The following is a 57671-nucleotide window of genomic DNA, read 5'->3' as shown; positions in this document are numbered from 1 at the left end:
GTCGCGTATGATCCTCTCAGAATACTTAATCGTTCGACTGGCTCAGTGACTAAGTATAGTTGTTTGATGACATCGATTTCATCTGCCGTTTCGGGGAGTGGACTGAATTCGTGCAACGTATGATTTGAAGACCGTGTCGACGCAATCAGTGGATAGTCTTGATCAGTCGTAGGCTGGTTTTCCCGGGAACCGGGCGCAGCAAAATCGACATCTCCCACGAGAAGTAATGAATTATCAGTCGATTGACCTTGATTTTTTGCGTCGACTGAGTGAGATAACATTTGGGCTGCTGGAACGTAAACCAACTGCAATTCTTCGATCAAATAGCGATCTGGGTTAGTTCCGGGTAAAGCTGCAAATGGTAGACGTGTCAAAAATGTATCGGCGGCAATCAAAACCGTTTCTGCGTTTCCAAAGTATTTGGCGACTGGGTCCCAAACGCGTTCGCGAAGAACGGTTTGAGGGGAACGAATGGATGAGTCTTTTGTTGAAGAGCCGATTCTCAAGTCACCTCGTACGCCTCCCGCTCCACGGACAATTTCGCGACGCCATTCGTCAATTACGGCTTCGATTTCATCAGCCTTGCCAAGTTCGATTCTTTGTATCTTTCCCGCGGAGGGGACTACAAAGGCAACCAAACGGCGTCCGTCATCTGTTGCAGTGGCTACGCTGCCTCGATAGACGAAATAATCGACCAGTACCGAGTTTTCTGGTAGGTGTTGTTGAAGATCATTCACGCTGATCGCCTGCTCCTGATTGCTCAGCAGTTGCGATGCCTGGATTGATAATTGAGATTCGAGTTCTTCTCGACGAGAAATTAACCGTTTTCGTTCCTTCCGACGAGACTCTCGCGTCTCCTGGTCATCTCTGACGGATTCAAGAGCTGCGAGGGATCTTGTGACCTGCTGAAGCTCTTCAACAATGGGTTGCAATTCTTCATTGTCAACTGCCAGTCGTCGTTGCATCTGACGGACAAGCACTGCTCCTTTCCATGCAAGAATTCTTTCATAAGCGCGAGTTGGATCTGTCTTCATCCCTGCTTCAAAGAGGAGCAGATTGTGGAGACTGTTCAAGAGTTGTGAGGATAGCAGAAGTTGCTGTCGTTCTGATTGTACGGAAGCTGTTTTTGCGAAATTTTCAGCACGTGCATCGAGGGCTTGATACTGATACTCAAGTGCTTCCTGTGAATTGCCTATTGCGTAGAGACGAACCGCCACTGATTCACAGTGATCCGCATAATCGGGGTGATTTGTGCCGTATTGGTCTGCGATTACCCCGACGATCTCTTTGAGTTCGCGAATCGCTTCATCATAGTTTCCGGTTTCGGCCAGAATTCTTGCCAAGCCAACTTTTGCCTTCAATGTCGATGTATGCGTTGTACCATAGACACGCTGGTTGATCTCCAGAGATTTCTGATAATACTCTCTGGCTTTATCCCAATTCTCCGAAGACTCCTGAGTGCTAGCTGCCTTTTCGAGCATGACTGCAAACTCTGGATGATCTTCGCCGAACGCTTTGCGCACAAGTTCGATCGCTTCAACCAAAGTGTCTGTTGCTCGAGCATCCTTCTGTATCTTGTATAACGAAGCCAGATTGCTGCGAGAGAGAGCGTAGACTTGAGAATTCACCCCCGAGGTTATCTTCAATAACTGTCCAGATTCTTCAAACAGAAGTGTGGCTTCCTGATAGTCTTTCATTTCCAGACAGATGATAGCCATGGAGTTGAGGGTGCTGGCATACCGCGTCGTTTTCGTAATGTCTGCAATTTGTTGAATCTCTCGGGAGGTCCTTGCGGCAACCAATGCGGTGCGTAAATCACCAGTTTTCATGGCTGCGTGAGATTGCATATAAAAAGCATCTGCGGTTTCAGGATGAGTTGACCCATGAGAGCTTTCACGGAATTTGGCCACTTCTGAAAACAATTCCTGAGCTTCCTGATCTTGATCTAAAGCGACACAACACCGAGCCATTTGAAACTGAAGCAGCGTAGTTTGAGGATCAGAAACGCCAAAGTGCCTGGTTAGCAGATCGTAAGCCTGCTTACGTAAGTCTTTGGATTTTTTCCAATTCAAATCTTTTTCTGCGGTATTCGAATCTTTATACAATCGATAGGCCAGCTTGACCTCCTCCAATGCTTCCAGATCTAAAGACTGCATCGCCTGTGTTTGCTGCAGTGCAAGTTCTGCATCTCTTGTTTTCCAATGGGAATTTCCATAGAGGCTCTTTTGAACAGAGATAGAATTTCGTCCCAGCTCCAATGCCTTTTCCCATTCGCCGGCATCTTCATATGCCCTGGCAAGGAGAGAGGCCGCATATTGCCAGGATTCCGATAAATCCTTAATCAGACTCAGGTCGCCTTCTAAAAAGTTATATCGCTTGTTTCCCTGATTGAGATAATCATGAGCTTTGTCGAGTTCTCCACGAGTCATGTAGAGTCTGGCAAGTTGTATTTCAATGTTACTGTAATCGGGATGTTTCTTTCCTAACAGCGGTTCAAGAATACTGAAAGACTCAGAATAAGCCTGCATTGCCTCTTCAAATTTATCGACTCTGGAAAGCGAGGCTCCATAAGAGGCATTCATTAATGCGTAATAGCGAGTTTCCTGACCGATGGTTTCAGACAAACCTTTTAGCGCGGCAACGTAGAATTCACAGGCGAGTTGATGTTGATTCCTATCTGTTTGTTGTTTGGCTTTTTCAATCTGTTCCAGGGCATTCTTAAACTGCACCTGTTTTGCATGAGGAAGCATTGCAATGCTTTGGTACTCCATAAGATCATTGCTGAGATTCACCGCCTTCCAGTCCTCGGAACCATACATCTCCGTTCGGAGTTCAAGTTGATCACTAGTGAGTTTAGCGACTTCTGAAAATTTCCCTTCATCTAACGATTTTTTTAGAGCACTTTTTAGAAATGTGTTCAACTCGTGTCCTGCTCTCCGTGTGACTTCATTTTGTGAGCCGAATGATTCTCGATAGGCATTGTAAACGTGTCTACAATTCTCGATCGCTTCACTATTTCTTTCACTATGATGAAGTACGATTGAGAAGATCAATCTCGCTTTGAGCGTCTCGGGATGCTGATCTCCCTGCGTTCGCAGGTGGATTTTCAAACATTTCTCTGCGTAAGTGATCGCGCTCTTGAAATCTCCCATCTCAACAAGCGACTGAGCCATTAACCCATAGGAATCTGCGGTTTTGGGGGCTTCTTCACCTAACACCTGAATTCGAATCGCCAGCGATTTTTCGAAATATTCTCGAGCTAAAGCCTTGTCGCCTGTTTCACCGATTGCATTTCCAAGGTTACTGAGTGACTGGGCTGTGAGTTCATCGATTTCGCCTCGAGTTATCTCCATTATTTTGACAGACCTTGCATACATCGGAATTGCTTCTTTTGGGTGTCCGAGTCTTTGATGGATGTATGCCAGGTTGTTCCATAGTGCAGCTGTGTCAGGATGCAACTCTCCCAATTGACGGCGATTGATTTCCAATCCCTCTTCAAAAAACGACAATGCGCCCTCGGGGTCTCCCCGGACATCCAAGAGGTATCCAATCGCCTTAACGGAATCGGCATGCTTAACGTGATGCTCGCCATAAATGGCTTTACGGTAGCGGTATGAAATGAGCCTCAATTGAAAGGCTCTCAGGTAATCACCCTTTTTGAGTGGTTCTGCTTCCTTGCGTATATAATATTCGGCAGCTTGATCGACATGATCTTCATCTTGAGTAAACACTCTTCGTGGAATGCCTAGAACTTCAATTGAGTCATAATCACCTTCGAGTTGAAAAGCGTTTCCAAGAATCGCAGTCACGGGTTCTCGTGAATTGTTATAAAGGGATGTGTAGTAGACCTCGCTCTGATTGTGTTCGATTTTGAGTAGTCCCTGATCCAATCGTGTCGTCCAAAGACCGCTCGCGGTTCCAGTTTCGATGTGCCAGGTTCGGTTCACCCCAGAAGCCCATTGCTTTCCATCCCATTGCGATTCTTCAACCCACAATTCATCTTTGATAGAATCGCCTGTCATCGTACGATGAATTCCGATCCAGACAGCAGCGTTCTGGCCAAGCTTGAATCCCCAGCGAAAATATCCACGGCCTTTTGTCACCTCGCCAGAGATCTGGAAATTCATTCGCATTTCCGTGCTGATTTCAGAAGCAACTGGCCTTACCCATGTAACTTCAGAGGCAGTCATTGTTCCTGGGTTCCATGTCAGTTCTGTACTCGTCTGATAGAGTTTGAGCGTGTTTTCCTCGAAATTATCTGAGAACAGCTCCTGTTTTTTTGCGGGTGGTATCGGGGTAATCAATCTTTGCAAGCGAATGAAGTCGTATCGAGGCTCAATCAATTCGTTAGCCCACTCATCTCCTTTTAGTAACAGCGTCTCAATCACTTCGCGTTGATGGACTAAAGCTTTTTCGAGGTGACCAGCCTTTTCTTCTTCAGCCGAGTAATGTCCAAGAATATCACTGAGTGCATCAATAAAATCGGTCATACTTGGATGCCCCGGACCGTAAATTTCCGAGTAACGCTTGATCGCAAACCGCAAATGTGGCTCCGCTTTCCGAAACTGATGATCCGCGTAAAGAGCTTTACCAAGTGTGCCACGAGCATCTGAAAATTCTGTCATCTCTTCTCCGAGATGTTCTCGAATTACCTCGAGGGCAGAACGCGAAGCGTCGACTGCAACTTTCGTCTCACCAATGGAGATAAATGAACTGACAGTTGAAAGCTGGAGATCTGCTTTCAAAACCTGCTTACGGGGAAGATCATCCAGTTTTTTGAGAGCATCGATATATTTAAGCCCCGACTCCCATGCTCTTGTACGCCAGTATTCTTTGCCGAATTTGGCAGTGTCGAGCTGATACATACGCAACGCCGATTCTCGTGCGGCTTCGAGTTGATCTTCCCGAATCCGACGTGTCGTCAAAAAAATGAGCACATCTGGCAACTCTTCATCAAGACCTTCCGAGAGGATCAGCCTCTCTGCCGATTCCATGGACTTAATCGCCTTCAGAGTCTTTCCCTCAGCTTCAAACTGATACGCTTGATCTTTCAGGCGAGCAATTTCACCAACGGTCTCCGGCGTTGAAACCTCATCCTGAGCGACGAGCATTCCGGAATTCATGAGAAAACTCATAATCAATAACGAATGCTTTATCATGATTCTGACAATCCCGTTTTGTATCGTTCCCAGTCTGTAAGTCCTGTTGGAGGGCAAACTACAAACGAAAGTTTATCAGCAGAAATTGAAGGTGATATACGTTGATTTGAAAACAATACTGGTCTCAACCGAAAATCGTAATATCGAGTCAAGCAGAAATGTCTGAGATTTGCAACGAATTTATAACGTACTGAGCAAGCGGGCAAAAAAATTAAGCAATTTATCCATTAACCGCAGCAACGATATCTTCCTGCAAACGGAAGCTGAGTTTTGAGAATCCCTCGGTTCGAGAACACACGGAAAAGGATTTTACTGGGCTTTCTCGATCATAACCCCGTGCACGTTATTCCTGGGAGATTCTTTTCTTCTGAGGCATGGCAATCCATTGCACAATATCTACGGTCCAGGATGTGTCATATTGTTTTGTTTTTTGCTGGAATAGCGGGCGATCTCCACGTGTCACGAAATAGGTTTCCTGCAATAGGATTTCTGCCAAAGACGATGGGGAGTTGTTTTTGACTTTATGAGAAGAAAGGGGATTGATACCAGAACTTCTTAAATTTGGCAGACTGTCCTGTTCAAGCATTGAAAAATAATTTTCCTCTCGTGTCGCCAGCAGGATTGTCCAGCGCGGACCAAACACGGTCCGGGCATCTTCACCAGTTTCACTGACAAGCTGAAAACCACCAATTTGCAGCGTTTCACCCGGATAGATGAGTTTTGCCTGATCACCCCGCTGCCAGGGCAGCATGGTCTGAATTCCCATGTTAGCATCGATTTGTAATATAGTAATGTAATAGGGGGAAGTTCCCGATTCCTCTGAAATGATACTCCAGTCGTAATAATCGTCTTCCTGAACAATCAGAGGACTTGTTGTTCGATCAACGTCATCGGATGTAGGTTGAGACAGATCCGATGTTGAATTCCAGGGGGAGCGTCCAACAATTTCAGCTTGTCCATCAGAGATTTCGACGGCCAATCGATCTAATTGCAAACGCACCGCGGGCGTGTTGTTTTGGCGACTGCGATTCTCTTCGGAAATTCGGATCAGATTCCTTGCTCGAGTAATTCTTCTGAGACATTGATTGATTTGGGGTAAGGTTTTCAGAGGAGTTCTAAGATCAAATGGCTCGCCAGCATCGCCCCATCCCCCACGAAGTGTCGAGGGGATTGAAGTGCGATATTGCGGTTGCGATTGATTTTCATCATTAAAACCCGTGATTGGAAACAAAGCTGCGTAGTGGCCGTCAATCCTGAGAATTAAATCGCCTGACTCCCCCTGACTTGCTGGCCTGAGCCAGTTCGTTTCTGATTCAGAACTGGTGTTAAATAGTTCCCGAAGCGACTCGGGAACCCGACTATCTTCTGCTGATACTGCTACGATATTTCCTGAGTCTGTTTCGACAAATTCCAATTGCAGGCAGGTTTTGTAATCTCCGTAATGATGATATTGCTCTACAGCAAAACCTTGCTCAAATGATGCTGGCAGTCGGAAGGAATCAAATTCCTCGTCAAAACGTTGCAGGACTTCTGCCCGAGCTGTCGTACCTGCAACCTCAACCACTTTAAGCCACGAAAGCGGCTCTGCGGACTGATCAAAGATTTGTTCAGGACGTTCATAAAGCAGATATAAAGAACCGACGGAGAGGCCATGTAAAGAACCGGCCCTCAGGATGACCTGATCTTTTCGATTTCCATCAGCTAACGTAATCCAATATTGCGGAATGTCTGTCTCACGATCCGCACCGCAGACAATTGACCGTAAGTTTCCTTCAACACGCGGGGTTGGGGCAGCCATAGTTTTGTGATCAAGACGATATCGGGAAATAATTTCATCGACCAGCATCTCATAACTGAGTTTTGAAACTGACTGTTTTTCATTCAATACCTGAACCAGAAAACGTGAGAGCAAGCCGAATGTTTTGCCGCCATCGGGATATTCTGGTTCCTGCTGATGTGACAGGCAGGCATATAGTGCGACAGCATTCTGCGGGAGTGTCGTTTCCGATTTTTGGACAGTTTGATGTTGAGACGAGGGGACTGGTTTAAGTTGACGGTCGAGACGTCTAACCTTTGTTGTTCCTCTGGCAGCTGTACCACTGTGACACGAATCCAGAATTATCCACAAACGCGTTCGATTATCGGCACAAATCGACTGTGCAAACTGATTCAGTTCATCGTCTCGAATGTCCGTTTCGCTTCCTTGAACGACAGCATCGTATGGAACAAGAGTTTCATCCAGTCCATCTTCTGGCTCATCTGCCAATGGCCCTTCGAGTTGATCGTAAACTTGAGAACCATGACCGCTGTAATGAAAAATAACCTGAGAGGCTGGAGAATCCTCAGGCAATGCTTTAATTTTCTGAACAAGAGTTTGCATCGCTTGCCGGATGGCCAGAGCCGTCGCTTGCTCATCAATCAAAGTGATAATGTCGCGATCAGAATCGAATCCGAAACGGGTCACCAAAACATCGTGTAAGGCCTCAACATCATTCCGACAACCATCTAGATCTGTTATCTCTTCGGATTGATAGTTGCCAACTCCAATCAACAAAGCAAACTTGGGTGGATTAGTATTCTCTGTATCGTTTTGAGCAAAACAACTCGACACCGCAACAAGAAACAATATGCCCGTGAATATGACACTAGACCAATATGACATCATCCGGTTATTAGTTCTCATAGGACTTTCAACTCAATAGTAAGCTGTCATGAGGTACCGGATGGGAACTTCGTTGAGACAATTTGATATCCAGTGTCCTTTCAGGGCATAGACCTGAGCCTCAAATTACTGTAATGCACTCCACTTTAACGCATTCCACTGTCGTGGTTTTTAACAACTTCGAACCAAATCATTGTCGATGACGCACTAGTCAACTTTGAGTTGTCCCCCAATAGAACTGTTCCCTTTAGAAGGCCTTCGAGGTTTCTTGTCTGGTGGAGTTTCAGCTTTCTCCTCAAGTTTGAGCACGATTTTACGATACCTGCGTTGAATATTTTCATCCTGAAAGAGATCCGTGTCGAGAACTGACATCTCTTTATTTTCAAGCTTCTTCCAAACGCCATTTTTTTTAGCCACTGTGAGATCGCTAACTCCGTTGTCATCGATATCAGTCATGATCAAATCAATCTCTCCATCATTGTCACGGTCGTAATGCCAGCGGGCAACCGGCTTGATGACTACAGCGACTTCAAAATCGAACTCGTCACGATTCGCCGTGCCTGCCACAAAATCATCTGCAAAAGAAGACGGTGTATCATTATCAAGATCAAACAGGACACCAGAATTGGCTTCTTCCTCCTTTATGCTGAAGACCCAGGATTCGTAGATGTCGTCCTCGTCGCGATCGGTCAGTGTGCTGAAAGTCGCTGGCGGCCAGTAGTCTGGACGATACACTTCTGATTTCTCCGGTTTGGATTTGATAAAATCTTTGACTTCATCCAAATGAACGTGATAACTGAATTTGTCGTAATTGACTTGAGACTCAGAATCAATCAGTGGAATCGCAAAGTTGACCGCGATTAACTCTCCCTCCTTATTGACCAGCGGCCCCCCAGAATCACCCGGATTGATTCCACAAGTGGAGATTAAAGCCTTACGAGATTCGGATGCATTTAGGGATTGCTTGTATGATTTCTGAGCATCAACGGACATTGAGAATTGAGGCATCACTGTGTCAATCAAATCGTGCGGATAGCGGCCGGTTCCCACAACTTCTCCACTACGGACCGACCAAAACAGGCCGCGAGAAGGATGGCCAATAGTGATGCAGTCACTTCCGGGCATGGCATTTGATTCTGCGATTTGAATGGGTTTGAGTTCACGTTTTTCAGGTAATTCGAATAACTTGAGTAACGCCAGATCTTTCGATGTGCTGGAAGCATACACCAGAGCCGGGTAACTCTTTTTTTCAAGTGTCATCACGCCATCATTCAAATCGCCGAAATGGATGAAGGCGAATCGACTGCCCGAATTGAGATCGATGGAACCGTTGGCGATTACGTGCTCGTTCGTCAAGATCCAGCCATCCTGTTCGACAATAAACCCGGTGCCATATCCTCCGTCAGTTCTGACGACAACAATTGATGGTGCCAATTTCGGAAAGATTTTCATTCCTGGGCCGCGACTGGGAAGACGAACCTGGTTGAGCAAATCGGCATTTTCGGGTTTGGCATCCAAATCCAGAGGACCTGTTGAAGGAATTAAAGCCCCAACTGCTTGATCCGATTGGACGGGAAGAAAAATCTCTTTTTTCTGAGCATGCGAAGCAGAACAGAGTATTCCTGTCAGTAACATGAGGGCGCATACCGAAGAAAATATTTGGCTTTTTGACATTTTGTTGCCCTTAGTTTTCAGTTTCAAATGAGGTGGTGACCAGCAGTTCAAGCTATCGTTTAATAAGATGGATTAAAAGATAAAATCATTTATTTAAGCTTTTTAGTCTTATTAAAATGACATTGGATATCAATTTGACTCCTCGATAAAAGAAGTCCCCTGCATTTGGATTGAGAGTATTTGTTTAATCCGATTTAAGGAATCTCAACAAATGTCCGGATAATGCCGATTATAACGATCAAGCCATATTCAAATGGTTTCTGCAGTCGCTTGGGCACCAAATGTCCTAACACGCTGTGTTTGCTCCTGCTGAACGCTGCAGTTAATTTTTGAATATGCACTAGGGTGGGAATGGACTGAATCGTAATTGGTGGTTGCGCTGGGATCATTTGAATGTCCCTTGTGATCGTTCTATCTCGCTAGGATATAAAACGATTCCTGCCAAATATATTTTGGACACTGAATTCAGGGTGAGCGAGTGTGATGAGTACGACATCAACTAAACGACTCAACCATTATCGAATCCGTACGTTTAAGCTCGCATTGGCTGCCTATCTGCTTTCGATTTGTCCTGGTTGTGCGACTGCTCTTCGTACTGCTGCGATCACTCGATCAGAAAATACGAATTTTCCATCAGCAGCTTTGAATCCTGATCATGATGCGGGATCGAGTCAGATTCAGCTGATCTCCGATGAGCAATTCCTGGGCGATTTACCATTGCCGGGAGAGACTCCACGACCCGACAGCAAAATGCCTGTCACACCAGAAGTGCTGCCAGGACCGACAATCCCATTCAGGTCTGGTGTAGCCGAATTTCAATCGAAAACGGCATATCTGGATTCCGTAAACAAATATCGCATTGGTCCACCAGATATTATTCGCGTGGATTTTATTATTAACGAGAGTATTTCTGTTAGTCCGCTGGAATTTCAGGGAGGTATCGAACTACTGGTTCGTCCTGATGGAACTATCGGTCTGGGGCGCTATGGAAGCGTATTACTGGAAGGTTTGACCGTCGACGAAGCAGCCATGGCGATTGAAGCAAAAATTTATGAATACCTTCAACGTGTGGCAAAACCGGGCGAAGAACCCAAAGTTCCTCAGGTTGTTGTCGATATTCTCGGTTTCAACAGCACACAATATTATGTGATCGCCGATAATGCCGGACTGGGAGCCAGTGTGCTGGAGTTTCCGCTGACAGGTTCGGATACGACATTAAGTGCACTGGCTCAAGCTGAAGCAGCTGTTGCAGGACGACTCGCCCTTCCTCAGTCTTCCAACAAAAATCAGATTTGGATCGTGAGAACGGATTGTCACGGTCAGCAGCAGATATTGCCGGTTGACTGGTTCGGATTGACTCAATGTGGAGACATGACAACCAACTACAAACTGGCCTCTGGCGATGTCCTGTACATTAACTCTGACAAATTAATCCGCATGGATAATCACATTGCCAAAGTCTTTTCGCCAATCAATCGCGTGTTCACATTTGTTATCAATGGTGCAGCGGCTGTTACCAGTGGTGGCACTTCAGTGATTACCATTCAAAAAGCCAGCGGTGGTCCAAATTAAAACATAATGAAAATCATTTTGGTTCAAAACTTCTCGACCTGATGCAAAAGAAGCAGAAGTGTTCAACAGAAATAAATTGACCTGAGCGAAAATTACCCGATAATTCCATGTGATGATCAACTGTAAATATTTGAAACGAGATTTCCAATGAAAACTCCCATACCATTACTCCTGGCTGGCTCTGCGTTATTTCTCTGCCAGATTGCACAGGCACAGGATTATTATCGTTCGCCCCCATCGATTCCGAATCCCTTTGCTTTCATCGGTCCTGAAATTCAGGACAATCCGGAGTTAATCTTCCTTTACTCGATTGGAGCACAGCAGGGGCGAGCGTTGGCGGATCAGGAGCGTTTTCAGGGGCCTCCTCAGCGAGTTCTTTCTCCCGAAGAACGTCAACGACTCCTTCAATCGCTTTCTTCAGGTACGCGTGGGGATAATTCTGGACAAGGGAGAGGTTCGGTTGCTGGATTCGGAACACATCATCGATATTTTAATACCTATCAACGTTAAATCTTATTGCTTCTACTCGCACATTATTAAGAACCGACTTATGATTTAAGTCGGTTTTTTTATTGGACTCTAGCTGATAATCATGGGACGATGAGAATCAACTTCCAAATCCACTCGATGATAAGCAACGATTCATGAATGTGTTTTCACGTTTACAAAATGACTGCAATACTTTTGGGCTGATTTTGATTTGTGAGATCATATTCCTCTCCTCAACTATTACAGAGACGCGTGCGGCTGATCCCGTACAGGCAATGATCATTACGCTAAACGATCATGCTGAACTGACTGTCGATGCAACACGATTGAGGACATATCGCACTCCTGAATCGGTGCAAGCGATGGTTGTCTGGAACGATGTTCAAACCGAAGCCTGGACAATTCTTGAACCAGAGCAGTTGTGGACAAAACCTGTCAATCTAACAATGCGTTCGAATCCGTTCGCAAATGCAGCGAATCGATCTTCGGGTAAAGAACGTTCCCCTGGTTCAGGGATAGGTCTGCAGTCAAACATCATCGATCAACTGCGTGGTCGAATAATCTATCGCAATGGCTCGAATGATTTTCTAACGCCCCACAACGGATTCCTACTCACTTCACAGTTGACCATTCGACGAATAGCAAAAGAAGGCCAAGATTCTTATCCAGAAAATACAGCGGAGATCTCACAAAGAAATCAATTGCTATTGAGAATTATGCTTCCAGAAGGTCAGGCTGTCATTAAATGGAGTGAAATCGCAGATCTCCCACCAAACCTGAAAGCGGGTCTGCCAGTTGGGGAATACGAGTTAGCAATTCAGGGACAGCCTCAAAGAGTCCACTTCACGATTGTCGATGAAACTGTTCGCAGTTATATCGACGCTCAACTTCATCGACTCGAAGAGCAACTGAAATCTGCTCCTAAAAGTCTGTATCTGGAACTTGCAACTCAGACGTTACTGCACCAGCCGGAAATTTCTGGATACCTTGGTGAGCAACAACCAATTGCTTTTCCAGCCGATGTCCTCGATCTTCTGGATCAGTTTCCAGAGAATGAACTTACCGCTCACCTGAAGGAAGTCCAACAATCTGTTTGCAATCAATTACAGCAAGTCGATACTAAACAGAAAGCTGAAGCTCAGGTCACTGGAATTAATAAGATTGATACCGCTCGGTCTTTAATGCTTTCTGGAGAATGGGAAGAAGCATTGGAGTTACTGAAAGATCCTGAATTACAAAATGAGCCGCGAAGTCATGGACTGGCTTTGCTTTATCAGGCCTCCGTCCTCTCGGAGTTTTCTGCTTCACAGGCAAGCGACGTTTCAAAGTTATATCAGCAGGCGATTGCCTTACTGGCATCTTCTTCTAGTTTTTCAGACCAGTTTCGTGCCCATAACAATTTCGCAGGCTTTTTGCTCAATCACACAATCGACTGTGTCCACAATCATGCATTTCGAATAATTACGGGTGAGAAAAATCCTCTCTTCACTGCATTGTATCATTGGAAACTGGCGGAACATCATTTTCTGAAAGCCTCTCATCTAGCTCAGCAGATGGATCAAAACGATCGAGTCGCCGTCTTGCTGAATCGTGCTCGTTTGTGTTTGGTTCTGGCAGATATCATCTTCACTATGGATGTTGAAGAAGGTGGACAGCGAAAGTTTCAGCTAGCGGAAACTGCTGCCTATGATCAGTCTGATAGGATCCTCAGCGAACTCGATCAAATCATGGACTCATCGAAATTGGAACCGGTCTTGCTGGCATCGATTTATGAATTGAAAGCAGAAATATCGTTTAAAAGAAATGGCAACTCTCAGGCTCTTGAATTTGCTCAAAAATCTCAACTGGCCTATCTGGAAGCTGGTTCTTTGATGGGTGTGGAAAGCATCCAGCGAATGCTTAGTTCAATTGCTCTGCATGCAATTGATTCGAAACACAATCCAGAGCAGGTGGATGTGGCGATTTCCCATTTGAAAGTATCACAGGTCATTTCTGAGTTTTTGGAACATCGCGTACCAGATGATAAGATGGGGCAATCACAGGCTGGATTTCACGCTCGTCGTGCCTATGTTTCACAACAGCTTTCGGAATTGCTGGCCAATCAGGGGCAACATAAGGCTGCTCTAGAATATCTCGAAACCGCCAAAGCCGGGGCATTACGGCAGGCGCTGATGGCATCGCGAATTTCTACTGATGGCCTGAATCAGCAGGAGATTGGTTTTGAATCCATTCTGGAGAATTGGCCTACCGAACAGTCCGCTTTGGTATATCGAATTGGCCCCTCGGTCGTTCATGTCTTCCTGGTTGATTCAAGCGGACGGGTGACTTCAACAGTCGTTCGGGATTCTAATGGTCAGTCAGTCACCCCAAGACAACTCGTGTTTTTTGTTCAGGATTGTCTTCAATCGATTGAAGGCGAAAGTGAGCGGATGCGACTGCGGATTGAAAGGAATAATGGTTTCGATCACTCCTGGCAGCTGAAATTATCGACCCTCTATGAAATGCTGATCCCTCAGTCTGTTCGACCTGCGCTTGCGAATTCAAAAACAGTCGTGATTGTACCCCATCATATTCTCCATTATCTGCCGTTTGCTGCCCTTGTTCAAGAAATGGATCGTACTCAAAATGGTCCTTACAATGTTCCACGCCCACAATTTTTTATCGATGGACCTTTCGACCTGCTTTATGCTCCTTCATTAACATCCTGGGCAATTCTTGGACAGACCCCGCTGCCACCAATTCAAAACGTGCGGGCAATGGGAATTCAACAATTTGCAGATGCACCAGCGTTGCCAGGGGTGAGTCTGGAACTTGCGAATCTTAAGAGTGCGTTTAAAGAGAGAGTCCGTCAGGTTGTCCTCGACGAGAATGCTGACAAGAAAACGATGCAACAACTTATGGCAAGGCCTGGTTTGCTGCTGCTGGCGACACATGGCTTGAACGAACCAGACCAGCCACTCAACAGCCATTTACTCTGTTATCGCGATCAGGAACAATTGACTGCCAGAGACATTTATGAATCGTCAGTGAATGCGAATATCATCATCTTGAGTGCGTGTTATTCCGGTTTGGCAGACAGATCGCCTTTACCGGGCGATGATCTTTTCGGTTTGCAACGAGCATTATTACAAAATGGTGGACAGGTTGTGATCTCAGGACAATGGGATGTTTTCGATGGTACCGCTCCCGTGATTTTGCAGGATGTCTTTGAACAAATGGCAAGCTCTCACAAACCTTCTACTGCACTTGCGTTTGCTCAGCGAAAATTCCTGAACAATTTGCGAAAATCAGATCAGATCGAACTGTATCTCCATCCTTATTTCTGGGCCATGTACACGGTCTCCGGAAATGATCGATGACATTTGTCTTCACACCGCATTACAACTTGAATACGTTCTTTGAACGTCAATTCCTCTGTTCAAATTAATTCTTAATGTCAGCGACAATCTCATGGATACAGCAGGTACGAAGATTGAAGCAATATGTAAGAAATTTGAAGAAGCAATTCAGGAGAATCTGCAGCCGCGAATTGAAGAGTTCATTACTAAAATTCATGAGTCGTATCAAAAACAATTATTCATTCAGTTGTTCGGAATTGAGTTGGATTATTATCGACGGATTGGGGTAAACATCGACCTCGACGATTGGTTGGAGCGGTTCCCCGAATACGAAGTTACGATCTCCAATGCAACTTTATCACAAGTAAAAACCGTTTCTATGCCTTTAAGTACAGACAGGAATTCAATTGAGAATGCGGTCACTAAACTGACTCGCTATCGAGTGACGAATAAACTTGGCGAAGGAGGTATGGGAACAGTTTATAAAGCTTACGATACTCGACTTGAACGGGATGTGGCGATCAAATTTCCTCATATTCCCGATGTCGCAGATGGCGATGAAATCATTGACAGATTTTTTCGCGAAGCTAAAGCGGCTAGCGGACTGGATCACCCGAATATCTGTACTGTTTACGATCGGGGAGAAGTCGAGGGGCTCCACTATATCGTTATGAAATATATTGACGGTAAGACTCTGGACGCATGGGCCAAATCCAAACAACCTTTGCATGCAACGCAGATCGCCAACATCTTTGTCCAATTGACTGATGCGCTTCAAGTTGTCCACGAAAATAATCAGATTCATCGTGACGTAAAGCCAGGTAACATTCTCGTCTCTGACTCTGATCGCCCTGTTCTAACTGACTTTGGCTTGGTTCGAGAAGGACTTTTCAGACAAGCAGTCAGCTTGGTAGGTACTCCTGCATATGGGTCCCCAGAACAGTTTGACCCACATTCCAGCGAATTAGGTCCGCAAGTCGATATTTACTCACTGGGAGCGACACTCTATAGCGTTTTGACAGGACAGGCTCCGTTTTCAGGATCAGCCAATTACGTCATTTTTCAGGCCAAACAATCCGATCCAATACCGCCCAGTGAGATCATTCCGACGTGTGACCGTGAGTTGGCGCGGATCTGCCTGAAAATGATGTCCCGCAATCCTAATGATCGTTATCACAGTATGCCTGAGGTTCGGCGGGATCTTGAACGTGTCACAGTTCGACAAGACTCAAAATTAATCCCTGCAATACTGGGGCTCTCAGTTCTATGCATTGGTCTCGTGTTCTTTGTGAAAGCCATGTTGGCACCATCGAGCGGATCGATCCCAAAAGACCGAGAGAAAGATGTTGCTCAAGAAACTGGACTTTCCCTCAATAACAACACTCAGAAGCCATTGATTGGTGACATTGATATCAAGCTCTGGAATTCGACCGATACGGCACGGAGAAATCTTTCGCTCACTGATGCAGACGTATTGCCCTTGCAGCCTGATGATTCGATTCGAGTTTATGCAAACAGCGATCCGCCCAGTTATCTGTATCTGATCTGGATTTCTCCCGACGGGTCTGTCATTCCTGTTTATCCCGGCACACCGGGGGATTGGAATTCATTTGCCACTCAGTCAAGTATTACTGGCACACTCTCATTGCCCGATGAAGTCGATCAGGGCTGGCCAATGGATGAGGAAACCGGTATGGAGACTTTGGTGTTACTCGCACGTCGAGATCCTGTTTCTGGTGAGACTGTTCAACAACTGCAAGCACTGAAATCTACTTTGCCTCCACAAACCGTTCAAGACGAACGAGCAGTTGTCTGGTTCAACCGTGATCAAGCTATAGAATCCAACAAACAAAACCTCACCACGAATTCAACCGTACGAACACCACTCCTGAATGAACAACTCGTGAAAGTTCAGAAAGATCTGGAGTCAGTTGCTCGGTCTCCTCAGTTTCACAATAAAAAAACTCTTGAGGATTCATTCCTGAAAGTTCAAAAAATCCTGATGGAGAAGTTCGAGGATGATTTTGAAATCATCAGTGCAATCAGCTTTGTAAATATACGTGAGTAGACGAGGATTTCTAATGGTACTCAGGACGTAACATCAATGAGCAACTTTCTTTTGCGACGAATCATTGAGTCTTACATTTCAGATGGCATTCAGACAATTTTGAACTCAGGTAACAAGTCCAATTTATCGTTTTTCAATATCAGAATTAGCAAAGCCGATTCCAGAGATAACGACCTGTCAGCTTATGTCAGATTCAATGACGAAATCTTTTCATTGGGAGGGTCGCCGATGAGACGGCTGATTCTTTACTTTTCTGTTTGCGTTCTTTTACTGTGTGGATTCCAGAGTCCTTCGGTTGTCAATGAGGGTCCGCCTCAGCCAGTTCCTTCAGGTACTGATCAGGTCAGACAGGACTTGACAGGAAATGCAGTGACTTCTGCCGAAGGGACTGCAGAAAAAAGCGATGAATCTTTATCACCATCAAAGCAAGTTCTACTTCAAAAGCTTGCTACGCTTAATACCGAATTCAATACACAAATCCAGACAAACCAGACTAGAGAATCGGTCCTGAACGCACTGCAGATCAGAGAACGTATCCTGGCCATACAGGCAAAACTTCATGGGATCACTTCACCTGAAGTTATTGAGAACCTGAAATGGCTGGCCAACGTTACATTCAGGTTCAGAGATCTGGATCGCGCAGAACAATATCAGCAAAGACTTCTCGATATTATTACCCAGAAATACGGTAAAGAGGATTATCGTGCGATCGATATTAAATGGGAACTTTCCACAACTTCATTCTTAAGGGGGAAGACGCCAGAACAAGTGCAACAGTTTCACAAGGGTCGAGAACAATCGGAAATGGGGGCTCAGGCGTATTCCATTGGGGATTACGGGTTAGCGGTTGAGTTTTTTGAAAATGCAACTCAGTTATTTTTGATAACAGTAGGCAACGAACATCCACAATACGCCAGCGCCTTAAATAATATGGCACTTTCTTACCACTGGATGGGGGAATACGCCAAAGCTGAACCTCACTTTAAGCAAGTCCTGGCTATTAGAAAGAAGGCCCTTGGAGAGCGGCATCCGGATTATGCAAACTCTCTAAACAATCTGGCTCTTTTATACGAAGCAATGGGAGAATATGCCCGGGCTGAACCGCTTATGTTACAGGATTTGGCGATCAGTAAAATTATCTTAGGAGAGCAACATCCAAACTACGCTATTTCTTTGAATAATCTAGCACTTTTGTACCAATCAATGGAGGAATATTCCAAGGCCAAACCGCTCTTTCTGCAAGCTATCGCGATCAACAAGGCTCTCCTTGGAGAACAGCATCCCGATTACGCGACTTCTCTCAATAATTTAGCTCTGTTATACCAGTCAATTGGGGATCATTCCCAAGCGGAACCGCTTTTGCAACAGGCCCTGGCAATCAGGAAGTCTGTCCTGGGGGAGTTGCATCCTGATTACGCAACCTCTCTGAACAATCTCGCTCTGTTGTACGAAGCGATGGGGGAATATGCTCGGGCAGAACCACTCTTTCAGCAGGATCTGGCGATCAGTAAGACGACTCTGGGAGAGCAGCATCCAGATTATGCGATCTCCTTGTGTAATCTGGCCATGTTGTACGAAGCGATGAGAAAATATAACCAGGCGGAACCACTCTATCGGCAGGCTCTCAAGATTCAGACGGCAAATCTGCAACAGCTCTCGGTCAGCCAGGGAGAAGCTCGTGCTCTAACTTATCAAAATACACTTAACGATTTTCAACCCTTGCTGGCCTGCTCACGACATATTGAGGCCCCGGAGCCGGCGATTTTGTACGAGGCGATAACCGAAAGTCAGGGTGTGATCAGCCAGGTGCTGATCGACCGGCATGAGCTCGTTCTGGACAATCCGGCCGCACTCGAAAAGCAGCAGGAACTCCGGCAGCTTCAGCGGGAACTGGCGACTCTGGTTCTCGAAGTTCCGCAGCCGGAGCAGATTGAGGCACGTCAGCAGCGACTTGGTCAACTGAATCAGCAGAAGGAAGATCTGGAGCAGGAATTAGCCCGCTTGAGTGAACCATTCCGACGAGAACTGGTAGTCCAGAAAACGGGTCCAGCTAACCTCCAACAGGAGCTGAACGAACAGCAGGCCCTTGTGCATCTGATTCTGGGAGGGGATTATAACGAGGATACAAAAGAATCAATTCCACTCGTTGATGCGTTTATCGTGCGTCGAGGTTCACTGGACTGGATCCAAATTCCTCATCAGGATTCCGTATTGGAACTGGCCTCCACATGGCGATCCGCATTGATCAATGGAAACTCCGACACTGCCTATCAGCTTGGAGCCAAGCTCCGTAAGCAACTCTGGCAGCCAATTGAAGCGAAGCTGAAAGGCGTGAAGACGATTTATTTTGTGCTGGATGGTGAACTCTCCTTCCTGCCATTCTCGGCTCTTCCCGGTCGTGAGCCGGGGACAATCCTGCTGGAGGATTACCAACTGGCTACCGTGAGCCATCCCCGCGAACTCTACCGGCAACTGACTGAAGAATCTGGCAATCCGCAGAGTCCTTCATTTCTGGCTATGGGAGCGGTCGATTACGATAGCAAGCCGCAGTCTGCTACTCGGGAACTCGTGGCAGGCACAAGTTCCCAACGAGCACCTGTCGTAAATCGGGGGGTAACACTCTTCTGGAACAAGTTGCCGGGTACAGGACAGGAAGTGGAGCGACTTACCGAACTGTGGACAGAAGATGAGCGGGAACAGATCCTGATTGGTGCACAGGCTAGTGAGTCCCAACTGCAGCAGTTGTTGCCGGGGAAAGACTATATTCATCTGGCGACGCATGGTTTTTTTGCCGACGAGAAGTTTCGCTCGTTCCAGGGACACAATCAGGAACAGGATCAACTCTTCGCTCTCCGACAATTCAGTGAAGACAACGAATTGACACGACGAGGCCCCACCGTAACAGAACGCAATCCCCTGCTGTTGACCGGGATCGTCTGTGCTGGAGCCAATCGGCCTGCCGCAACGGACGAGTTTGGTTTACCCAGCGGCAATGATGGCATCATGACCGCTCAAGAGATTGTCAGCCTCGATTTACGAGGCACGGAGCTGGTGGTCTTATCGGCGTGTGAAACAGGACTGGGTAAAGTTGGTGGAGGCGAAGGCGTGTATGGCCTGCAGCGTGCCTTCCAACTCGCCGGAGCCCGTAATGTCCTGGGGAGTCTATGGTCGGTGGATGATGCTGCCACGGCGGCTCTTATGAAACTATTCTACACCAAACTTTGGAACGAGAAGCTGCCTCCGGTTGAAGCAATCCGTCAGGCCCAACTGGAAATCTATCGCAATCCAGAACTGATCGAAAAGCTGACCGGCCAACGTGCTTCGCTATTCGATACAGAAGAGAACTTGACTGAAACCGACGAAGAACTCACCCAACTCAATCCACAAGAAAAGTTGTTGCGTGGGGATCTAAAGTTGAATGGAAATGTTCCAAAACAGACTCTGCAACGCCGCACGCCAGCCAGGCTCTGGGCGGCCTGGACACTCCAGGGCAGTGGGATGTAGAAACTTAATCGATGTTACAGCCACTAATCTCGTGCTTCTATCAGCGACACTGGTTTTAAGATTGTGACTACAGTAGCATCAACGATCTGCTATGTTTCTAAGACTGCGACTCCATGAGCAACATAATTTGGAAATTCATCTATGCTTACCCTGCAACGCAACCAGAATATGATCGAAAAAGTATGGTTCCATGGAGTTAGTCTTTTGATTGCCATTTCTTTTCTGGCAGTCTCTGCAAAAACCATTTGGGCGCAAGATGAGCTAACAACCGCAAGAATGTTGCAGTTGATAACGCAGGCTCAAGACTATGAAGCTGCAGGTGAGTTGGAGAAAGCGACCATCATCACAAAAAGTCTTGTGAAACTGCAACGTCGTTATCTCCCTGACAGCGCGAGCGATCTTGCAGATTCACTCATATTCCTCGGGCAGATCCAAACGCAGGCCGGTGATGGTGAAGGTGCAGAGAAGTCGCTTAAGGAATCACTTCAGCTGCATGTTGAATATCTTGGAGAAAAAGACTGGAGGACTGTTGATGTCAGGCTCATGCTGGAAGAAGTCACCGTTTGGCAGAAACTAACTGAAGAACAACGTGATCAGTTAAATGAATTGACCGTGCTCCAGGAACTCTCAGTCACAAAATATGAATCAAGTGATTTTTCAGGTGCAGTAAAAGCAGCCAACGAGGTTATTGACATTCAAAAAGAAATCTTTGGAATAAATAATCCGCAAGTTGCCTATTCAATAAATCAACTAGGTTTAATGTACCACTATCAAGGCGACTACCCTCAGGCCCAAAAACTGTATGAACAATCAACAGCGATTAGTCTCGCTGTTTTCGGACAATTTCATCCCCAGTATGCAGAAAGCCTCAATAATCAAGCTGGTCTGTATGAGACAACCGGCAAACACCAAAAGTCGATTCCACTGTTCAAACAGGCGCTCTCAATCTATGAAGAAACAACTGGTTCAAATGATCCTGCCTGGATCGGCACAATGGACAATCTGGCCGGTGCCTATGCCGCGATGTCAGACTATGAAAATGCTGAGCAAATCTATTTAAAATGTTATGAATCTGCTCAGAAATTCCTAAGTAAAGAAGATCCTCTGTATGGTCGTATTTTAGGCAATCTTGCTGTGCACTACCATGATGTTGGGAAGTATTCTCTCTCACTGAAAATGCATCAGGAATCTCTGAAACTAACAAGTCAGATATATGGTAAGCAACATCCAGCATATGCGATCTGCCTTAATAATATTGGAAAACACTATCAACAGCTGGGTGATTATCAACAAGCACGTAATCACTTACTTCAGTCATTGAAAATTACTCAAGACTTTTACGGGAAGAAACATCCTGATTCATTAACAACTCAAAACAATCTTGCACAAATTGCAACGCTTGAAGGTGAATATCAAACCGCAATACTCATTTATCTTGAAGTCATTGACTCTCGATTTCAGATTCTGGGAAAAGACCACCCGGCTTATGCCATTAGCCTGGATGGACTCGCCAGCGTCTACGAATTATCTGGTGATTATGTTTCTGCGGATCAACTATTCCGAGAATCGATGGAAATTCGCAAACGAGTACTGGGTGTCAGGCATCAAGACTACGCACAATCGCTTAATAATATCGCCGGCAATTATAGTTCCATGGGAGACTATACAAAAGCAGAAGCCTTTTATCTGCAATCGTTGGACATTACAAAAGACATTATGGGAGAGCAGCATATTGATTACGCAACTGCTTTAAATAATCTGGCAGTTTGGTTTGGATCGATTGGCGAATATGAAAAAGCGCTGCCATTATTCAACAAGGCGATTGAGATTTCCCGTATAGTCAATGGAGAGCAGCATCCGAGCCATGCATATTTACTCAAACAACTCGGCATTCTCCATCTGGAAGCACTCGATCTGGAAAAAGCAAAACCTCTGCTTCTTCAGGCACTGAACGTTGAACAAACTACTTACAAAGGGCAACACCCTGAAATCATAAAATCACTGATAAGTCTTTCTATTATTGCCTTCAGGTCAGGAGATTCAGATGAAGGAAATATGCTAATCCAACGCGCTCTCAAAATGGCTGAAGAGACGATGGAGAATTCGAATCCTCTCATGCTCGGCATTTACAACACGCTAGGTTCAGCCTATTTTGTTCAAGGAAAATATGCTGAGGCAGAGGCACAATTTCTTCATGCTTTACACGGGAATCGTGAACTGTTGGAAACTACAGCAAGCGTACAATCGGAGCGGCAGCAGTTAAGCATGGCTGAAGGCTTGCGATATCAATTGGATGTCTACCTCTCAATGGCTGCTCCCTTGGATCAGTATCACACGAATGCCTACCGCGAGGTACTGGCTTGGAAGGGAGCAACGCTCGTTAGACAAATGCAAATGCGAAAGGTTTTTAACGACAAGCGAGTCGCTTCGTATATTCGTGAGCTCCAGGATACTTCACTTCAACTGGCAACTCTGACACGTGTGCAACCGGAACCCTCTCTGTCAGATTCATGGAAGGTTCAAATTGCAGAGCTCACTGCGGTAAAAGAAAACTTAGAAGCTGAACTAAGTTCAAAAAGTGCAGAATTTCGATTGGCTCAAAAGCAGATCTCACTTGAGGACTTGCAATCTACGCTTCCTGACCAAGCTGTACTGATCGATTTCCTCGAATTTGGCCAAGTGAATCCGGAGCATCCCAATGAACCTCCCGTACTTCATTTATTGGCGTTTGTTATTTCAGGAGATCGTGAAGTTAAACTCAAGAATCTGGGGCCAGTGACTCCTGTGAGTGATGCCATTGACATCTGGAGAAATTCCTTCGGCGTCTCACAGGCAGGTGTAACAGCTGGTCAAGAACTTCGACGCAGGCTTTGGGAACCACTGGAATCGGAATTGAATAATGCAAAACTCATTTTAGTTTCTGTTGATGGCGTACTGGGCAGGTTGCCTATTGCCGCTTTACCAGGCAAGAAACCTGCCAGCTATCTGATCGAAGACCATCGCGTTGCGATGCTGCCAGTCCCGAAATTACTGCCTGAACTAATTGACGAAATGGGACGAGAGCGTATTAAAAGTAGTTTATTGCTCATGGGAGATGTAGACTATGACAGCAACACGAATACAATTTCAGAACTCTCGGAGTTAAATACGTCTTGGGGATCCCCTAAGAACGCTATTCGCGGTGGCGAGGTCAAGTTTTCTCATCTGGCTGGCACAGAGAGGGAGATTCAAACCATCCAGAAAACTTACAACCGTCTCTTCGATTCTCAAGGGAGTGAGATTCAGATTTTGCAGAAAGCAACAGCCACCGAGCAGCAATTTCGACAGCTGGCCGGGCAATTCACAATCTTGCATCTGGCCACTCATGGCTTTTTTGCTGATCCTTCCAAGCGATCAGCATTCAGGGAAAATAGTACCCATAGCGATTCAGGCTTGTCGATTAAAATACCATCGCAGATCAGAGGCTTCAATTCTGGATTGCTGTCTGGTTTAGTATTTAGTGGGGCAAATCTCCCTCCTCAATTGGGTAAAGATGACGGAATTCTTACCGCAGATGAAATTGCTGCGATGAGTCTGGGTGAAGTCAATCTTGTCGTACTCTCAGCTTGTGAGACAGGACTGGGTGCTGTAGCAGGCGGAGAAGGCCTGTTGGGTGTCCAACGCGCATTTCAAGTTGCAGGAGCTGATACCACAATTGCGAGTTTTTGGCAGGTGGGGGATGTGGCCACGATGTTACTGATGGAACGTTTTTATTGGAATCTTTGGGAAAGAAAAATGAGTAAACTCGACGCACTCCGCGAAGCTCAGCTTTACTTGCTGAACAATCCCAAAGTCGTTCTCGATCACAAAGATATCCGAGGCGATCTACGCATACCAACAAAGCCAGATACAGAGCTAACTCATCGTCTATCACCTCAATTCTGGGCTGCTTTCTCTCTAAGCGGTGCGTGGAATTAATCAACTCTTTGATGAATCGCAATGCGGTTTATCACAACATTCTAATATCTTCTATCCGAGTTCCGGACACACCAAAAAATTTAACATTCTGGTCGCGACTGGATACTCAATCGAGCGCAATGTCCGGGGAATCAATCCCGAATTTCATTCCCCTACTCTTTCAAAAACTGTTTTCCTTCAATTAAATTCGAATTCTAGTTTTAGACCATTTTCAAATGGTATCTGCAGTCGCATGGACTTCAACTGTCCTAGAAACGATGTGTTTGCTCCTGCTGAATGCTGCAATAATTTTTGAATGTGCTCCAGATTGCGACCAGATCCTCCGCGCCTCTGGCAACTCAGAACTCGATTTGTTTTCAATGGTTGCTCGAAATGTCCAGTTGCCGTGCATGTTGGTCAATACCGACAAAGAGCATGGTGGTATTCCTGTGAGAAAGAGTGAGTGTGATTCCTCAATGATGGGCAATCACACTTGCCACTCCCAGCTACTCTGTCATCGATATCAACCCCGGCTGTTAGGATCCTGTTGAATCACCACAGCCGGTTGGCTGAAATCTAGCACGAAGGCTGGCTTCTTAAATGGGGGATAGCCAGCAGTATCGTGTTAATTGTTACCACCTTGAGGGTTCTCCATTTTCTTCATTGCTTCCTCAATCGCCTTCTTCATACTCAAAGAATCGGCACCCTGTCGAGGTGGATAGTCGGAAAGAGTCTTGAGATGAACAGCCAGGAATGGTCCTGCCGCAGTCGGAGCCCACATTTTCTGTGCGAAGAATTTCCGCCCGGCATATCCCCATTCATGACTTTGCGGGTCCATTTTTTCCATCGGGTCCATTAACAGATTAAAAACGTATGGAACACTCGGGTAATATTTCTCATCCCACCAGCTTCCGTCAGGTTTGACACCGATATGCATTTTCCAAGCGTCCACACGAATGGCCATCAAGTCCGTCTCGTCGTAATATAAAAACTCACGACGCGCGGATTTATCAGTCTTACCGGTCCAATAGTCCAGATTGTTGTATCCATCGAGATGGACTTTGTAAGTCATGTCGTTCATCTTTTTGCCGGTAAGCAGTTCCTTCTTAAGGTCGGGGAGCCCTGCTGCCGCGGCCAGCGTAACATACAAATCTTCATGACTTTGAACCCCGTTCAATTCCGTGCCAGGTTCAATTTGGCCAGGCCATTTGATGAGCAACGGCACACGGACTCCACCTTCCCATGTTGTGCCTTTTTCGCCGCGGAAAGGCCCGTAGCCGCCATCGGGCCACATCATCAATTCAAAGCCATTGTCGGTCGTGTAGACCACGATTGTGTTGTCATCCACTCCTAAGTCTTCGAGCTTCTTCAGGAGTTGACCGACCTGCTCATCATGTTCAAGCATCTTCGCCCGCACAACGTCTTGCTCGGCTCGTCCTTCGTCAACCGCCTGTTGAATGTATTTATTTGTTGAATGAGACCAGATATGAATGGCCGTAGTGTTGAACCAGCAGAAAAATGGTTTGTCACCCTTGCCGTTCTTGTCTAGCCAAGTGAGTGTATGCCCAAGGACCTCGTCATCAAATGTTTCCATTCGCTTGCGCGTGAGTGGTCCTGTATTCTCAATCTTTTGTTTGCCTACTCGACCGAAAACCGGGTCTGTTGTGGGGTCGTCCTGCTCTGTCGCCCAGGCATGCATAACGCCGCGCGGTGCGTATTTCTTCTTGTATTCGGGATTCTTTTGCCCTGGGTAGTCGAGTTGCTCAGGTTCCTCTTCTGCGTTCAGATGGTAGAGGTTACCGAACCACTCATCGAATCCATGAACGGTAGGGAGGAATTCATTTCGATCACCAAGGTGATTTTTGCCGAACTGGCCAGTGGAATAACCTTGTGACTTCAGTACTTCTGCCAGCGTTGGGTCTTCTTTTTGTATGCCACGTGTTGACCCCGGAATTCCGATCGTTGTCATGCCTGTGCGAACTGGCATTTGTCCCGTGATGAATGCCGCTCGTCCGGCCGTGCAACTGGGTTGTCCGTAATGATCTGTGAAGAGTAACCCTTCTGTGGCGATACTATCAATGTTTGGCGTGCGACCCATCATGCCGTGTGTGTACTTGCCAACATTCCACATTCCGATGTCGTCACCAAAAATGACAAGAATGTTCGGCTGTTTGGACTCTGCATTTGCGGACTGTTGACCAAGCAACGTAGCGAAAACGCTAACCGCGACAACTAAACTGCACTTAAGTGTTCTCATGATTCTGTCTCTCTGAGTCTAAATAAAAAAAGTCGGAACACTGAATGGCACTGTCGAGTTGAGAAACATACCGAGTGATCAAACCGTTCCGAAACGCAGGGTTGATTATTGGCAATAAAAGACTGGCAAACAAGTTTCCCATAGATAGGATGCAACTATTTAATTGCTTGCCTCAGGGATTCACAGTGTGGAGCTAGCCCGGATTTCTCACCCGGGGGTGGAAAAAGGCTGCCTGGTTTGGGATAAGTTGTTTTCTCACAACAGCTTTCACCCCAAACGACAGGCAGCCTTCTCATGACACAGTGTTCCACAAAGTCCCTCACTTTTCAACCCCACCAGCGTCGCGAAGTCGTGGCCAATTTTGATGGTCTGATGATCACCTCCGATGCGGGCGGGCTCTTGCTGCGGGAACTCGATAACAAGCTGAAGTTGACTTCACGGGTCGCTGGTTGTTTTAGCGATCATCGCGATTTCGATTATATTGAGCACTCCGTGCTCGAACTGGTCAGGCAGCGTATTTTTGCGTTAACGCTCGGCTATGAAGACCTCAATGATCATGACCGCCTGCGGGATGACCCGTTGCTCGCGCTGCTGGCCGGCAAAGACGATCTGACCGGACAACAGCGGGCGCGGGAACGTGATCGCGGGCATGCTCTGGCCGGCAAAAGCACGCTCAATCGACTCGAGTTGACTCCCCCCGGAGCCAGCCCGGAGAGCCGCTACAAAAAGATCACGGCCAGCTGCAGCGACTTCTCACGTTTGTTCGTGGATCTGTTTCTCGACGCTCACCAGAGGCCGCCCGAAGAAATCATTCTCGATTTCGACGCCACCGATGATCCACTGCACGGACATCAACTCGGGCGATTCTTTCACGGTTATTACAAGCAGTACTGCTATCTGCCGCTGTATATTTTCTGTGGCGAGCACCTGCTGTGTGCGCAGCTCCGACCGGCCGATATCGATGCCAGTCTGGGGACAGTGGAACAGTTGCAGCGGATTGTGCCGTTGATTCGCCAGCGCTGGCCGGAGGTGCGAATCGTGATTCGCGGCGACAGCGGATTTTGTCGCGAGCCGATCATGCAGTGGTGCGAAAAGAACGAAGTCCAATACATTTTGGGGCTGGCCAAAAACGAGCGACTCAAGGAAATGATTGAGGCTCAGCGGGTGGCCGCCAAGCTCTTTTTTGACGACACGAAACAAGCCGCTCGCCTGTTCGCTGACCTGCGGTACCGGACGTTGAAAAGTTGGAGTTGCCAGCGGCGGGTTGTCGCCAAGGCCGAGCATCTCTCGAAAGGCGAGAACCCGCGGTTTGTGGTGACGAATCTGACAGAAGACCAGGCCGATGCCCGGACGCTGTATGAAGATCTGTATTGTCAGCGCGGCGAGATGGAAAACCGGATCAAGGAACAGCAGTTGTGTCTGTTCGCCGACCGGACGAGTTGTGCGACCATGCGGGCCAATCAACTGCGGTTGTGGTTTTCTTCGGTGGCCTATGTGCTGCTGGCGGCTCTGCGACGTCACGGCTTACAGGGAACCGATCACGCAAAGGCCCGCTGCGATACGATTCGCGTGAAGCTGCTCAAGATCGGGGCACAGGTGCGGGTGACGTGCCGGAAGGTGTGGCTGTCACTGTCGGAAGCATACCCGTATCGCGAGTTGTTCGGCCAGGTCTGGCAAAACCTGCAAGACCTCCCGCCGCGGCCTGTCCCTGGATGAGCCCAATCGGCTTCGAAAGAGTCCACCACAGCGCCCACCGCGCTCGCGGTACGCGCCGAACTGACAAAAACGGCCTGAAATCCGACCTGGCACCAAAAAAACACCTCTCGACACCCCCTCCACGCTCCCAATCCCCACCCACCAAACCAAATTCCCGCCCCGCAAGCCCCCGGGAGAAGAAATGAGAAACCGGGTGAGAAATGCGGGTTAGCGAAGGTCAAAGAAAAGCGGCTTCATTACCGCAACATGCTTCAAAGAAGACCATCAGAAGACAGAACATTCGCCGATCACACGGACAAATCACGGAGTGCGTTTGAGTGCTCGTTGGCAACTATCTCCAGAAACTTCCGCTCTGAATTTTCCTCTTCAGTTTCCCGAAGGATTCCGAATCGATAAAACTCGTCGTTTCTATTCCCTTTAACAGCAACCGCATGAACGCGGTATCCACCCACTACAAAGCGTTGTCTCGTGCTGCCGAGTCATAAGTTGAACTGCGACTTCAACTCCACTCTCGTGGAGCAATTCCACAGACTCATCCTCATGCCCGGCCGATCCAACAAAAGTCTGTCTCCCTCAGGCATTGTGAGACGCTTATCGCGTCGGACGTCCCTTTCAGGGGCGTGTCGGTTATTAGCCGACGGTTGGTGTTGGTGCAGGATTCGAACCCGCTACTTGCAATTTATTAGATTGCTGCTCTACCCAATGAGCTAACCAACGCTGACATCATCCTTTCAGATCCCATTCACGGAACAGACATAACCAAACCCTGCCGGGTGACCTGCCTGCCGCTGGAGAGATAACAACAGCGATCCATAATTTGACGCCAGAGATTTCCCTCGGTTCGCAATATTGACTCGATTATCATTCAGATCGAAATAATTATCATTCGTTATCACGATCCATTTGCCTCTGAATGATATCCAAAGTTATTTTGGCTCCCTGCTGACCGAAATGGATTTCAATTTCGTCATCAGGTACATCATGCAAGCGAATACTTCTACCGTAAGAGGATTCCTTTGCCAGAGAATGAAGATTTCCATTTTGTGGTCGATACAACTTCATGCCATCGGGATGATTCAAAATGACACTGTCACCCACCTTGTAAAGGTTGCTCGCTACATCATCACACTGATGAATTCCCACACGACCGATGTCGTCCGCATGACGCAGGCCAAGTCGAGCCACATCATCAGCCTGACGGCACATCAATCCCAGAAAGGAAACGAGTCCCATTCCCGCAGCATGAAGAAAGCCGTGGGAAAGCTGCTCATCATTTTCCACCATCTTAAATCTCCTTATTCATTACGCTCTGAAAATGTCCTCGCCAGGAGTCGAACCTGATCTACGACCTTCGCAAAGTCGCGTGCTCTCCCTCACACTCCAAGGACAATGATTGAGGAGTACCCCAAATACCCCGTCGAGGAGTTGAACCTCGTCCAACAGTTTCGAAGACTGTCATGCATCCCTCACAACCACAGGGTATAAATTGCGGCTACTCAATTAATTCATGAACACCATTCAGCAACTTTTTTTGAATAAGATTCCCATATTTCAGGGAATCTTGTCACATTCGGAATATGATTCACTTCAAGAAGATATTTACCGGTAGGACCTACGACATAATCATTGGCAACCACTTCAAGACCAAAATGATTTGCAATAACTTTTGTGTCCTCTACAAGTTCATGGTCAGCATCTGTTATGCAGGCAGAATCATCGTGAATCGATTTCTTCCAATCTTTGCCATCCAGCGAGATTTGAAATACCTCATCCCCAATGACAACAATTCGTACTGCGTCACCTTCAAAGTATGGTTCTAAGGTACTTGAAGTCTTTGCTTTCCAGTCGCCAGTAAATCGCTCTTTATTTTCACCGCAGTGCCAATTTCCCCATTTGGCAACCGTATCTGTCTCTGTCTTTATTCTTGATCCAACTGGAGCAAATCCACGACCGTATCCTGGAAACCTGGTGACACCAAGTGCTCTTACCAAGCAAGCATGCTTGAGTCGACAATCAAGCATGCTTGAGTCGACAATCAAGCATGCCTCGAGGATTGGGGAAACATGGGCCTCCCCAAAGTGATAGTGCAATCAACAGGTCGAAATCGTCTTCGAATATTCCATGATAAACTACGCGATCAACAGGAACCTGCCAGCTTCTGCTTTCGCGATCGACAAAGAATTCACCATTGAAAACGTGATAGGAAGGCAATGTCACATGAGCAATAATGTGAGCATCAATTTTATTTTTGAAATGATCATTCTCCTGTTCATCAAATCCAATTAAGCAAATGGATTCAGTCATTGGTAATCCTTAGTCAGTTAAAGAGTTGTAATACAACATACATCTCAAATATGAGTATGTTTTTGGTCTAATCAAAGCGGTAGCCGTGAGACTTGAACCCACAACGGTTTGCAACCGCATCTGTTTTCGAGACAGGGGCCTCATCCAGCCAGATGCTTTACCGTTCAAGCGACCGACCCCATTGGTGGGATCTTTCCAAAAGAAAAGCCCGATGTCTGTGACACCGGGCCTGGAGTTGAATCCAGTTATTGCCAAGCGTCAACGTCGCACAAACAGTGAGAACGGACTGATCGTATTTTCTTGATTTCCACATTCGGAACAAAAGAGAGTGTTCAGAGCAATCGACCTCTGCTTGCGTTGTATGGGCGCTATCGGTCGCACATTCAGTAAGCCCAAGCAGGCCGGCTGATTGCCGGAACGGTGCGAACCCAAACATTCGCAACTGTCATATGACCTTATGAGAGACATCGAACTTGAAACTCCAGTTTTGTATTATGATTAGCGGCTGAATTCCCAGCCTCAAACCAAAGACGTAAAAAGAATGTGAAAGGTTCGCAATCATTTCAGAAAATACTCTGGAAAGTTTGATGTTAGAATCGTTTTTATTCCATCTTTCTTGAGTTCTTTGAAGAATCGACATATCAAGCTGTCCGTTGTCGATTGTCTTTCTACCCTGCTGACATAGCGATGTTTGTTGAGAAAGAATCGGCCCGGGAGAGTAGCAAATTCCATCTGACAGAAACGATATTGCTGGAGAATATACTCAAGTGCGCACTTGAGATGACGGAAGGTACCACATGGATAAGTATCGAAATATGGCATTTTCGAATTGTGGAAACAGGCGGATCCAGTTTTCATGCCCGCGACTTCAACTGCTACAATGACTCTGACGTGTATTTCTTGTCTCAGTCGTGGATGAGAATGTGGGACGCTTTTGCGATCACTGGACTCTTCGGCAAACGTCTTTGTTCGCCGGCACACTCATGCCGAATTCGGTCGATAAGTCGATCCCGTCACGATCACCTCACCCGTTTGAAGATTCAAAAATACCATCTCATAAAGGTCCCGGACTCCTCGTGCCGTCATCGACTTGACCCAAAAGAATTCGTTTGCCCTTAAGAATCCCATTCGCCCTGGCATCCAAATAAGTTTATTTGTTGACATGTAGGAATTCATAGATTAAATTAGCGATCCACTTTCAGGGTAACATTTCTTCCCATATCTTCTACTCAGGAGTCTCATTATGAAAATCAGACGAAACATTTCAGGGTTCACGCTAATTGAGCTTCTCGTAGTTATCGCAATCATTGCAATTCTGGTGGCCTTATTGTTGCCCGCAGTGCAACAGGCACGTGAAGCGGCGAGAAGAAGCAGTTGTAAAAATAACCTGAAACAGCTCGGTTTGGCACTCCACAATTATCATGACGTCTACAGTACATTTCCACCAGGAGCAACCTGGAGTCAAGATCAGAACTGGGGCAGTTCTTTTTTCGTTTCCATACTTCCCTATGTTGAACAAGGTGCAGCGTACGATCAGATAAATTTCGATGTGTGGCCTGGCTGGGCAACTAACTTTCCTGTTTACAATGGATTAATGGTTAATACCTACAAATGTCCATCTTCTCCTTTGGAAAAATGGCGTGAACGCGATAATGTCAAACTATTAATTCCTGATTACGTGGGGATTGCCGGTGTGACCGTTGGGCCAGCTCCTGCCGATACGGACACGAACAACATTCTGGATGGTACAAACATTACCATTTCGGGAAGAGTTGGCCGGGATGGCGCTCGCTCCTGCCTTGTTGTGAATAATGGTCGAATCGAAATGAATGGTGTCTTGCATTATCAAAGTAGCGTGAAGTTTAAAGATATTATTGACGGCACCTCCAACACCATTGCAATCGGTGAGCAGTCAGATTTTGGTGATCTACAAACAGATATCCGTTCCGGCTGGAACTGGGGTGGCTGGATGGGCTGTGCGAACTGCTGGGATCGTGCCAACTTGGGCCATTTTGATGGCGCACATACAGCTAACCTTACGACATTACATGTCAACTGGCCGATCGGCACAAAACCACGTCGGGATAGTCATGCATTTTTGGGAGCTGGAGGAGAAGGGCCTGGAAACTTGCCGATTCAATCTGCTCATTCAGGAGGATTACAGGTCGTTCTTTGTGACGGAAGTGTTCGCTTCCTAAGCAACAATATCGACATGGGCACGGGCTTCAATCTTGCTGATCGTCGCGATAAGAATGTCATCGGCGAATTTTAGAGATGGTCTGAGTATTCTTTTGATAGCGAATACAGAAGACCGGTTGTTTTGACCGGTCTTCTGTCATTGAAGGTATCTTTTCCGTTTCCTGAAATATGATTGTTTCCAGGAGATGGAACCAAAGCGTCTCTTCGCTATGAAGAATATTCAGGTTCTTCACATCTGGCAAATTTTATCAGGGTCTGTAAGTCTCTGTAATTCAGCACTTTTTAAATGCCGGAATCTATTCAGTTCAGTTGGCTATGCTTCATTTCCGGCGACACTTTTTTTATTCATCGAACCTCCTTTGACTAGATGACCATTTCTCAGAACATAATTTTCACCCTGAATAGAGAGTTAAAATTTCAATGAATCGCATCTCAGTTTATCAACTCATTTTCGCTACTTTTACCTTTGTTTTGATCGGATGTAGTGGCGGTGGAGAACCAGCTGGTCCATCAAAAAACGCAACAGTCTCAGGCAAGGTGACTTCAGATGGTAAGCCTGTGAGCAATGCCGTGATTTCATTTGAGAAGCCAGCCTTCGGGGCATGGGGAGCTGATCTGGGTGCAGATGGAAGTTATTCCTTGGAATTAGCTGCCGGTGAATTCAATGTTTCTATTACACCTAAGGCAGCGACAACGACAACAATGGATCCAGGTAATATGCCTGAACAAACCGAAAGCAATGATATTCCAAAGAAATATCGTTCCGCATCTACTTCTGGTGCGACTGCAACAATCAATGAAGGGGATAATACATACGATCTGGAGCTGAGTGAGTAGTGACGATCACATTAGTTACCATTCTGCTCTACAGTGGACACACCCGCTCGCTCGCATTTTGTCTTTGGACAGCCCAGATGCGAGCTTCTTTTTTACCTCTTGTGGTAAGTTACCAACTGTTATTAATCGTTGGGATTAGCGTAACCCTGACATCATGCAGCCAGCCATCGCCCCCCATTTCTCACAACGAATCAGCAGATTCCTCCCCTCAAGAATTCAATGTACCAATCGATGAATCCGATTTGATGTCTGATGCCGTCCCCAGAGAAGAGCAACCCGGCGACTGGTTTCTAGACGTGACTTCAGAAACAGGGATCAACTTTCACCATCACTCAGGACGAGAGTCTCAACAGTTCACAATGGTTGAAACATTTGGTTCGGGCATTGCAGTGTTTGATTATGATCTCGATGGCCTGTTAGATATCTATTGCGTGGGTGGTGGCGCCATCTCTTCGGATCTGGCAATCTCTGGAATTCCAGGGCGTCTGTACAGAAACATGGGGAACTTTCGCTTTGAAGATGTGACCGCTGAAAGTGGCTTAGATTGTACTATCGATTATTCCCATGGAGTTGCCGTCGGCGATGTGAATTCCGATCACTACCCGGATCTGTTTGTGACATGTTATGGACGCTCTGAGTTATTCTTGAACAAACAAGATGGAACCTTTCAAAAGATCACTGAAGAAAGCAGATTGAATTTAGATGGCTGGCACACCTCCGCTGCCTTTGCAGATCTGAATCAAGATGGTCACCTCGATTTGTATGTTGCCGGCTACTTGCAATGGAAACCAAGTCGAGATGAATTGTGTATCGATCCAAAGAGTGGATTGCGAGATGTCTGCATGCCGGGCATCTACCCGGATGCACCAGATCATCTGTTTTTTGGACAGGGAGACGAAACCTTTGTCGAGCAATCAGAAATAGCCGGATTAAGGAAAGATGGCAAAGGCCTGGGCGTAGTGATTGCAGACTTCGACAGGAATCATATTCTGGATATCTATGTCGCAAATGACGTCGTCAGGAATCACTTCTATCTTGGCCAAAAGGATGGTACGTGGTTAGATTTTGCGGTCCCCTCTGGTGTGATTGGCAATGAATTTGGAGCCCCTGAAGGCAGCATGGGAGTTCATGCTGCTGACATTGATCGGGATGGTTGGCTGGACATCGTTGTGACAAATTACGAATTTGAAGAAAACGACCTGTATCATAATGAACACAATGGAATGTTTACTCATATGACAGTTTCGTTGGGACTGGCAGGGCCGTGTAAACCCTATGTTGGTTTTGGCACCCTGCTGACGGATTTGGATATGGATGGATGGGATGATCTGGTCATCGTCAACGGGCATGTGGTCTATCGCAATCGGGCATATAGCTATCAGCAACCAGCATTTCTTTATCGGAATCTGGAGGGCAAGCGATTTCAAGATGCGACTTCATCAGCCGGTCCCTGGTTTAGTGTTCCGCATGCAGGCCGAGGAATAGCCGTCGGGGATCTTAATAACGATGGGGGACCAGATTTAATCGTTTCGGAACAGGATGGCCCAGTATCTATCCTCAAAAACCTATATAAGCCTCAAAAATGGATTGGGATTCAATTAATCGGTGATGAATCCAGGTCTGATGTGACTGGTGCAACGGTCGTTGTAGAAGGAGTCGTTCCTGAGTTATCTAAGACGGTCATCAGCGGGGGAAGCTATCTGTCTCACTCTGACAATCGTCTTCTCTTTTCACTGGAATCCCTCGACGTTGATCGGGTTGATATTACCCTGACTTGGCCAGATCAAACTCAGGAACGATTTCCACTGCTCGAGTTGAAGCGGTATCATCAAATCAAAAAGGGAACCGGAGTTAATCTCATCAAAAATATTTCAGCCGGGGATGATTCCCGTGCCAGAGATTTCTAACTCCCCTGTCGAGTACAGGATATGGAGCAGAAAGTTTTCGATACTGCTGGATACGCCTTGCTCAAAACGCTTACACAGTTTGATTATTACTGATTGTCTGTGCATATTCTCGACAATTTGTATGCGAAGTCAGATCTGTCCGCTTGTATCCGATGGGGACAGCTATGATGGCTATTACAATCAAAGTTGGTCGCAGAAAATTGCGATTGACCTCCGAACAGGGAATTTCACGCTCTGCAACATTCTAGCAACTCTTCAAGAGTCGGCCTGATCTGCGTTGCCCTGCTGGTCAGTCCGTGTAAAATCGTGTAGAACAGCTCGACGAATTTATGCATCAACACAATTTGGCGTAAGCTTTTGGTTGAACGCACTCACTCCAGGGAGCGGGCTGGTATTGGGAATGACACTTCATGGCACAATCCAAATCTGACTCCAGCAATAAAAATAAAATCTATCGATTGATCATACTCATGTCGGTATTGATTCTGATGTCTGTCGCATTCTATTGGTATCGCGTTTTTTCCCCGAATCAACAATACCGAGAGGCTTTGCGTATTTCGTCTTACAATCCAGAGAAAGCAGAACTACTTCTGAAAGAGGCTATTCATTGTTCTTCTTCTGAACATCCAGAATGGCAATTTCTGCGACTAAAACTGCTCACGAAGATGAATCGTTGGGATGAGGTGCTGGAAGTTTGGAATCAGATGAGTGATCCGAACGCATTTCCTGCTGAGGACCTTTGCCAGTTGGCATTCGTGGCTCAACAAAATGGTCAGTTGGATTTTGCTCAACGACTTTTTCAGATTGCCAGGCATGATCAACAGTTACGACCCAATATCCTCAGGTCTCTTATTCAGATAAAACTTCAAATGGGCCAGGAAGATCTCGCCTTAAAAGATTGTCAGGAATTGTTAGAACTCAACCGACAAGATGCAACCGTATGGCAAGTTATTGGGACGGTCCATATGACGCGGAAAGAGGTCGCCGAAGCCGAGCATGCTTTCCGTCAATGCTTAAAGAATTCTAAGAACTCGATTCAGGTAATGAAAGTTCGTGAAGATCTTATTCAGGTACTCATCGATGCTGGTCAGCTTGAACAGGCTAGTAAGGAATGGGATCAGCTTCAGGCGACAACATCCGCGCTGTCAGAACGTGCCCTTCTGGAAAAGGCCTGGCTACTGAGAACCGCAGGAGAATACGTACAGGGACTGAAAATACTTGAAGAACTTCTTGGAACTCGTAAAAACGCTAGTGACAAAGTTTATCACATGCGAGGCATGTTACTGATAGACGCTGGGAAACTGGAGCCAGCCCTTAAAGATTTTCGTCGAGTAACCAGCAACCAACCTTGGAATAAAGAGGCTCATCAACAATTGGCTGTTGTTTACACTCGAATTAACCAGCCTGAGTTAGCCGAACAACATCGAAGAATTGCAGAGGAGTTAAATGACAAATCGTTAACATTATTGAGGTTGAATGGTGAACTCATGCAAAATCCAGGAGACAAGGAACTCCGTCAGCAAATCGCAGATCTCTACATGGAATTGGGAATGCAAGACAAAGCGATGAATATTCAGAGAACTTACGCTTCACCTCAAAAATTAGAAATGACCAATTGATGAACTACTGCAACTTTCCGTTTACTTTAGCGTTTTGATCGCTTGAACTCTGTAATTCTAACCCCTGTTGTTTGTGGTGGCTTCAATTATGAAATGCACCGAGATTTATAATTATTCCAAAAGGTAACCGTAAGACTCAGCACTCACCAGAGTAAAATTGACATTGTAAACGGGATAATAATTATATTATGCGGAATTTTATTAAACGTAAAACGTTGCTTTAGCTCATAGAATCTAACTCGCGAGAATGATGTTAAGTTAACTACAAAATAGGCCCCAATGTCGCGAGTGTGTTGTTGCAGAGGCGATGAGCGAGCGACCACGATTCTACCATTTCCAGTGTGACCTGATGAGAGTTGGACAGGTATTGTTCCTGGCGTGCTCTCATCTGTTTTGTCATCTCGGGATCGTAGAACAGAATGTTGTTTTCGTAGTTCAACTCGAAGCTTCGACGGTCCATATTGGCTGAACCAATTAGCGTCACCTCGCCATCGAGCGTCAACGATTTTGTGTGTAGTAACCCACCTTCGTATTCGTAAATCTGAACTCCCGCCTCTAGTAAACTGGCATAGTAACTGCGACTGGCTCCTCCTACGATCCAGGAATCGTTTCTTGCCGGGAAGATGATAGTCGTTTTCACTCCGCGCCAGGCAGCCGCACAAAGAGAATTCTGCATCGATTCATCAGGAACATAATAGGGCGTTGAAATTGTCAGTTCATGACGGGCAGCATGAAACAGTGACTCAAAAACATCAGGCATCGCTGAGTACCGCACCGTCGGCCCCGTGCCGATGACCTGTGCAGGAAAACCCGATTGAGTTGCCACCATTGGCGATTTCAGCAATTCTGCAATATGTGCATCATCCTCTTCGGCGTAAGTCATCCAGTCACTGGCGAACAGATGCTGATTCTGCCGAACAATCGGTCCCTCAAACCTCATCACAGCATCCACCCAGGGAGCAAATTTTGCCTTGACCAGAAATTCCGGGTCTGCACAATTCTGACTGCCGCAATAGGTTATCCGGCCATCAATCACTAAAATCTTGCGATGATTTCTCAGATCGATTCGTCCCTGTAAAGGACGCAAGAGTGGATTGCCAATTGGCAAAGCCCGGGCGGTGAGAACTCCAGCCTGCTGCATCTGAACCCAATGCTCGGAGCGGATCATCGTTCTCGATCCCAAGTCATCAGCCATTGCACGGCAAGTCACTCCCCTTGCGGCGGCTCGTTTGAGTGAATCGACAATTTTAAGACCGTTGTTATCGGGTAACCAGATATAGAACAGCAGATGCACATGGTCCGTGGCGGCATCGATATCCGCCACCATCGATTCAATGGAAGCGTTCGAGTCAGCCATCAGTCGAGCCGAGTTCCCTCCAATGACTTCAAATCCATTAATCGATTGGCCGGTTTGAAACAAATGCAGGTAGCGTTCGGGCACATGGGCACGCAAGTTCTCCGCATCCTCAGGACCGATGGCCGGGAGAGCAGGCAACTCTTGAATCACTTGTTGATTACGCTCAATACGACGACGACCAATACTAGTCTCACCGAATAACAGGTAGATCAGCATCCCCAGAAATGGTAAAGCGGCAATCACCGCGATCCACGCAATCCGAGAAGCTGGCTCGCGATGGGGACGGGATATCACACGAATAATCAGTATCACTTCGATCAGAAGATGAGCGCTGACAACAATTGTTGTTGTGTTCAATGGATCGCCTTAAATGTTGTATAAATTTGAGAGATTCTGCTTAGTTAAGGTATTGAATTAAAGTCGTGCGTGGATAGTAAAACTTACTGTAAGGATGGAGTGTGTTAAAGTAAATTCGCCTCGGCTGTTAATATGGGGGCTTATTAAGAACTGGAATTGTCATTCAGGTTGTAACGTCTGAATTTCCGATAGAGGTAATGTGCGCTACAGTTACGTTGATGGACTTTCCATCTGGACACACGCTCACATCTCAGCTGTCAGGAAAAGCAGGACGCTATGAAGACAACTCAAAAATCACCTGCACCACTCGAAAGTGGTCGCAAAAACAAAGCTGCCAATCTAGGCACTCACCCGCTGCTCTGGGGTTCCATCGCCTGTGTGCTGTTTTACCTGGCCTTGCCATATACTCCATTTCAACAGGAGTTGCTAACTCGTTACTGCTGCTCCCATCCACTGGAATACATAACAATCGGCTTGTTCTTCTTTGGGATGTCGACATTAATTTTCCGTTGGCGAGAACTTCATCTGGAGACAGAATCAGTCAAGTCCGCTCGATGCATTCTTCAGGAAGTCGAGCAGGATAAGGCGACTGGTTATGATCTGGCGATTTCAATCCTTGAAAAAATCCGAGGGCTGGGGGACAAAGTCTCTGGCTCAATTGCCGGTCAGCGATTGCTTGAGGCCGCCAATTATTTTCGGAAGACAAATTCCAGCGAACATCTGGAAAGTCATTTACGACATTGTGCAGACCTCGAACTCGATCGCTCTCAGCAACGTCTCGGACTGGTGAATACAATCAGTTGGGCGATTCCCATCGTCGGATTTCTCGGTACTGTGATGGGGATTACGATCGCCATCGCCAATGTATCGCCCGAACAACTCGATCAATCTTTGTCAGAAGTAACGAGCGGACTCGGAGTTGCCTTTGACACGACGGCTCTGTCTCTTTCCCTATCGTTAGTTCTGGTTTTTGCAACATTTCGGATTCGCAGTCGTCAAGAAGAATTGTTGAATGAAATTGAAGCGGGGGTTGATCAACCTTTAACGATTCTGTTTCATGCTGGCTCGACTAACAACATGGTTGACGACCAACTCGTGATTTCTCAACAATTGATGGAGGCTTCCGAGCGGATTGTTACTGAGGCGACCGCCGCCTGGCGAGATACGCTAAATCAGCTGCAGGGGCGGCTGCTCTTAACGCTTGAGTCCGAACAGCAGAGCTTCCTCGGCATGATCGAACAAGGTTTTTCCAGTTCGCTCGAATCGCAACAAAACTATCTCTCGGCGGTTCGCTCGCGAGAATCAGAACGAACCAACGAATTGCTCTCTCATCTGGAAACAACACTCACTGACTGGAACTTTACGTTGAGTGAAGTCAGTGGTGGGTTGCGGTCGCAAATCGAAGAACAGCGTTCGCAAACGATTCTGTTGCACAACATGGTCGAGAAACAACAAACTCTGACGACATTGCAGCAGAAACTGGATGAATCGATTGACGCACATCGGATTACAGAAACATTGGATCAAACGCTTAATAGTTTGACGGCAGCGATTCAACTGTTAAATGCCCGTGTTAATTCTTCGAGCCGTGCTGCGTGATTGTTCATGCAGGTCAGGCTGTACCTGACCTGAATAGCAATTGAAATCGATTTTCAATCAGGCACAGCCTGACTTACATGATATTAGACACGCCATGCCCCGCCGAACCGTACAATCTGGCACAACGGTTTCGTTGTTTCCATTTCTGGCGGTCCTGGTCTGCGCAATGGGAAGTCTTATTCTTCTCCTGTTGATCATCACAAGACATTTGCATCCGAGTTATCATCAGGTGAGTGTGGTCACTGCTGAAACTGTTGATGAAGAAGTTAAATTCGTGGCAGTGCTCAGTGATTCACTTCCCGAAAAAACATTTGCTTCGAGAGACTTGAACGAGTCGTTTGCAACTTCTGAAATCGGTTCGGCTCGCTGGTCGAAGTTTCAAAAAGTCAATGAAGATCGAACACGACACCCTGCTGCCCCTCAATACAATCCACTGACCGATGCCGATGTGGCAACGAAAGCACGCCTGGAACGTGAGCGAGCACTCATAAAATTGCATCAAAGCCAACTTGCAGATTTACAGGCTGAATTGACTAAGATCAATCAGGAAAACCAGCAGCTGATATCCATGTCTGAAAATACACAGGCAACGATAAATCAAAAAGCGAAAGCACTGGATGCAAAACAACAGGAAATTATGGATCAGCAAAAATCTCTAAGTGAGAAACAGGCCGCATCGGCTTCCCTCGCTCAGTCGATTCTCAGGACCAAGGAAAACATCAAACAAAAGCAAGCGACAAAGCAAAAACGTGATGAACGAATGGAGATCGTGGCGTTTGATGCCGTTAGTGGTCAAAAACGAACGCCGATATTTATCGAATGTCTACCTGGGCATGTTGTCGTTCAGCCTGGAATAGGCGATGCACAAACGCAATTTCTAACTTCCTACTCTCCAGGAAATAATCCTCTGGCAGTTGCATTACAGGCTTATGCAGAACAAATTGGCCGAGAATCGAAATCAAGTTCTACTCCTTATGCACTACTGGTTGTTCGCCCCGGAGGAATTGATGAATTTTATACGGTCGGCCAATTGTTGAAAGCAAACAACATTGAATTTGGATACGAACTGGTCGATGCTGACCAGAAATTCTACTTTGGTGATCAACATCAAATCGCCAGCCAAAAATTTCAGAAAGCCTTTGAACTGGCCAGTCAGCAGCCGCGTGTTGAAAAACGTCCTCAGCAGGCTATGCTTCCTTCCAAAGGCTTCGCCCGTAAACAGGCTTTGGATGAGATCCTTGAAAGTATCAAAGCCGGGAAAGCGAATCGAGATGCGGGGAATTCGACGGCACAACCACCATCGGGAAACAATCAGCCCGCAAACATGATTGCTAGAAATCGAAACGAGCCGGCAAAGCTACCTGCATCAACGACGGGAGAAGAGACTGGGGGCAATCAGCAGCAGTTGAGTTCCAGTAATAGTCCTGCACCCGGGATGCAGAATCCTGGGAGCCCGACTCAACAATCAACTTCTCAACAAACGCCCAATGCACGGTTCCCGGAATATGACCCTCCTCGCAAAACCAAAGGGGAAGGTAATACGCGTCCGAATCCGTTTGCTCCACAAGTTGCCAATCAGGGGGCTTCCGGTGGAAGTGCCTCAAATTCAGATTCCGTTGCTCCGCCCATGTTTACGACAATCGGATTGGAACGCACGCTTACTGTTCAAGTCGATTTATCAGGTGTCAAAGTCGGCAGACGGAAGAAAATTGAGCTCGACTCATCTCTGCAAACCCGTGAGCTTCGCAGTCAATTCGATGCCGAAATCCTGCAGGAACTGGCTAACTGGAATACTCCACCTGAAGGAATGCACTGGGTTCCTGCAATTGAGTATCGGGTTGAACCTGGCGGAAATCAGCTGGCGATTCGTCTGGAAACAATTACCGATCAACTCCAATATCCATCTAAAACACGATATCAAATGAGTCAGCAACTTGATGATTTGTTTAGAAGATAAACTGGTGATTAATATAAAATATCTTTACATAGAACATGTAAAATTGACTGATGAATAAAAATATTTGCCCCTGATTACTTTATGTACTCAGTGGCTTAACTCAAGATATCTCTTGACTAATCATGGCTCGATCCCGAAACAATTCGAATAATCTTGAAGCAGGATCAGATTCTTTTCTCGATATTGTCGCCAATATCGTGGGGATTCTGATCATTCTGATTGTAATTGCCGGTGTTCGAATGACGCAGGCGCCACCGAGTCCAGTTGAAGTTATCGAGAAAATTGAAGAAGACATACCTCAGCAGCCGTTGATCCTGCCTCCTGCTCCAATTGATCGTGTCAACATTCCCAAAATTGCAGAAATAGATACGGACACCGTCTCGAAATCGATTCCGTTGATTGTTCGTCTGGGGGAGTCCGAAGAATTTCCGCTTAGTCCTGACAAAATGCCGGTCGTTACAATTCCGAAAAATATGCCGGAAATTGATCAGCTACAAAACTTATTGAACGTCGAGCGACTCAAAAAAAATGAACTGAGTATCGCATCTCAGAGGCAGCAAAGTCAGCTCGATCAATTAAATAAAACAGCGGAATTGATCGAGAAGAAATCCCTTCAACTCAGTAATCAGATTACATCACTGGATAAGTCAAAGAAGGAAGAAGAACAATCTTACCTTCAACTTCAGGGTCAACTGGCCCGACTGGAGGAGGCCCCGACCGATCGTCAAACACTCGAACATCAAGTTGTGCCTGTCACTCGCGTCGTTGATGGCAAAGAATGGCATTTTGAATTACGTGAGAATCGAATTTCCTACATTCCTCTGGATGAGTTGATTGATCAAGTGATGAGCCGCGTGCGTCAACGACTGCAGTGGATCGCCCAATATGGCGATTACGAAGGTCTCGTCGGCCCCGTAGCTGGCTACTCAGTTCGTTTCATGGCTGGGCCCGATCAAAGAACGATGACTGATGAGCTCACTTTCGGTCGTTCGCAAATGAGGATCAGCCTGCAAAAATGGGAACTGGTTCCATCAAGTACGACCAATCGGGAAACACTGGAAGATGCTGAAAAAGCAGGCTCACTGTTCCGAACCGAACTGCAACGTATCTCTCGCGATGATACCATTACCTTCTGGGTCTACCCGGACAGTTTCGAGCTCTACAGTTCACTTGTACGGATTGCACAGACAGAGGGATATCAAATTGCCGCACGTCCATTACCGATTGGGAAATTGATCGGTGGTAGCCCGCAAGGTTCCCGTTCACTCGGGCAGTAACGATGTTATCTGGACTTAACAGGTTCGACAGTGACTGCAAAAAACAGGGGAGCCGTGTGGTCAGTTCCTTTGATCAATTCAATCGACTTTATCATGTCTTTACGCTTAGGTTGCACGGATAGATATCGCACCTGACTTCCCCCCAGACGAAATGCAAGCTGGGATTGTGGAACCTCAAACGGCCCATTGTAGTCGGCGAAGTGCTGCCCGTTAATGAGTTGATGATCTTCTGTTTCGCCATCGGCATAATGCAGGCGGACAATAACCGAAAGCCCTTGATTGCCGGGTTCTCGAGCAGACCATCCTCCCACTCCGCCTAGAAAATGAATGGCATTTGCAGGTGTATTGCAGGGAAGACTAACCGACTTTGGTAACTTTGGCGTAAAAGGTCCGATGCTTCCGTTGAGCATGATGACATTGTTGCGGCTGTTATTATTTGGATCAGTGAGTAGAAATGGTATCCCCTTGAACTCCTTAGGAGACCAGTCTTTAAAGTCAATTGCTTCTCCGAGGTTATCGCGGTTGTAAAACATGCCTTGTGTACTGATGGTTGTGGCTACGCGATCAATGGGCAAAGGAACATATTGGCCGGCAGCTGTCATATATTCGAGGAGGTCGATCAAACCTTGGTCATTGATACTCTTTTCCAGACCTTCCGGCATCAACGATTTCCGAGAAGCGCGCAGATCTTCAATTTCATCACGCAAAATCGTATGTCGTTTGCCTTCGACATCGACGACTTCAATCGTTGTTCGCGACTCAGCCGCAAGTAGTCCATTCACGACAATGCCATCAACGGTAAGAACGGTATACATACGGTAGTTTGCTTCAACACTTCGATTCGGATCGAGGATATGAGTCAGCAGTTCTGCTTTGGGATGCACCACCATCCCCGTCAGATTCGGGCCAACATCCTTCCCTTCCGTCTGATATTTATGACAGATCGCACAGTTTTTTGTGAAGATGACTTTTCCATGATCGAGATTGCCCTGTTGTTCAATCAAAGGTAGTTTCGCGGCAATCAAAGCGTCTCGGTTGGGATCGATCGTCTCACCATGGGCAGCGAAGACATCATTGGCTCGCTTACGGATTTCAGGATTCGGGTGCTCAGTCAAGGCCTGTCGTTGAAGGATCGACAAGTCGGCTACCAGCAAGTCTCCTTTTTCAATAGTGGTCAACAAGAGTTGAGTGGTGGCAGGCCTTCCAAGTAGAGTCTGAACGATATTGTTCCTCAATGATGGCGTTACTGAAGATAATAATTCGATTAAGGTTTCACCGCAGTTATTCGCTTCGCTACGACCAAGAGCCGTAATCAAACCTTTGGCAAGTTTCTGAGAGACATTTGGAGTCATCAATTCCGCAATGGATTCTACAACCTCTTGATTGTCAGGTGCGAAACTAATGACATTGACTGCAGTTTCAATTCTCGTAGCATCATTCGCCTCAGGGTTTACGATCTGTTTGAGTAATGTCGCAGTCAATTCCGAAACGCGACTTTTAAAAGCTTCACTCCCCCAAAGTTTCGCCAGTCGGATCACTGGTAATTTCTGATCGTTCGGCATCTGATCCAACAACATCAGCAAGTTCTGTGAAGCAGTTTCTGAAAGTTGAACTTTGTAAGCACGTGGCCAGCCTGCCAGCATACCTTCAATCAGACTGTTCGCCGCCTCCGAAGAGGCGCCAACTGCATCCTCAATAATTATGGCAATCTCTGCTGCATCTGGCCGATTTCTGGCGGTATGTTCGGCAACGATTTGAATCACTTTCAACTGCTGATCATTCATTGGAAGATTTGAAGAAGCCGCAAGAAACTCAGGTAGAAATGATTGACTATGCACACCTGCTGCACTGGTGAATGCATCTGTTAACCATTTATCACGGAACAACGAGGACTGTGTTGCCAGCCTTGCAAGATTGTTGCCGACCTGTTGATTGGGCATATCCGATATCGCCAGTAAAGCAGCCAGTACAACCTGCGGTTCGGTGTCCTGTAAACAGCCTGCACTTTGAATGGCCTCGACGGAATCTGGTGAATCTGACAGCAAACGTAAAGCGTTGATGCGGACACCAGTAGAAGGATGTGAAAGGGCAGCAAATATTATTTTTTGGACTTGAGATTTCTCATCAAGGATTTGCCCTAATCCGGCTAATGTTTGCAGGGCGTGAATTGCTGCAACATTCAAGCCAATTTCATCAACTTGATGATTCTCAATCAACTTAATAAGCTGCGGAATAACTTCGACTGCATTTCGTTCGATCAACACTCGTTGAGCAGTCAGTCGGACTTGCATCGTGGAATTGCCGAGTGCATTGACCAGTTCGACATTCGTCATCTCTGCAAGACTGTCTGGCGAGTATTTCCCAGTTGTTGCATGTTGATCCGGAACAATTCGATAAACTCGCCCAAAGCGTTTGTCTCTTAAGTCGGTTAAATAGGCATGTCCAGGCCCAGTTTCAAATCCAAGCGGAGTCGGGTTGTGTTGCACAATATAGTTGTACCAGTCAATCACCCAGACATTCCCATCTGGTCCCACCTCTGCCATGATGGGGGCGGTCCATTCATTATCGCTGGCTAGAAGATTGAATGGATTCTTAGATGTGAATCCGGCTCCCTCCGGTTTGAGCACGAACGTCCCAACGAGATGCCCAGTCGGTCCACATACAAAAGCGGTTCGATTCCACCAGTGTTGAGGATAGTTACGCGCGGTATAAATCGCATGGCCAGCCGCTGCTGTGTATCCACCATGATGATCGACCTGTCGCACGTTTTCGGTGATCGGATGGAAAAGATGCGTGTCGGAGATCATCGCGAGCGTTTCCGGAGCCCAACCGCTGATCCGTTCATAATACCGATTCGGAATTGGCATGAAGACAGACGGATTCCGATTGGCCGTTGAGCCGAAGATCAATCCCTCTTCCGTAATCCCTAAGCCCCATGTGTTGTTATTGGTTGAACGAATGAATTCAAGTGCCTCTACGACAGGAGGATCCTTTTGAGAAAGTCGAAAGCGAAAGAATCCCATACGGAAATTCTGTTGTAACACACCATTAATTATCGGTGACGAGGAGTTGTAGCCCTGCATCGCCCAAATCCAGTTATCGAGCCCGCGGCGAAAATTGCTGACACCGCCATGTGTATCATTCATATTCCAATTGGACATCAAAACCGTTTTCTCGTCGGCTCTGTCATCGCCATTGGTATCTTTGAGATAAATAGTCTCAGCACCATTCTGAACGACTGCTCCCCCTCGGTGAAATGTGATGGCTGTTGGGATATTCAGTCCTTCTGCAAACAATGTGAATTTGTCTGCCAGACCATCTCCATCGGTATCTTCACAAATTCGGATGTGATCACGACCGCGATTTTCTGGTGTCAAATCGTGTGGATAATCGACAGTTTCACAAATCCACAGTCGCCCCTGCTCGTCCCAGTTCATCGCAATCGGCTTACCCTGCAGGCTCGATTCGTCCACGAATAATTCGGCATGCATTCCTTTGGGAGTCACCAGGTGTTTGATCGAGTCCTGTGATTCGAGATGCTGTTGCATCAGATTTCGCGTTTCACCACGGCCAGCTTTATAATCGGGAATCTTGGGGCCGACATCGACATATTCAAACTTCGGAGCATCAGCAGTGATTGTCGTCATTTCAGGAACGACAAAATCATCACGTGATGACGGAGGTGCATACGGACCTGCTTTTGCGGGATCATCTCCACAAGCCCAGCGAATACCGCGTTCCACCAGATTCAGAAAACCGGGATGTGTCCAGGTTCGTTCATCGTGTCCCCAGGCCGTATAAAACACACGACCTTTCTCCTGTGTTCTTACCCAGGTCCAGGGTTCCTGGGTATTTCCAGCCTCCTGTGGAACTCCTTCTCGAAATTCGAGGACCGTTCGATTCTTTGTATTGTGGAGATGATGCAGATAGGTTTCATCCCAACTCGTAAAACTCTTAAAACCATCTAGAACAGGATGTTCAACATTGTCTCGAACTGTCTTAAATATTCCTGTTCCATGCTGCATGAACTGGGCTCCCATCAATGCGACCATGCGAGGATCGTTTCGAAAACAAAACGTGGCACAGTGCAGAGGAATGAATCCATGCCCATCGGTAACATATTTTAACAGGGCATCTGCCTGTTCCTTGCTGATCGAATCGATATTCGCATACAGCACCAGGCCGTCATACTCCTCAAGAGTCTCATTATTGAGAGCCTCAATATTCTCGGTGTATTCAAGTTTGATGCCTTTGACAGCCAGATGCGGAGCCAGGTCATAAAATCTCTGTTGAGGATTGTGATGTCCCTGGTCTCCCAGAAACAAAAGATTTAGAGAACGCTCTTCAGAAAATCCACTCGACGAGAAAACGACGAGCAGGAAACTGAAAGCTATGATATTACGCATGAATGTTCTCTCCAGATTGAATGCTGATGAGACTGAATAAAAATAGCCTCAATCCATGTTTTTATTGTCTAAACACATCGGAAAATGTCCATGAGATATGACGCAGTAATCTTGAGAATAATTACATGGATAAGCGCAGTGAAAATTATGCGATTCTTGAATATCTGATTGATGTTGTGTTTATCCCAGTCGGATTGAAATGCGAGATATCACCTGGTGATGCTTGAATGAAGTCAACTCTGATGTCATTGTAATGAAATTCCGCAATATGTTTTCTGCAGAACTTGGAGCATTTTCAAAGATCCTCTGTCTGAACCATTTGAATATCGTCTGACCAATATCAACAGCTATTTAATTTTTGACTCGGAGTCTTTCATGAATAACGCTCTTGTGACATTATCGACCTGTCTGTTTCTAATGACGTCAGCATCGCTACAAGCTCAAAGTCAGCCATTACCACTCAGTACTCCGGAAGCTCAGGGAGTTTCGTCAGAGCAAATCAGGAATTTTGTCATCGCAGCTGATGAGCAGATTCATTCGATGCATAGCTTTATGCTCGTACGTCACGGAAAAGTCATCGCCGAATGCTGGTGGAGTCCTGAAGCAGCCGAAAAGCCGCATATCCTCTGGTCACTCAGTAAGAGTTTCACCTCAACAGCTGTCGGACTGGCGATCGAAGAAGGGAAATTGAACCTCGACGACAAAGTCCTCAGCTTTTTTCCCGAAGATGCTCCTGAGAATCCTTCAGAAAACTTGAAGGCGATGCGGATCAGAGATTTACTAACCATGTCAACCGGACACGATGCCGAGCCATGGGCAAAAGGAGAGGAAATCTGGACGAAGCGTTTTCTCTCGCAACCCGTGCCGAACGAACCTGGCTCAAAATTTCTTTACAACACACCAGCGACCTACATGCAATCAGCGATTGTTCAGAAAGTCACCGGAAAAACCGTTCTGGACTATCTGACTCCTCGATTATTCGAACCACTCGGCATAGAAACTCCAACATGGGAAACCAGTCCACAGGGAATCTCACTGGGTGGATATGGTCTGTACTTGAAAACAGAAGATATCGCCAAGTTCGGCCAACTGTATCTGCGGAATGGGGAATGGAACGGCGTGCAACTCGTTCCCGCCAAATGGATTGAAACCGCAACCAGTAAGCAGATCGAGAATGCCTCTGCTCCCAGCGGCAAAAACAAATCCGACTGGCAGCAAGGCTACGGCTTCCAGTTCTGGCGTTGCCGTCATAACGCGTACAGAGGCGACGGCAAAGATGGACAGTTCTGTATTATTCTTCCTGATCAGGATGCCGTCATCGCAATCACTGCAAAAACGGGAAACATGCAAGTCCAGCTCGATCTCGTCTGGGAACATTTGCTCCCGGCTTTTCATGAAGATGCACTTGCAGAAAATGCCGAAGGACTTGAGGAACTTAGAGAAGCGTTGGCAAATCTAAAACTTGAGTAAATGAAATATCTATTTTTCCGGATAAATCGTCTTCCAGTCCTGCTTCATATCAACGATGGTCCAGCCCTTTGCTTTTGCTTCGGTAAAGGCTTTATCGAGACGTCCGATTGCGGATTCACGGTCATAGGCCCATTCGCGGTCGCCGTCTGTATGGTGGACAATCAAACCGAAACGCGAACCTTTGCCGACTGTCGTCCATTGCAGCATTTGCAGATCGCCATCGCTGTTTCCGAAGGCGGCAACGGGGCGTTTGCCCAGGAATTTATTGATCGAGATCGGCTTGCCTTCTTTATCGTCAATGAAGTCGATTTTAGGCTGACGAATTAACACGGGAACTCCATCCTGTAATTCATATTTGGTGACAATACTACTACCAATGACCTGTTCTGGCGGAATGCCATAAACCTCTTCTGCAAACACCCGCATGAATTCAATCCCCCCGCCTGAGAAGATATAGGTCTTGAATTCGTGCTCTCGAAGATAGTCCAGAAGTTCCAGCATGGGCTGGTAGACCATATCCTTGTAAAGCATATTTTTCTGAGGATGCTTAGCAGTCGTAATCCAGTTGTGAACAATCTCTGCAAATTCATCAGTGGACATCCCGGCGTGAGTGACTGCCATGATCTTCATCAGCCCTTCTTTTCCAGATGTCTTCAATTCTTCCATGTCATTTTCAAGAACCGCTTGGAAGGGTTGCTCCGATTTCCATTCCGGGTGCTCCTTCGCCATTTCTTTGACACGATCAATGGCAAACATCAACTGGAAATAGACAGGCTGCTCTGACCAGAGTGTCCCGTCGTTATCGAAAACTGCAATTCGATCCTGGGGGTCAATGTAATTGATGCAGCCATCCTTGGTGGAACATTCGACGAAATCAATGATCGCATCTCTAGCCGTCCCATCGTTCCATGAGGGGAGAGGATCAGAAGCAATACAATTAGAAGAGGTATAAAGAACGATCGCGGCAAAGATTGTTTTCATCGCGGCAAAGATTGTTTTCATCGTGGACTCGCAGAGTTAACTATCAAAATATAAAAAGACGCCCCCTCAGAGGCGTCTTCCAGGCCGAAATGAATTACCGGCCGCTGTTTGCATCTTCAATCATCTTTTGTACTTTTTCAAGATTAAACGAGCCCGGCGTCTGGCTGGGGGGATAATCCTGCATCGACTGCAGAAAATCGGCGGCAATGTGCTGCATCGGGGCAATTACAAAGACACGGCTCAGGAACCAGTCGTTGTAAGTCGTGGCATTATGTTGAGCTTTTTCGAAAGGATCCCGACGCAAGTTGAATAACAGCGGAACTCGCAGTTCGGTAAACGGTTCACGCCATACTTCAAAAGCCATCCCTCGGTTTTCCAGAAAGACGGCTTTCCACTGACCTGCACGCATCGCGACAATTTGCCCATCGTCATTCACATAAAGAAATCCTTTACGTGGCGATTCTTTAGCATCACCCGAGAGATAAGCGGACATGTCATGACCATCGATATAGTTACGATATTTTCGGCCATTGAGTTCGACACCCTCTTTAAGTTTTTCTTTGATATCTGGAGCGCCTGCAACGGCCGCAAACGTTGGCAACCAGTCTTCATGAGAGACGATCCCATTCAAGGTCACATCTTTCTGGAAATGATCAGGCCATCGCACAAAAGCCGGTACACGATAGGCTCCTTCCCAGTTTGAGTTTTTCTCGTTGCGGAAGGGGGTTGTCCCAGCATCAGGCCAGGTGTTGTAATGGGGACCATTGTCCGTTGAATATAAAACGATGGTATCGTCTGCGATGCCGAGTTTATCGATCAAATCGAGCAATTGACCGACATGACGATCGTGTTCGACCATGCCGTCGTGATATTCATTTCCAGTTGGACCACTGATGCCCGTCAGTTCCTCTTTTACATGCGTTCGGAAATGCATGCGGGTCCCATTCCACCAGCAGAAAAATGGTTCATCGGCTGAGTTCTTGCGGGTAATGAAATCTTTGGCAGCCGCGACCGTTTCGTCGTCGATTGTTTCCATTCGTTTTTTGTTTAATGGGCCGGTGTCTTCAATCGTCTGACCACCTTTGCCATCGGCTATACAGTGCAAGACACCGCGTGGTCCAAACTGCTCAGAAAACGTTTTCCCATTGGGTAATTTCAAATCCGTTGGATAATCCCGGTTCTCGGGCTCCTCTTCAGCATTGAGATGATAAAGATTTCCAAGAAACTCATCGAATCCATGCATCGTGGGAAGATGTTCGTCACGATCTCCCTGATGATTCTTTCCGAATTGACCGGTCGAATACCCCTGACTTTTCAGGACAGTCGCCATGGTCACATCCGTTTTTTGCCAACCTTCTTTTGCACCGGGCATACCAACTTTTGTCATTCCAGTTCGGACTGGGACGTTTCCCCCAATGAAAGCTGCTCGACCTGCTGTGCAACTTTGCTGTCCATAGTAATCTGTAAAGGCAATACCCTCTTTGGCAATACGATCGATGTTTGGAGTCTGATACCCCATCATTCCACGATTGTTATGGCTAATATTCCAGGTCCCAATATCATCTCCCCAGATGACAAGGATATTCGGCTTTTTAGCTTGAGCATCTACATCGTTGAGGTTGCTGAACAGCATCGAACATAACACGATGCCCCAAAGTAAAGTGTGGGCGCGTAATTTCATAATGGGAGATCTCCTGAGTTGAAAGGAAAATGGGATAGGCCCTGCAATTGAATCGCGTCACTCATCATATGGTGATGTTGAATAAAAGCCAACAAACTGAATTATGAATATCTGATAAATAAAACTTTCAGTTTGCATGTTCTTTGCAGATGATTTCATTGAAAGTCGTAATCTATATGACTTGTCCTGTTCTCAAAATGAGGAATTCATCTTAGTGTGACTGTATGCGACTTTGCTCATGACTTGGATCCTAAAAGATTCCATAAGTTGTAGAAATACGTGGATGATTGCGTTATCGATATGAGTTACTGAACTGAAAGCAGAATCTGATTAGAACAATGCAGGAGTTTGTTGATGAAGTATGCACTGGCATTACTGGGTATCATTACTGGGTATCGTCTCACTGTCGGCACTGGTCGTTTATGCTCAACCACAACGCCCTCCGGCTGGACCACCGCCAGATCCATTTCTGGAGTTGTTTGATACTGATGAAAATGGCGAATTGTCGGCTTCTGAAATCAAAGCCTCAAGTCAGGTACTCAACACATTTGATCGAAATCAGGATGGAAAATTGACTCGCGATGAACTTCCCCGTCCGCCTCGTCCTGGTGAAAACGATAGACATCATCCGCCAGCAGGTCCACCTCATCAGAATCCACGTGAGAATCGTAACGAATCCAGTCAACGTGATCCTAAACAGGCTCTCTCTCGACTACCGACAGGATCTGTTGTGTTCCAAGATGGCTATGAAACCGATTCGCGAGATGGTGGACGTCCTGTCGTTCTCATCGCGGCTGCACTTGGCGTGGAGCCAGAGGTTTTCCGGGAAGCCTTCAGCAAAGTGAACCCGGCTCGAAATGGACACCCTTCTGCCGCTCAGGCACGAGCAAATAAAGAAGTGCTCATGCGGGCTTTGTCCAAATATGGAATTACGAATGATCGATTGGATGAAGTGTCGAACTACTATCGTTATCAGCCTCAACACGGAGAACTCTGGACTGCCAAGCCCGCAAGAGCGAATGCGATTATTGAGAAAGGACAAATCGTTCGTCTGCAGATTGAAGAAGCCGGTTCTGGCTATTCGTCACCTCCAACAGTAATCGTGACAGGTCATCCAGAAATCAATGTCAAAGCGATTCTCGAATTCAGTCAGAATCTGTCCACGAATGGCAGAATCAAATCTCTGGAAATGATAACGAATAATGAATAACTGATTCGCATTTTCTGTTGAATTTTAATGCAAAAACGTCCTGCCCAATACGAGATTGAGGCAGGACGTTTTTTTGATACTTGCGAATGTTGAATCATTTCTTACAGATGATGCCCATGATTGATGGATGGAGAATCATGATGCACGAAATGCATACGACCAAAGTGTGGACTGCGTGCCGCTTCGGCACTCGTGTTTCCTGCCAATGAAATGAATCCAAGAACAAGGGCAAATCCAATTGCAAATTTTTTCATGGTGGTGTCTTTCCAGAAAAATTCTGCGACTCATCGGCCTGCGAACGCCGCAGGCGTAAGGGTGAGTCGTTGAAATGATACAATGCACTTCTCATGCCAAATATGAGGGACGCAAAAAGAAGCCTTGCATCAATAAATTTCCATGTTCCTCTGCATAGACTTGCAGAGAATTGCAAACAATTGCTGCACATGAGGGTCTGATTTAATAATAATCGACGCAATGAAATCGATTCCTGCTCACTTTGAGCATTCGTTGTCCTGCAGTATTACTTATTTTTGTACAATTGATTATGAGTTGTATTCTGCAAGAATTACTGGTCAGATGTGCGTAGAGAAGTAATTGCAACGAGCATCCCCCCTATCCTTTTATCAACCGAATGGGAAAAACATGAGTATTCCGATTTCCGTACGCATTCTTTCGACTTGGGTTTGCTCAACAGTTTTATTCGGCAGCATGATCTTGTCGAAGCCATTATTGACCGATGCCAAAGATGTACGAGTGATGAGTTTTAACATTCGCTACGGATCTGCCAGAGATGGTGAGAATCATTGGGAGAAGCGGAAAGAAAATGTCATCAAAACAATTGCCGCATTCAATCCCGACTTGCTGGGGACTCAGGAAACTCTAGGATTTCAGAAACAATACCTGGACGAGAATCTTATTGGATACACGAGTCTTGGTGTGGGACGGGAAGACGGAGGTCAAACCGGTGAAATGACGGCTCTGTTTTATAAGACAGATCGCTTTGAAAAACTGAGCGAGGGACACTTCTGGCTGAGCGAATCTCCCAATAGTCCCGGCAGCAAATCCTGGGACAGCAGCCTGCCGCGGATGTGTTCCTGGATCAAATTGCGTGACCGCAAAGCAGATGATCAGCCCATCTTCTTCCTCAATACGCACTTCGACCATCGTGGTCCGCAAGCTCGGATTGAATCTGCAAAATTGATTCGCCACAAACTCGATGAACTCGCCCGGGGATGCCGACTTATTGTGACAGGAGACTTCAACGCAGCTTTCCAGAGTGAGCCCTATAAGGCTCTATTCGAGAATACAAAAGAACTGACCCTGCTGGATTCCTATCACACCGCTACCCCAGACAATGCTCCGGGCGAGGCCACATTTTCAGGATTCAAAAGTGGAGTTGTCGAGGGAGCAAGAATCGACTGGATTGCTGTCAGTGATGACTGGAAAATTCTTAGCGCTAACATCGACCGAACCGAGTTTGATGGCCGAACTCCTTCAGACCATCATCCCGTAACGGCTATTCTTACTCATGAATAAAACATCATTTTAATGTTGATGCAATTCCTGTTACTGACAATCGGGATCAAGCGGAACTGGCATGCCCACCTCATCGACAGGATGTGTGTATAAATATTTCCAGACAGGTTCATAAAGATATTTTCCCTGAGAATCTTTGGGAGAAGAACCGCCCGGAGTGACTGATGAGTGGGCGCGTTTTGCATCGCCTTTGACATCAGCAGCAGAGATCAGTCGTCTCGTATTCTGGTAAGGAGTTGATTGCTGATCGACATTCACAATCGGTCCATATTGATTCAGTTTCAACAATTCCCAGGAACGACAGTAATGCTTGCCGGGCCAGCCACCATCGAGAACGTGACTGAACCCAAAAAAACGGTTGGCGGGAGTCGCAGAGGAATTAGCCTGCCAGTCCTGATCCTGATCGCGTGGTCCGCAATGCATGACGACACGATCGACTTTCTGATGCAGAGCAAATCGAGCTGCTGTGGTCGAGCCATGTGAACTTCCGGCAATAATCACTTTGTCCCAGCGCAGCCCTTTGCCATCGCTGGTCAAAAATTGCTTCCAGTTTCCCTGTGGATTTTCTTTCGCCAGCCACTTCACGAATTGATAGGCACGCTCACTCATGCCGTCTGGTTTTGACAGGTTCAGCTCATCGCTGAAATCTTCGCCTGTTGCCGCTTCGAGTCGAACGTTTCCTCTGGACTGCCCATCTTTTGGTTCAGGCTGACACAGCGTCCCAAACCATTTGTTCGCATAACTGACCTGAATGGCATGAAGTCCGTAACTGTTGAGACGTTCAAAAAGCTGTTCATTGTACCCCATCAGCCAGATCACCAGTTTCCCTTTGGCATCAACCCGGGTGTCGACGGAAGCATTTTCCAGATCCTGAGGTTTCTCTTTGGTTCCGAATACAAAGTTGATCTCCGGATACTCTTTTGCCCGAGAATCCAATTGACTGGCTCTTGCTTGCAGCCGGTATCGCTGAGGTTGCTTGTCCTTTTGTAACGATGAATTATTTTTATCAGCTGCACTTAAGTTATGAGTAAACATAGCGACTGAGAGTAACAATAAACACAACAGACCCTTTTTCAGGACGGACATTCCATTGACTCCATTATCAGTAATTTAATTTAGTTTCATGTTAAAATAACTTTAACGATTTCCAGTTGTACATGTCATGCCAGCTGACACAAATTGATCGTCGTTGTTCAGCCGGTACTCTTCAATCCTGAAGTTTAATCAGATCAGAATTGAGATGCTGCAAACTTTGTTCAAAGTCCTCACCGACAAACGCTGCCACACGAACAGCTTTCTCATGATAGTCTTCTGGTATTATGAAGTTGACCAATTTTGTTCCAGTGCCTGTGATTTCCAGGACCTGACGTTCGATTCTTTGATTGTTCTCGCTTTTGAGTGTCACATGCAATTTTTGCTTTCCGAGAGTATCTGAGAGCTGATACTGAATATTCACACTCAATGGTTCATTCGGAGAACTTTGTTGCCTGGTTTGAATGGAGATCAATTCATGCTTTTTGGACTGTGGTTTCGCTTCTCTTTCGCCCCCCTGTCGCTTGCCATTTCGTCGCTCCAGAGCTTCCCGTTCGACTTTTTGAACATACTCTTCACGGAATTGATCATCCTCTCGCTTAACAAAGACTTCGAGTAAAGGATCATTCGTCTGTTTTAACCAGATCTGCAGTTGCGTTTCAAGTTCGTGAAGTGTGTTCTGAAATTCGGGAATATCAATCAGATTGTGGAGACATTCAGGATCATTAACTACATCATATAATTCTTCAGGCACTCGATGCTGATACAGATCGTGGCGCTCTTTCAGAAACGAGTTCTCGGCAGCCAGTTCCTTCATCCTGCGATAAGTCATCGTTCCAGTCGTCGCTGTTGCCATCACGCGATCTCCATTCGACCACGGATTAAACAGGTACAAATATTGACGGCTCTCAACACCCCGCATCGGATCTCGTGAAGCACCTGCGTTCTCGTTATATTCCTTGAACACATAGTCGCGATTCTCTTGCGTATCTCCGATTAATAACGGCTCAAAAGATCGGCCATCCAAATCTTGCGGATGTTTAACCCTGACGACATCGAGAAGCGTCGGCAGGAAATCGACGGCTGAAACCATGTGTTCGCGATCATGCGAGTTAGCTTCTATTTTTCCAGGCCATACGAAAATCAAAGGAGTACGCGTGCTGTGGTGATAAAGCTGAGTCTTTGCAAACGGAAGAGGCATACCATGATCTGAGAGAAACATGATCAATGTTTTCTCCTCTGCCCCCGATTCTTCCAGAGCCTTAAGAACTTCACCGACACAATCGTCAGCGCGTCTGACAGACGAATAATACTGGACCCACTTCTTGCCGAACGATGGGATCATCAAATAGAAATTTCGGGATAGGAACTTCATCATCAGAGAAGATTCTGGAAGGAACAAACGGATCTTTGAATTCCCGCCCTCCTTTTCCAACTCCATAAAACGGTTTGTGGGGATCGGAAATGTTGATGACCAGACAGAACGGTTTATTCTGCTCTTGAGCATGTATGATTCCATCCCGTGTCGACGCGCCGTAAGAAACAGGATCCTTCAATGCATGAGCCT

The 57671-nt window shown here is 46.5% G+C and carries 32 protein-coding genes and 1 tRNA gene (2 of these 33 running past the window's edge); 17 read left to right on the top strand and 16 right to left on the bottom strand.

Going from position 1 to position 57671, the window contains the following annotated elements; genetic code table 11:
- The 3 genes from Pan54_RS07775 to Pan54_RS07765 all read right to left on the bottom strand — a co-directional run.
- Positions 1-5123, bottom strand: partial view of a CHAT domain-containing protein gene (locus Pan54_RS07775; RefSeq protein WP_165441656.1) — the 5' portion only. It extends 595 nt beyond the left edge of the window; only the first 5123 of its 5718 coding nucleotides appear in the window; the start codon lies at positions 5121-5123; the stop codon falls past the left edge of the window.
- A 379-nt stretch (positions 5124-5502) separates the two neighbouring features.
- Positions 5503-7842 carry a caspase family protein gene (locus tag Pan54_RS07770; RefSeq protein WP_146502943.1) on the bottom strand — a complete coding sequence of 780 codons (2340 nt, stop codon included), beginning with the start codon at positions 7840-7842 and terminating at the stop codon, positions 5503-5505.
- Between the two features lie 186 nt (positions 7843-8028).
- On the bottom strand, positions 8029-9456 hold the full coding sequence (locus Pan54_RS07765) for a S1C family serine protease (protein WP_165441654.1): 1428 nt from the start codon (positions 9454-9456) through the stop codon (positions 8029-8031).
- Between the two features lie 522 nt (positions 9457-9978).
- On the opposite strand from Pan54_RS07765, the gene Pan54_RS07760 reads away from it, so the two are divergent.
- The 6 genes from Pan54_RS07760 to Pan54_RS07735 all read left to right on the top strand — a co-directional run bounded on the left by Pan54_RS07760 (position 9979) and on the right by Pan54_RS07735 (position 24423).
- The gene (locus tag Pan54_RS07760) at positions 9979-11067 is read left to right on the top strand and encodes a polysaccharide biosynthesis/export family protein (RefSeq protein WP_146502941.1); all 1089 of its coding nucleotides are present in this window, start codon (positions 9979-9981) and stop codon (positions 11065-11067) included.
- A 147-nt stretch (positions 11068-11214) separates the two neighbouring features.
- Complete coding sequence (locus tag Pan54_RS07755; protein ID WP_146502940.1) at positions 11215-11577, top strand: hypothetical protein; 363 nt, start codon at positions 11215-11217, stop codon at positions 11575-11577.
- Between the two features lie 134 nt (positions 11578-11711).
- Positions 11712-14915 (top strand): CHAT domain-containing protein, encoded by a 3204-nt coding sequence (locus Pan54_RS07750; RefSeq protein ID WP_146502939.1) that lies wholly within the window; start codon positions 11712-11714, stop codon positions 14913-14915.
- 91 nt (positions 14916-15006) lie between these two features.
- On the top strand, positions 15007-16962 hold the full coding sequence (locus tag Pan54_RS07745) for a serine/threonine protein kinase (protein WP_146502938.1): 1956 nt from the start codon (positions 15007-15009) through the stop codon (positions 16960-16962).
- A 369-nt stretch (positions 16963-17331) separates the two neighbouring features.
- A complete protein-coding gene (locus tag Pan54_RS07740; RefSeq protein WP_165441653.1) occupies positions 17332-20466 on the top strand; it encodes a CHAT domain-containing protein in 3135 nt (1044 codons plus the stop codon).
- Positions 20467-20607: 141 nt separating this feature from the next.
- Positions 20608-24423, top strand: coding sequence for a CHAT domain-containing protein (locus tag Pan54_RS07735; RefSeq protein ID WP_146502936.1), 3816 nt, complete (start codon positions 20608-20610; stop codon positions 24421-24423).
- 604 nt (positions 24424-25027) lie between these two features.
- On the opposite strand, the gene Pan54_RS07730 is transcribed toward Pan54_RS07735, so the two are convergent.
- Positions 25028-26659 (bottom strand): arylsulfatase, encoded by a 1632-nt coding sequence (locus tag Pan54_RS07730; RefSeq protein WP_146502935.1) that lies wholly within the window; start codon positions 26657-26659, stop codon positions 25028-25030.
- A 294-nt stretch (positions 26660-26953) separates the two neighbouring features.
- On the opposite strand from Pan54_RS07730, the gene Pan54_RS07725 reads away from it, so the two are divergent.
- Positions 26954-28375, top strand: a complete 1422-nt coding sequence (locus tag Pan54_RS07725) for an IS1380 family transposase (RefSeq protein WP_146502934.1) — start codon at positions 26954-26956, stop codon at positions 28373-28375.
- Between the two features lie 644 nt (positions 28376-29019).
- On the opposite strand, the gene Pan54_RS07720 is transcribed toward Pan54_RS07725, so the two are convergent.
- From Pan54_RS07720 to Pan54_RS07705, 4 genes are all read right to left on the bottom strand, one after another.
- Positions 29020-29092 (bottom strand) — tRNA-Ile (locus Pan54_RS07720).
- 165 nt (positions 29093-29257) lie between these two features.
- Positions 29258-29659 carry a hypothetical protein gene (locus Pan54_RS07715; protein ID WP_146502933.1) on the bottom strand — a complete coding sequence of 134 codons (402 nt, stop codon included), beginning with the start codon at positions 29657-29659 and terminating at the stop codon, positions 29258-29260.
- A gap of 221 nt (positions 29660-29880) precedes the next feature.
- Positions 29881-30366, bottom strand: coding sequence for a hypothetical protein (locus Pan54_RS07710; protein ID WP_146502932.1), 486 nt, complete (start codon positions 30364-30366; stop codon positions 29881-29883).
- 22 nt (positions 30367-30388) lie between these two features.
- Positions 30389-30679 (bottom strand): hypothetical protein, encoded by a 291-nt coding sequence (locus tag Pan54_RS07705; protein ID WP_146502931.1) that lies wholly within the window; start codon positions 30677-30679, stop codon positions 30389-30391.
- 1243 nt (positions 30680-31922) lie between these two features.
- Between Pan54_RS07705 and Pan54_RS07700 the strand changes: the two genes are divergently transcribed.
- The 4 genes from Pan54_RS07700 (at position 31923) to Pan54_RS07685 (ending at position 37241) form a co-directional block, all read left to right on the top strand.
- Positions 31923-32951 carry a DUF1559 domain-containing protein gene (locus Pan54_RS07700; protein WP_146502930.1) on the top strand — a complete coding sequence of 343 codons (1029 nt, stop codon included), beginning with the start codon at positions 31923-31925 and terminating at the stop codon, positions 32949-32951.
- Between the two features lie 347 nt (positions 32952-33298).
- The gene (locus tag Pan54_RS07695; protein WP_146502929.1) at positions 33299-33715 is read left to right on the top strand and encodes a hypothetical protein; all 417 of its coding nucleotides are present in this window, start codon (positions 33299-33301) and stop codon (positions 33713-33715) included.
- A 245-nt stretch (positions 33716-33960) separates the two neighbouring features.
- Positions 33961-35622 (top strand): CRTAC1 family protein, encoded by a 1662-nt coding sequence (locus Pan54_RS07690; protein ID WP_165441652.1) that lies wholly within the window; start codon positions 33961-33963, stop codon positions 35620-35622.
- A 410-nt stretch (positions 35623-36032) separates the two neighbouring features.
- Positions 36033-37241 carry a tetratricopeptide repeat protein gene (locus Pan54_RS07685; protein ID WP_146502927.1) on the top strand — a complete coding sequence of 403 codons (1209 nt, stop codon included), beginning with the start codon at positions 36033-36035 and terminating at the stop codon, positions 37239-37241.
- Positions 37242-37503: 262 nt separating this feature from the next.
- On the opposite strand, the gene cls is transcribed toward Pan54_RS07685, so the two are convergent.
- Positions 37504-38955, bottom strand: a complete 1452-nt coding sequence (gene cls / locus Pan54_RS07680) for a cardiolipin synthase (RefSeq protein WP_146502926.1) — start codon at positions 38953-38955, stop codon at positions 37504-37506.
- A gap of 276 nt (positions 38956-39231) precedes the next feature.
- On the opposite strand from cls, the gene Pan54_RS07675 reads away from it, so the two are divergent.
- The 3 genes from Pan54_RS07675 to Pan54_RS07665 all read left to right on the top strand — a co-directional run bounded on the left by Pan54_RS07675 (position 39232) and on the right by Pan54_RS07665 (position 43788).
- The gene (locus Pan54_RS07675; RefSeq protein ID WP_146502925.1) at positions 39232-40554 is read left to right on the top strand and encodes a MotA/TolQ/ExbB proton channel family protein; all 1323 of its coding nucleotides are present in this window, start codon (positions 39232-39234) and stop codon (positions 40552-40554) included.
- 94 nt (positions 40555-40648) lie between these two features.
- Complete coding sequence (locus Pan54_RS07670) at positions 40649-42511, top strand: hypothetical protein (RefSeq protein WP_146502924.1); 1863 nt, start codon at positions 40649-40651, stop codon at positions 42509-42511.
- Between the two features lie 122 nt (positions 42512-42633).
- Positions 42634-43788, top strand: coding sequence for a hypothetical protein (locus Pan54_RS07665; RefSeq protein ID WP_146502923.1), 1155 nt, complete (start codon positions 42634-42636; stop codon positions 43786-43788).
- 5 nt (positions 43789-43793) lie between these two features.
- Here the strand turns inward: Pan54_RS07665 and Pan54_RS07660 are convergent, their stop codons facing one another.
- Positions 43794-48194: a PVC-type heme-binding CxxCH protein gene (locus Pan54_RS07660; protein ID WP_146502922.1), complete on the bottom strand. Its 4401-nt coding sequence runs from the start codon at positions 48192-48194 to the stop codon at positions 43794-43796.
- Between the two features lie 375 nt (positions 48195-48569).
- On the opposite strand from Pan54_RS07660, the gene Pan54_RS07655 reads away from it, so the two are divergent.
- The gene (locus Pan54_RS07655; protein WP_207310078.1) at positions 48570-49664 is read left to right on the top strand and encodes a serine hydrolase domain-containing protein; all 1095 of its coding nucleotides are present in this window, start codon (positions 48570-48572) and stop codon (positions 49662-49664) included.
- Positions 49665-49673: 9 nt separating this feature from the next.
- Here Pan54_RS07655 and Pan54_RS07650 read toward each other — a convergent pair whose 3' ends face one another.
- Together Pan54_RS07650 and Pan54_RS07645 are read right to left on the bottom strand one after the other, a co-directional pair.
- Positions 49674-50666, bottom strand: coding sequence for an HAD family hydrolase (locus Pan54_RS07650; RefSeq protein WP_242631251.1), 993 nt, complete (start codon positions 50664-50666; stop codon positions 49674-49676).
- Positions 50667-50739: 73 nt separating this feature from the next.
- Positions 50740-52278 (bottom strand): arylsulfatase, encoded by a 1539-nt coding sequence (locus Pan54_RS07645; protein ID WP_165441982.1) that lies wholly within the window; start codon positions 52276-52278, stop codon positions 50740-50742.
- A 409-nt stretch (positions 52279-52687) separates the two neighbouring features.
- On the opposite strand from Pan54_RS07645, the gene Pan54_RS07640 reads away from it, so the two are divergent.
- On the top strand, positions 52688-53536 hold the full coding sequence (locus Pan54_RS07640) for a hypothetical protein (protein ID WP_146502920.1): 849 nt from the start codon (positions 52688-52690) through the stop codon (positions 53534-53536).
- A gap of 101 nt (positions 53537-53637) precedes the next feature.
- On the opposite strand, the gene Pan54_RS25790 is transcribed toward Pan54_RS07640, so the two are convergent.
- A complete protein-coding gene (locus Pan54_RS25790) occupies positions 53638-53790 on the bottom strand; it encodes a hypothetical protein (protein ID WP_165441651.1) in 153 nt (50 codons plus the stop codon).
- Between the two features lie 388 nt (positions 53791-54178).
- On the opposite strand from Pan54_RS25790, the gene Pan54_RS07635 reads away from it, so the two are divergent.
- A complete protein-coding gene (locus Pan54_RS07635; RefSeq protein ID WP_207310077.1) occupies positions 54179-55072 on the top strand; it encodes an endonuclease/exonuclease/phosphatase family protein in 894 nt (297 codons plus the stop codon).
- Between the two features lie 30 nt (positions 55073-55102).
- On the opposite strand, the gene Pan54_RS07630 is transcribed toward Pan54_RS07635, so the two are convergent.
- The 3 genes from Pan54_RS07630 to Pan54_RS26545 form a co-directional block, all read right to left on the bottom strand.
- Positions 55103-56107, bottom strand: a complete 1005-nt coding sequence (locus Pan54_RS07630) for a BPSS1187 family protein (RefSeq protein ID WP_390621944.1) — start codon at positions 56105-56107, stop codon at positions 55103-55105.
- A gap of 172 nt (positions 56108-56279) precedes the next feature.
- Complete coding sequence (locus tag Pan54_RS07625; RefSeq protein WP_207310076.1) at positions 56280-57449, bottom strand: sulfatase/phosphatase domain-containing protein; 1170 nt, start codon at positions 57447-57449, stop codon at positions 56280-56282.
- Positions 57391-57671, bottom strand: partial view of a sulfatase-like hydrolase/transferase gene (locus Pan54_RS26545; RefSeq protein ID WP_207310075.1) — the final stretch only. The gene runs 424 nt beyond the window's last position; the window shows 281 of its 705 coding nt (coding positions 425-705); its start codon lies off the right edge, out of view; the stop codon is at positions 57391-57393. Before Pan54_RS26545 ends, Pan54_RS07625 begins: the two co-directional genes overlap by 59 nt.

The sequence above is a fragment of the Rubinisphaera italica genome (assembly GCF_007859715.1).
Taxonomy (GTDB): Bacteria; Planctomycetota; Planctomycetia; order Planctomycetales; family Planctomycetaceae; genus Rubinisphaera; species Rubinisphaera italica.
This window is presented reverse-complemented; position numbering and strand designations above follow the sequence as displayed.

Coding starts and splice junctions, on each gene's coding strand:
- Pan54_RS07770 (WP_146502943.1), bottom strand. CDS start 7,842: ATGAGAACTAATAACCGGATGATGTCATATTGGTCTAGTGTCATATTC.
- Pan54_RS07765 (WP_165441654.1), bottom strand. CDS start 9,456: ATGTTACTGACAGGAATACTCTGTTCTGCTTCGCATGCTCAGAAAAAA.
- Pan54_RS07760 (WP_146502941.1), top strand. CDS start 9,979: ATGAGTACGACATCAACTAAACGACTCAACCATTATCGAATCCGTACG.
- Pan54_RS07755 (WP_146502940.1), top strand. CDS start 11,215: ATGAAAACTCCCATACCATTACTCCTGGCTGGCTCTGCGTTATTTCTC.
- Pan54_RS07750 (WP_146502939.1), top strand. CDS start 11,712: ATGAATGTGTTTTCACGTTTACAAAATGACTGCAATACTTTTGGGCTG.
- Pan54_RS07745 (WP_146502938.1), top strand. CDS start 15,007: ATGGATACAGCAGGTACGAAGATTGAAGCAATATGTAAGAAATTTGAA.
- Pan54_RS07735 (WP_146502936.1), top strand. CDS start 20,608: ATGCTTACCCTGCAACGCAACCAGAATATGATCGAAAAAGTATGGTTC.
- Pan54_RS07730 (WP_146502935.1), bottom strand. CDS start 26,659: ATGAGAACACTTAAGTGCAGTTTAGTTGTCGCGGTTAGCGTTTTCGCT.
- Pan54_RS07725 (WP_146502934.1), top strand. CDS start 26,954: ATGACACAGTGTTCCACAAAGTCCCTCACTTTTCAACCCCACCAGCGT.
- Pan54_RS07715 (WP_146502933.1), bottom strand. CDS start 29,659: ATGGTGGAAAATGATGAGCAGCTTTCCCACGGCTTTCTTCATGCTGCG.
- Pan54_RS07705 (WP_146502931.1), bottom strand. CDS start 30,679: ATGACTGAATCCATTTGCTTAATTGGATTTGATGAACAGGAGAATGAT.
- Pan54_RS07700 (WP_146502930.1), top strand. CDS start 31,923: ATGAAAATCAGACGAAACATTTCAGGGTTCACGCTAATTGAGCTTCTC.
- Pan54_RS07695 (WP_146502929.1), top strand. CDS start 33,299: ATGAATCGCATCTCAGTTTATCAACTCATTTTCGCTACTTTTACCTTT.
- Pan54_RS07690 (WP_165441652.1), top strand. CDS start 33,961: ATGTCTGATGCCGTCCCCAGAGAAGAGCAACCCGGCGACTGGTTTCTA.
- Pan54_RS07685 (WP_146502927.1), top strand. CDS start 36,033: ATGGCACAATCCAAATCTGACTCCAGCAATAAAAATAAAATCTATCGA.
- Pan54_RS07675 (WP_146502925.1), top strand. CDS start 39,232: ATGAAGACAACTCAAAAATCACCTGCACCACTCGAAAGTGGTCGCAAA.
- Pan54_RS07670 (WP_146502924.1), top strand. CDS start 40,649: ATGCCCCGCCGAACCGTACAATCTGGCACAACGGTTTCGTTGTTTCCA.
- Pan54_RS07665 (WP_146502923.1), top strand. CDS start 42,634: ATGGCTCGATCCCGAAACAATTCGAATAATCTTGAAGCAGGATCAGAT.
- Pan54_RS07660 (WP_146502922.1), bottom strand. CDS start 48,194: ATGCGTAATATCATAGCTTTCAGTTTCCTGCTCGTCGTTTTCTCGTCG.
- Pan54_RS07655 (WP_207310078.1), top strand. CDS start 48,570: ATGAATAACGCTCTTGTGACATTATCGACCTGTCTGTTTCTAATGACG.
- Pan54_RS07650 (WP_242631251.1), bottom strand. CDS start 50,666: ATGAAAACAATCTTTGCCGCGATGAAAACAATCTTTGCCGCGATCGTT.
- Pan54_RS07645 (WP_165441982.1), bottom strand. CDS start 52,278: ATGCTGTTCAGCAACCTCAACGATGTAGATGCTCAAGCTAAAAAGCCG.
- Pan54_RS07640 (WP_146502920.1), top strand. CDS start 52,688: ATGCACTGGCATTACTGGGTATCATTACTGGGTATCGTCTCACTGTCG.
- Pan54_RS25790 (WP_165441651.1), bottom strand. CDS start 53,790: ATGAAAAAATTTGCAATTGGATTTGCCCTTGTTCTTGGATTCATTTCA.
- Pan54_RS07635 (WP_207310077.1), top strand. CDS start 54,179: ATGAGTATTCCGATTTCCGTACGCATTCTTTCGACTTGGGTTTGCTCA.
- Pan54_RS07630 (WP_390621944.1), bottom strand. CDS start 56,107: ATGTTTACTCATAACTTAAGTGCAGCTGATAAAAATAATTCATCGTTA.
- Pan54_RS07625 (WP_207310076.1), bottom strand. CDS start 57,449: ATGATCCCATCGTTCGGCAAGAAGTGGGTCCAGTATTATTCGTCTGTC.